Raw genomic sequence first — 54,497 nt, forward strand, 5'->3', positions numbered from 1 at the left:
ACCTGGCGCGCAAATAAAACTCGGCAAACCTTCACTCATCATCAAGTAGGTGGAGCCATGAAACGCACACCATTTTACCGCAGGCCAGGGCGAACCGGGCAATTCTCCGGCCTCCGTGAGCGCGTTATCTGGATGATTCAGACGCGCGGCCGCCCGGTCACCGGCAGCGAAATTGCTGAGAAGTTCGGCGTAACGCTCATCGAGTTTAACCGGGTCGCCAACGGCATTACCCGCGGCTCCGGACAGATAGCTCAGATCGTTGAGTCGGAAAAATGGATCAACGAGGACGGCATCTGCGACCGGACTTTCGACCTGGTAACGAAACCAAAGGTCATTACTCCGCAGGGTAAATCGCGGCTGTTCACCCGGCGCGCCATCGAGCAATCGCAGGAAGGTAGGCGACAGGAGTGCATAGCTCGTGCCGCCCGCCGTCGCCGCCTGATTGCTCAGGGCCTCTACATCGACGAAATGGAGTCCATCCTATGACTCACGCTCACGACGACATAAGGGTTGGCACTCTGTGCCTTCCCTTCATTGGTAACGGCTGGCTAATGCCATGGGGTGAAGTGGTCCGCAATCCATTAAAGGAGCAGCGGCTCGCTGAGGAATATCGGGAAAGGCAGGAGGCGGCATGATTCATTTTCACGGCGGCCCTATTACGCCGGACACATGCGCCCTGAAGGCATGGAAAGGCAGGCACGCTTTCATTTCCTTCGCCAACCCCGGCCAATTAGCCCTGGCCAGCGAAGTCACCCAGTCTTTCGCGCTGGATAACGGCGCATTCAGTTTCTGGACGAAAAAGCGCGTTGTTAACTGGAATGACTACTACGCGTTTGTAGGTCGCTGGATGAATCACCCTCGCTTTGCTTTTGCTGTTATCCCTGACGTGATCGGCGGGACCAGTGAAGAGAACGATGCGTTAATCGCAGAGTGGCCGCACGGCAAAGTAGTCGGCGCGCCGGTGTGGCACATGAACGAGCCAGATGAACGTTTCTTCCGCCTGTGTCGGGAATTTCCGCGCGTATGCATCGGCAGCATGGGTGAATACGACGCGAAGCGCCCGCGCTCATGTCGGGCAAAGTTACGCGACCTGATTCAGCACGTTGTCGACGCCAACGGCTATCCGATCGCCAAACTTCACGGCCTTCGCATGCTGAACGCCGATATCTTCCGCCATATCCCGCTGTCGTCAGCTGACAGCACAAACGTAGCTCGCAACATCGGCATCGATAAGGCGTGGGATAAATCAGCATACGCGCCGGCCAGCAAAGAGACTCGCGCTGCGGTTCTTGTTGAGCGCATTGAATCTTACAACTCCGCCAGTTCGCTGAATTACGACGCAGAACGCGACCGTTTCACGCCGCAACTGGCTTTCGAGGTCTAAGGAACCAGCATGACAGCACAAATCATCCGGGAGCTTATCGCTCCCTTTTTATTGCTGGCGTTTGCCGTCAGCCGCATCAATGAACAGTTCAGGGAGTACTGACCATGACTCAAAAATGCGCGGTAATTGGAAAACACATCACGCCATGCGAATTGCTGGGCAAGGCGCTGGAGTATGGCAACCCGACCAAGAAGTCAAAAGGCGCATTTCTTCCTGAGCGGGTCAGCATGGCGACCGGTCTTCGCGGAATGGATATTGCTCAGCTTCATTCAGGCCATTATGTAGGCCGTGGCATGGCAATGAACTTTTGCCCATTCTGCGGTGAAAGCCTTAAGACGTGGGAGGTTCAATGACTGCCGAGCTTATCGATCAGGCCAGCGCTCTCGAAACTATGATGCGCGAACAAGCAATACAGGCTCACCGGATTAACCGTGATGCGGTATCGGCAACGCACTGTAGCGATTGCGGCGAGGATATCCCTGAGTTGCGCCGGGTGAAGGTGCCCAGCTGCCAGCGCTGCGCGAGTTGCCAGCAGGATGAAGAAGTACGCATGAAACATGGGAGGGGATGATGGATTACAGCAAGCTGAGTGATGGGGAGATTAGCGTCAGGCTGGCCTATTTCCTTAAGCCAAAATATAGCGCCACCATTCACCCGTATGACCAGGCCGCCGCTCAGTTGTCATGGAACTGGCTCAACACGGTGCAGACAACGGGTTATTTCCCGCTGCGTCGTGCCGAGGAGCTTTACCCGGCAATGAAGAAGCATCGAATCGGACTGGCACCATCAGGGAAGACCGTCTGGCAGGCATCCCACGAATCGGGCATCAGCGCCACTCACCGTAACCCACTTCGCGCCGTGGCAATCGTCTACCTCCTTTTGCAGGAGTCAGCCAATGTTCAAGCTAATTCAACGGGGTCAGATTTACGCTGACCAGCACGGTTGGCCCGTCATCATCCACAGCTGCACATCACAGATAGTCCGCTACTGGCGACAGGGCCGGATCAACACAGCTTCAATCGACCGATTCAACAATGACTTTGAGCACCTCGATCACCGTGAGGCGGCACAGATACGCGCCGAACTGGAGACGAGCGAGCATATCAAATCGCTGCGTGCCCGGCGCGCTGCATGAGGAGAAATTATGTCAAATTTAGCAATGAAGGTTTTGCAGTGGCAGGCGACAGGCGATGTCGGCGTTAGCAGTGCGACGATGGCATCCATTGCTTTGGGCTTGGATAAGCCATTTTACGGAAGCCATTTCGGCGCGCCGCATGACCCATCCGATATGTTGCGTTGCATGAAGTTACTGGAAGCCATCCCGGAGATTCGGGATCACTTCCCTGCTATCGCCAAACGAGTTCCAACCTTCAAAGGGCTTATTGAGCAGTGGGATGATCTGGTCGAGGTGATGAACCGTGAGTGCGTTGGTGAAAGATGGCGCGCTCCGGATGCATACAACCTGATTAAAAAACTGCGAGGCGACGACAAGCAGCGCCGAACAATCAGATTCGCCTGACGCAACTGATAGCCAGTTATTAGCTGGCTATTGGGTGCGAAAGCACTGCAACGTAATCCCCCTTTCAGCCCTCCATTGCGAGGGTTTATTTTTGCCTGGAGAAAACCATGAGCGACATTATTCAGTTGGTACCGAATAAATGGGTCACAGAGGAACTTTTAACTGCGACAACCGGCATGTCAAAGCACATGATTCAGCATGCCCGCCGGTCTACCTGGATGGAGGGAAAGCATTATCGCCATGTTGCCCCTGATATGGCACCTAAGCAAAACAGCCCAATCATGTATAACCGCGATGAGATAAACCACTGGATCGAGCACCAAAGCCCAGCGAAACGCCGGAGAATATCTGCTTAAATGTCCTTTGGCACATCAAACGAGGAATGATTATGGCAGCATACCCAACAGGCGTAGAGGTTCATGGCGAATCGTTACGCATATGGTTCATATATCAGGGGAAGCGTGTCAGGGAAAATCTCGGCGTTCCTGACACGCCAAAAAACAGGAAAATGGCAGGCGAACTTCGGGCTTCAGTCTGCTTTGCGATAAAGACAGGCGCATTCAATTATGCCTCGCAATTCCCTGATTCATCGAACGCAGAGAAATTCAGCACTGTCAGAAAGCAAATCTCACTACTTGAACTGAAATCGAAATGGCTTGGGCTTAAAGAGATGGAGCTTAGCCTCGGGACGTTGAGGCGTTACGATTGCCACCTCACAACCACTATCGAAACAATTGGTGAGCACAGGTATATCGGCAGCCTGAACACTGAAGATATCCTTAGTGCCAGGAAGGAGCTACTGAACGGCTGGCAGAAGACCAGACATGGCCTAAATCATCCACCCAAAAAGGGAAGAAGCGTTCCTACAGTCAATAGCTATATGGCATGCCTTGGCGGGATGCTGAGCTTTGCTTTCAAAAGTGGCTACCTGAAAACCGATCTGATGGCAGGTATTACCCCTCTCGCAAAAGAAAGACCCATTCCAGATCCTCTTACTTCTGATGAGTATCAGAGAGTGGTTGCGGCCTGCCCAACGCTACAGTTTCAGAATATGGTTATCTTTGCGGTAAATACAGGCGTCAGGCATGGCGAACTAAGCGCGTTATCCTGGGAGGATGTGGATACTGTCAACTGGACTGTTACAGTGTCACGGAACTATTCCCTGAAGGGAAACTTCACCCTGCCAAAAACCAACGCCGGGATTCGAACAATACAGCTGACCCAGCCAGCAATTGATGCACTCAAGGCGCAAATGCCACTGACCAGAATGATGGCATCCCACAAGGTAAGCGTCAGCCTACGGGAATACAAAAAAAAGAGAACCGATGAATGCACCTTTATATTCTCGCCGTCCATTACTTCAATGAACGGTAAGAAGACGATGTGCTACGTCCCCGGATCCATTAATTCAGCCTGGCGCACTGCCCTGCGTCGTGCAGGTGTCCGACAAAGACGGTCTTATGAAACCAGGAACACATATGCGTGCTGGGCACTGGTCGCCGGAGCGAACCCAAATTTCGTTGCGCACCAGATGGGCCATTCGTCAGCGCAAATGCTATTCACGGTTTACGGTAAATGGATGACCGAGAATAACCATGACCAGGTGGGCATTTTGAACGCATCATTTACTCAAAATGCCCCACCGATGCCCCATAGAAAAACAGCATAACCTTAACTATCTGATTTAACATATTAATATCACTTCAATCATGATTCATCTGGATGAGCAAGGTCGGATCGTTTGCCTTTAGCTTCCTGCCGGTAATGTTCTGTATCGCCATTCCTCTGGGTCTGGCGCGCGAAAACAAAGGCGTGGCGGCGTTTGCGGGCTTCGTTGGCTATGCGGTCATGAACCTTGCGGTTAACTTCTGGCTGACCGCCAAAGGGATCCTGCCGACGACCGACGCGGCGGTACTGAAAGCCAATAACATTCAGAGCGTGATTGGTATTCAGTCCATCGATACCGGGATTCTTGGAGCCGTGATCGCGGGGGTGATTATCTGGATGCTGCACGAGCGCTTCCACAACATCCGCCTGCCCGATGCGCTGGCCTTCTTCGGCGGGACCCGCTTTGTGCCAATCATTACGCTGGTTGTGATGGGTCTGTTTGGTCTGATCATCCCTCTGATTTGGCCGATTTTTGCCATGGGGATCACCGGGATTGGCCGCATTATCAACGGCGCGGGTGATTTCGGCCCGATGATTTTCGGTACGGGTGAACGTCTGCTGCTACCGTTTGGTTTACAGCACATCCTGGTTGCCCTGATCCGCTTTACGGAAGCAGGCGGCACCATGGACGTTTGCGGTCATTCCGTTAGCGGCGCGCTGACCATCTTCCAGGCCCAGCTGAGCTGCCCGGCCACTCACGGCTTCTCTGAAAGTGCGACGCGTTTCCTTTCTCAGGGTAAAATGCCTGCCTTCCTCGGCGGCCTGCCGGGTGCTGCGCTGGCGATGTACCACTGTGCCCGTCCGGAAAATCGTCATAAAATTAAAGGTCTGCTGATCTCCGGCGTTATTGCCTGCGTGGTGGGCGGTACGACAGAACCTATCGAGTTCCTGTTCCTGTTCGTGGCACCGGTACTGTACCTCATCCACGCCGTACTGACGGGCCTGGGCTTTACCGTGATGGCTGTGCTCGGTGTGACCATCGGTAACACCGACGGTAACGTGATTGACTTCGTGGTATTCGGTATCCTGCACGGCCTGTCCACCAAGTGGTATCTGGTGCCGGTTGTGGCCGCCATCTGGTTCGCGGTTTACTACGGGATCTTCCGCTTCGCCATCACCCGCTTCAACCTGAAAACGCCTGGCCGCGATACCGATACGGCCACCAGCGTTGAACAGGCGGTGGCCGGTACCGTTGGGAAATCCGGATATAACACGCCGGCTATTCTGGCGGCGCTGGGCGGTGCGGATAATATTACCTCTCTGGATAACTGCATCACCCGCCTGCGTTTGTCGGTGGCGGACATGTCCAAAGTGGATACCAACGCACTTAAAGCTAACCGGGCTATTGGCGTAGTACAGTTAAATCAGCACAATTTGCAGGTCGTCATTGGCCCGCAGGTACAGTCAGTGAAGGATGAGCTGGCAACCCTGATGCGAACCGTCGAAGCCTGATGCCTCGCCCCCCCTCGTCATGAGGGGGTTTTACTTTACGGAGCACCGTCATGTTTGATTTTTCAACCGTCGTGGATCGACACGGCACCTGGTGTACCCAGTGGGATTATGTCGCTGACCGTTTTGGCGCTGCCGACCTGCTGCCCTTCACCATCTCTGATATGGATTTCGCCACCGCCCCCTGCATTACCGATGCGCTGCACCAGCGAATAAACCACGGGGTGTTTGGTTACAGTCGCTGGAAAAATGACGAATTTCTGGCCGCCGTGGCGCACTGGTTCCGGCAACGCTTTAACAGTCAGATTGATACCGAAACCGTGGTGTATGGGCCGTCGGTCATTTATATGGTCTCGGAGCTGATCCGTCTCTGGTCCTCGCCTGGCGACGGCGTGGTGGTCCATACTCCGGCTTACGATGCCTTTTATAAAGCCATCGAAGGCAACCAGCGTACCGTTGTTTCCGTGCCGATGCAGAAAACAGCGCATGGCTGGGAGGGGGATATGGCCTCGCTGGAAGCGGCGCTATCAAAACCGGAAAACACGATTCTGCTGCTGTGTAGCCCGCAAAACCCGACCGGAAAAGTCTGGACTCGGGAGGCGCTGACCACAATGGCGGCCCTGTGTGAACGTTATGACGTAGCGGTGATCAGCGACGAAATTCATATGGACATGGTATGGGGCACGCATCGTCATACCCCGTGGAATGAGGTTGCGCGCGGTAAATGGGCGCTGCTGACCTCGGGTTCCAAAAGCTTCAACATTCCGGCGCTGACGGGCGCCTGGGGGCTTATCGCCGATGACGCCAGCCGTAACGCCTATCTGAATGCATTAAAAGGTCGGGACGGACTCTCTTCCCCTTCCGTGCTGGCGCTGACCGCGCATATTGCTGCTTACCGACAGGGCGAACCCTGGCTGGACGCGCTGCGGACCTATCTCGAAGAGAATCTGCGGTATGTTGCTCGCGAATTAAACAGTGTTTTTCCGACACTCAACTGGCAACCGCCCGAGGCAACCTATCTGGCCTGGGTCGATCTCAGCCCGCTTGGCATTGATGACAAGACGCTGCAAAAGGTGCTTATTGAGCAGCAAAAAGTGGCCATCATGCCGGGATATACCTATGGAGCCGAAGGGAAAGGCTATGTGCGACTGAACGCTGGCTGTCAGCGTAGTAAGCTTGAACAGGGCGTTCAGCGCCTTATCGCCGGCATCAACACTCTGCTGTAAATCATTTGCGCAACGGAATATTCCCTTGCGCAAATAGCTTTTTACCCCGTTTTGTTTTTATAATATGGCGCACTTTAACCAGCAAAGAGTGCGACCATGATTGATACACGCCTGCCTTTAACTGATATTCACCGCCACCTCGACGGAAACATTCGTGCCCAAACCATTCTCGATCTTGGTCGCCAGTTCAATTTAACCCTCCCTGCCGAAACGCTTGAAACCCTGATCCCTCATGTTCAGGTCACGTCGAACGAACCGGATCTGGTGAGCTTTCTGAGCAAGCTCGACTGGGGCGTGAAGATGCTGGCCTCGGTCGATGCCTGTCGCCGTGTCGCCTTTGAAAACATCGAAGATGCCGCGCGCAACGGCCTGCACTATGTCGAACTGCGTTTCTCCCCGGGCTATATGGCGATGACCCACAATCTCCCCGTAGCGGGCGTGGTTGAAGCGGTCATTGAAGGCGTGCGTGAAGGCTGTAAAACCTTTGACGTTCAGGCGCGTTTGATCGGCATTATGAGCCGTACCTTCGGTGAAGCGGCCTGTCTTCAGGAGCTGGAAGCATTACTGGCGCATCGCGACCAGATCACCGCCATCGACCTCGCCGGTGACGAGCTGGGCTTCCCGGGCAGCCTGTTCCTGTCTCATTTCAACCGCGCACGTGATGCAGGATGGCATATTACCGTTCATGCAGGCGAAGCCGCGGGGCCGGAAAGCATCTGGCAGGCCATTCGTGAACTGGGTGCGGAACGTATTGGTCACGGCGTGAAAGCCATTGAAGATCGCGCGCTGATGGATTTCCTCGCCGAACAACGTATTGGAATCGAATCCTGCCTGACCTCCAATATTCAGACCAGTACAGTGGCATCGCTGGCGCAACACCCGCTGAAAACCTTCCTTGAACACGGGGTGCTGGCTTCACTGAACACGGACGATCCGGCGGTTCAGGGCGTGGATATTATTCACGAATACAACATCGCCGCGCCGCAGGCCGGGCTGAGCCGCGAGCAGATCCGTCAGGCGCAAATCAACGGGCTGGAGATCGCCTTCCTGACGCCTGAAGAGAAACAGGCGCTGCGCGATAAAGTTGCTCAGTAGTCCTCTTTACTGCCGGGTGGCGCTGCGCTTACCCGGCCTACGAAAGCGTTTGGCACTTATGCCAGACAGAGCGTTGCGCGATGTTTGGCAGATTCGATCCCCAGCTCAATGAGCTCCATAATCTGGATTGCCTGGCTTGCGGGAACCGGATTTTCACCTGAACCGTTCAGCGCGTTACGAATGGCGGCGTAATACGCCGGATAGTTCCCCGGCAGGGTCAATACCGTCTCTTCAACCAGCGCCTCACCCTCCGCACGCGTCACCACCCCGTCGCGCATGTCGTAGCCCCAGTCCTCCTGCGGTAAGCGTTCGCCATTTTTGAGGCGCTCTTCCTGCGGATCCTGGCCGAACTTCACATAGCTGCCGCGCGCCCCATGAATGATATAGCGGGCCGATTCCGCCGCCGCAAGCATTGTCCCGTGCAGCACAATGCGCCGCTGCGGATAACTCAAAATGGCATGGAAATAGTCGGTGGTCTGCGCCCCCGGCCTGAGCTGCGCTAAATCGACCGCCATGCTTACGGGCAGACCAAACAGATGAACGGCCTGATCGAGAAGATGCGGCGCTAAGTCATACCAGATGCCGCTGCCCGGTCCCGCCTGCTCGCGCCAGCGATCTCGCACCTGCGGACGATAACGATCGAAGTGCGACTCAAAAAAGGCAATTTCGCCGAGCGTGCCTTCGTTGATCAGCGCTTTGACCGTCAGGAAATCGCTGTCCCAGCGCCGGTTGTGAAAGACCGATAATAACCGACCCAGACTTCGCGCCAGCGCATCCAGCTCGCGCGCCTGTGACAACGTCACGGTGAAGGGCTTATCGACAACAACATGTTTGCCTGCCTCCAGCGCCGCTTTCGCCAGGGGGAAATGAGTGTCGTTAGGGGTAGGAATGACAATAAGGTCAATATTAGGATCGTTAAACAGATGCTTAGGCTCCGTTACCACCGGCACAGCTGGCCAGTCGGCGCGGACCTTAGTCTCATCGCTGCTTGTGATGGCCGCCAGTTCCATTCCCGGCGTGCCGGCAACCAGCGGTGCATGAAAGGTTTTGCTTGCGTACCCGTAGCCAATAAGACCGACGCGGATGTTTTCACTCATCGTTTGCCCCCTCGCTGTGCGCTTATTTATCACTGGCCTTGTGCTTAACGCACACATTAATAATGTGCCCTGTGAGTTAAAATAGCATCTCACGACAGCGTTTTTTGTTACCTCGCATTAAAGTGCGCATAGGGGGCCGGGGAATCGTTCCCAAAGCGCTTGCTCTGAAGAAAAGGGCGCTGTAACATTTGTAATCTGTATTTATGGATAAATTACAAACACAAATTATGACGTCAATAATTAATCGAATCATTGAATTAGCGGGATGGATTGTCCTTGGGGTTTCAGTCGTGTTGCTCGGCATTGCCAGCCATATCGATAACTACCAGCCGCCGGAGCCTGTGACTGTCGCACAACAAAAGTAAGCCGTGTCGTCATAAAGCGTGACACATTACGTCATGGAACATATTGCCAGCCGTAATGAACGGGGTTACCCTTCTCTTTCAGGCATCTCCTGATGCCTGATTCTTCGCAAAGAAAACTCCTAATTTCGTCGCGTTACCCGAGTGGACAGTTTACGTCTTTATTAATCCGTTTATTATTCGAACGCATTACCTTTATGGGTATTACCCTTTTATATGGAAACTTATTAATATGACAGTTCAGGACTATTTATTAAAATTTCGCAAGATCAATTCCCTTGAAAGCCTGGAAAAACTGTTTGACCATCTGAACTACACGCTGTCGGATAATCAGGACATCATCAATATGTACCGCGCTGCTGACCATCGTCGCGCCGAACTGGTCTCTGGCGGTCGTCTGTTCAATGTGGGGGAAGTGCCTAAATCCGTATGGCGTTACGTTGTATAAGAAAGTAGCCTTCGGCGTGAAATGTTATATACTCTCCGCCCTGCAAATTTCTGTATAACATTTCGCGCAGACTATGGGAGAGCGTATGACCGCATTGCCTGGAGAGAGAATTGGGGGCTGGTTAATCGCCCCGCTGGCATGGCTGCTGGTGGCATTATTAAGCGCTTCACTGGCGCTGTTGCTTTACACCACCGCACTGGTTACGCCTCATGCAATCCAGACACTGATGTCCCAGAGTGCGCTCAATATTGCGACGTGGTTTGTGTCGTTCGTTTTCGCGATCGCGATGTGGTACTACACGCTGTGGCTGACTATCGCCTTCTTCAAACGCCGCAAAAGCGTGCCAAAGCATTACATTATCTGGCTGCTGGTCTCCGTGCTGCTGGCTGTCAAAGCGTTCGCTTTCTCGCCTGTGTCTGACGCGCTGGCGGTTCGCCAGTTACTGTTTCCGCTACTGGCGACGGCGCTTCTGGTCCCTTACTTCAAGCGTTCGACGCGCGTTAAGAAGACCTTTGTCAACCCGTAATAACCTTACAGTTAACCTGTTGTGGCCTGTTGTCGTTTATCCGATAATAGGCGGCTATTTTATTTCAGGCTAAATAATGACCGATTACTTACTGCTCTTTGTCGGAACTGTGCTGGTGAATAACTTCGTACTGGTGAAGTTCCTTGGCCTGTGCCCGTTTATGGGCGTCTCCAAAAAGCTGGAGACGGCAATGGGCATGGGGCTGGCAACCACCTTCGTGATGACGATGGCCTCCATTTGCGCATGGCTGATTGATACCTGGATCCTAATCCCGCTCGACATGCTCTACCTGCGCACTTTGGCCTTTATTCTGGTCATTGCGGTCGTGGTGCAATTTACCGAAATGGTGGTGCGGAAAACCAGCCCTGCCCTGTATCGCCTGTTGGGTATTTTTCTGCCCCTCATCACCACTAACTGTGCGGTGCTGGGCGTGGCGCTACTGAATATCAACCTTGGGCATAATTTCCTGCAATCGGCGCTGTATGGTTTTTCCGCCGCGGTCGGTTTTTCTTTTGTTATGGTCCTGTTCGCCTCGATTCGCGAGCGTCTGGCCGCGGCGGATATTCCCGCGCCGTTTCGCGGTAACGCCATCGCTCTGGTGACCGCAGGTTTAATGTCTCTGGCCTTTATGGGCTTTAGTGGTCTGGTGAAGTTGTAATGAGTGCTATCTGGATTGCCATCGCGTCCATCAGCGTGCTGGGACTCGTCTTTGGCATCATTCTGGGTTACGCCTCCCGCCGGTTTGCGGTGGAGGACGATCCGGTGGTTGAAAAAATTGATGAACTTTTACCCCAGAGCCAGTGCGGGCAGTGCGGCTACCCTGGCTGCCGCCCTTACGCTGAGGCGGTGGGCGTGCAGGGAGAAAAGATCAACCGCTGCGCGCCGGGTGGCGAAGCGGTCATGCTTAAAATAGCTGCCCTGCTGAACGTCGATCCCCAGCCTGTCGACGGCGATGAACAGGCCCAGGAGCCTGTTCGTGCCCTTGCTGTTATCGACGAAGCCAACTGCATTGGCTGCACAAAATGTATTCAGGCGTGTCCTGTTGACGCCATTGTGGGCGCAACGCGCGCGATGCATACCGTTGTGGCGGATCTGTGCACCGGCTGTAATCTCTGCGTGGCGCCCTGCCCGACGCAGTGTATAGAACTGCGCCCGGTTGAAACGACTACCGAAAACTGGAAGTGGGACCTTCAGACCATTCCGGTTCGCAATATTCCTGTGGAACAACATGCTTAAGTTATTTTCTGCCTTCAGAAAAGAGAAGATCTGGGATTTCGACGGCGGCATTCATCCGCCTGAGATGAAATCGCAGTCTAACGGCACGCCGCTGCGCCAGATCCCGCTGGCGACCCGTTACGTTATGCCCCTGAAACAGCATATCGGCGCGGAAGGCGAATTGTGCGTGAAAGAAGGCGATAGCGTTCTTCGCGGCCAGCCGCTGACCTTTGGTCGCGGACGGATGTTGCCGATACATGCCCCGACTTCCGGTAAGGTGGTGGCTGTTGCCCCCCATACCGTTGCCCATCCGTCGGCGTTGTCTGAGCTGAGCGTGATCATTGAAGCCGATGGTGAAGACCGCTGGATCGAGCGTGACGGCTGGAGCGACTACCGTTCCCACAGCCGTGAAGCGCTGATTGAACGCATTCATCAGTTCGGCGTGGCGGGTCTGGGGGGCGCAGGCTTCCCGACCGGCGCTAAGCTTCACGGCGGCGGCGATAAAATCGAAACGCTGATTATCAACGCCGCCGAGTGCGAACCGTACATCACCGCCGATGACCGTCTGATGCAGGACTGTGCCGCGCAGGTGGTGGAAGGTATTCGCATTCTTGCGCATATCCTGCAACCCCGCGAAGTGCTGATCGGTATTGAGGACAATAAACCGCAGGCCATTTCGATGCTGCGTGCGGTACTGGCGGACAGCCATGATATCGCCCTGCGCGTGATCCCGACCAAATATCCGTCCGGCGGGGCAAAACAGCTGACGCAGATCCTGACCGGCAAACAGGTCCCCCACGGGGGCCGTTCGTCCGACATCGGCGTGCTGATGCAAAACGTGGGGACTGCCTACGCGGTGAAACGTGCGGTGATTGACGGCGAGCCATTGACCGAGCGCGTCGTCACGCTGACCGGCGAGTCCGTCTCCCGTCCCGGCAACATCTGGGCGCGTCTGGGTACGCCGGTGCGTCATCTGCTGGAACAGGCTGGCTTCTGCCCGGGTAGCGATCAACTGGTCATTATGGGCGGCCCGCTGATGGGCTTTACCCTGCCGTGGCTTGATGTGCCGGTGGTGAAGATTACCAACTGCCTGCTCGCCCCTTCCCTGACGGAGATGGGCGAAACGCAGGAAGAGAAAGGTTGCATACGCTGTAGCGCCTGTGCGGACGCATGCCCGGCAGATTTACTGCCGCAGCAGTTGTACTGGTACAGCAAAGGCCAGCTGCACGATAAAGCCCAGGCGCATAACCTGGCTGACTGTATTGAATGCGGTGCCTGCGCCTGGGTCTGCCCAAGCAATATTCCGCTGGTGCAGTATTTCCGTCAGGAGAAAGCTGAAATCTACGCCATCTCCATGGAAGAAAAACGTGCCGCTGAAGCGAAGGCCCGCTTTGAAGCGCGCCAGGCGCGACTGGAGCGCGAGAAACAAGCCCGTCAGGAACGCCATAAGCAGGCTGCCGTGCAGCCTGCGGCGAAAGATCAGGATGCCATTAACGCAGCCCTGGCCCGCGTGCGCGAGAAGAAAGCCACCGCCGCCCAGACGGTTGTGATCGCTCCGGGAGAAAAACCGGACAACAGCGAAGCGATTGCAGCCCGCGAAGCGCGGAAAGCCGAAGCACGCGCGCGTCAGGCGGAGAAAGCGCAAAACGCCAAACCGGAAGCCGACATCGACCCGCGTAAAGCGGCGGTGGAAGCGGCTATTGCCAGGGCAAAAGCCCACAAAGCCGGTCAGCAGACAGTGGTGGTTGAACAGGAAGCGACGGATCCGCGCAAGTCGGCCGTTGAAGCCGCTATCGCCCGCGCCAAAGCACGTAAAGCGGCACAGCTACAACCTGCCGAAGAGAGTGAAGCCCCTGTCGATCCGCGTAAAGCCGCCGTTGAAGCGGCCATCGCCCGTGCCAAAGCACGAAAAGCGGCACAGCAGGACGAACTGCCTGCGGCCGCTAATGACGATCCACGCAAAGCCGCAGTCGCCGCCGCGATTGCGCGCGTTCAGGCAAAGAAAGCCGCGCAGCAAGCCGTTAACGAGGATTAAATGGTTTTCAGAATTGCAAGTTCCCCTTATACCCATAACCAGCGCCAGACATCGCGTATTATGATGCTGGTGTGCCTGGCCGCGCTGCCAGGTATTGCCGTACAGTGTTGGTTTTTCGGCTGGGGTACGCTTTTCCAGTTAGTTCTGGGTTGCGCCAGTGCCGTCGCAGCGGAAGCCGCGATCCTGAAGCTGCGCAAAATGGAGGTGACTCGCATCCTGAGCGATAACTCCGCCCTGTTGACCGGCCTGTTGCTGGCCATCAGCATTCCCCCGTTCGCCCCGTGGTGGATGGTGGTATTGGGAACGGTGTTTGCGGTGATCATCGCCAAGCAGCTGTACGGCGGGCTGGGCCATAACCCGTTTAACCCGGCGATGATTGGCTACGTAGTACTGCTGATCTCCTTCCCGGTACAGATGACCAGCTGGCTGCCGCCGCATGAGATCGCCGCCACGGTGCCCGGCTTTATGGATGCCCTGCACGTTATCTTTACCGGCCACACCGCGCTGGACGCAGATATGAACGCGCTTCGCATGGGCGTGGACGGCATCAGTCAGGCCACTCCGCTCGATACCTTCAAAACCTCCCTGCGTGCCGGACAAAGCGTGGAGCAGGTGATGAAATCGTCTATTTACAGCGGCGTACTGGCAGGTGCTGGCTGGCAGTGGGTCAATCTGGCCTACCTGTTGGGTGGCGCGTTCCTGCTGCAACAGAAGGCGATCCGCTGGCATATTCCGGTGAGCTTCCTGGTGACGCTGGCCGTCTGCTCGACGCTCGGCTGGGTTATCTCACCTGAGTCACTGGCCAGCCCGCAGCTCCATCTGCTCTCCGGCGCGACCATGCTCGGGGCATTCTTTATTCTGACCGATCCGGTCACCGCCTCTACCACCAACCGTGGTCGTCTGATTTTCGGCGCGCTGGCAGGCTTGCTGGTCTGGCTTATTCGCAGCTTTGGCGGCTATCCGGACGGCGTGGCATTTGCCGTGCTGCTGGCTAACATCACCGTTCCGCTCATCGACTACTACACGCGTCCACGCGTGTACGGTCATCGCTAAGGGTCGCGCCATGCTCAAGACAATGCAAAAACACGGCGTCACGCTGGCGATCTTCGCCGCCGCCCTCACCGGGCTGACCGCGCTGGTAAATGAACTGACGAAAACCACCATTGCAGAGCAGGCAATGAAGCAGCAAAAAGCGCTGTTCGATCAGGTGATCCCATCCGATCTCTACGATAATGACCTGCAAAAAAGCTGCTTTGTCGTGCAGGCTCCGCAGCTTGGTAAAGGACCCCATCGCGTTTATATTGCCCGCAAGGGCGATAACCCCGTGGGCGCCGTCATGGAAGCCACCGCGCCGGACGGTTACTCCGGTGCGATTCAGCTGCTGGTGGGCAGCGATTTTTCCGGCACCGTACTGGGTACGCGCGTGACGGAGCATCACGAAACGCCGGGCCTTGGCGACAAAATTGAAACACGCTTAAGCGACTGGATCTTACACTTCGCCGGAAAGATGATTCATGGCGAGGACGATCCTGCTTTCGCGGTGAAAAAAGATGGCGGCGAATTTGACCAGTTCACGGGCGCCACGATTACTCCGCGCGCGGTGGTCAACGCCGTAAAGCGCGCCGGCCTGTATGCCGAAACGCTGCCCGCGCAGATCAATCATCTTTCCACCTGTGAGGAGTGACCATGAGCCAGGTTAAAGAGGTTATCGTCCAGGGTCTCTGGAAGAACAACTCCGCGCTGGTGCAGCTGCTGGGGCTATGTCCGCTGCTGGCGGTGACGTCTACCGCCACCAACGCGCTCGGGCTGGGGCTGGCGACCACGCTGGTGCTGACCCTGACTAACTTTTCCATTTCTGTTTTGCGCCGCTGGACGCCGTCAGAAATCCGTATTCCGATTTATGTCATGATCATTGCGTCGGTGGTCAGCGTCGTGCAAATGCTGATTAACGCCTACGCATTTGGCCTGTACCAGTCGCTCGGGATCTTCATTCCGCTTATCGTGACTAACTGTATTGTCGTAGGCCGCGCTGAAGCCTTCGCCGTGAAAAACAATCCGGCCATATCCGCGCTGGATGGGTTTTCCATCGGCATGGGCGCGACTGCCGCCATGTTCGTCCTCGGCTCTCTGCGTGAAATTTTGGGCAACGGTACGCTCTTCGACGGTGCGGACGCGCTGCTTGGCGGCTGGGCGAAGTCGCTGCGTATTGAGGTGTTCCATACGGACACCCCGTTCCTGCTGGCCATGCTACCTCCTGGCGCCTTCATTGGCCTTGGGATGATGCTGGCGTTAAAATACCTGATTGATGAAAAACGTAAACGCCGCGCCGCTGAACGCAGCGTACAGGAAGGGATCCCCGAGAAAGCAGTATGAATAAAGAGAAACGCATTGCGATCCTGACGCGCCTGCGCGATGAGAATCCTCATCCAACGACAGAGCTGAACTTTAACTCGCCGTTTGAACTGTTGATCGCGGTGCTGCTCTCTGCACAGGCGACGGACGTGAGCGTCAATAAAGCCACTGCCCTGCTCTACCCTGTCGCCAATACGCCGCAGGCCATGCTGGAGCTGGGCGTTGAAGGTGTGAAATCCTATATCAAGACCATTGGCCTGTTTAACAGCAAGGCCGAAAACGTCATTAAGACCTGCCGGATCCTGCTGGAGAAGCACGGCGGTGAAGTCCCTGAAGATCGCGCCGCGCTGGAAGCGTTGCCGGGCGTCGGGCGTAAAACGGCAAATGTGGTGCTGAACACGGCGTTTGGCTGGCCGACCATCGCCGTGGATACCCATATCTTCCGCGTCTCAAATCGCACCCGTTTCGCGCCGGGTAAAAACGTGGAAGAGGTTGAAGAGAAGCTGTTAAAAGTCGTTCCTGCGGAATTTAAGGTGGACTGCCACCACTGGCTGATCCTGCACGGCCGGTATACCTGTATTGCCCGTAAGCCACGCTGCGGTTCCTGCATTATCGAAGATCTCTGCGAATACAAAGAAAAAGTCTATCCCTGAGCGTAAACCACCTTACTTCTTACCTGTTCAAGCCCTTAGAATTAACAAGGGCTCTGATATCTTCTCATTTGACCATAAATTACCCTCTTTTTCTCCTTTACGCATTGTCGATTCTTCGGTCATTTAACACTCAAACAGGTTAATAGTTTTTTCATCACCAAAAATTTCTATACATCTGTGATCGCGATCACTCTGATAACCTGATGTTGGATTTTTGTTGTTAAAACCCGCCCAACCCCTTTGTCAGACAAGATTTCGTCTATTCCACACCGCACATAAGACCAGTCATTTTTCAGAACATGGGCTATATCACTGCCAATCACCCGAAATAGCAGAACATATCGCCATACAGCCATTAAACAGGGTCACTCACAGTCAAAAAAACCACTAATTTTCAACCAATGAAATTTAAAGCTGCATAACATTTGCGTGAACCGATGATTATACCGCCAGAGTTATATGTAACAGATTATTACAAACGTATTGCCAGATGGGGCTGGATAGTGAACATTACCCGCCGTTTCCCCTCCCAATATAACTATAAAGCGGATGGACTACGGTCATCACGCTATGAACACCCCCGTTAATATGGGATGTAAAAAAAGAGGTATATGTGTCTACTGCAAACAATAAACCAACAGATGAGAGCGTAAGTCTTAACGCTTTCAAACAGCCTAAAGCGTTCTATCTCATTTTCTCTATCGAATTATGGGAACGTTTTGGCTACTACGGCCTGCAAGGGATCATGGCGGTTTACCTGGTTAAACAGCTGGGTATGTCTGAAGCCGATTCCATCACGCTATTCTCTTCCTTCAGCGCCCTGGTGTATGGCCTCGTCGCTATCGGCGGCTGGTTAGGCGATAAAGTCCTCGGTACTAAACGAGTCATTATGCTGGGCGCCGTTGTTCTGGCGATTGGCTATGGGCTGGTTGCCTGGTCCGGGCACGATGCAGGTGTGGTTTACATGGGCATGGCTACCATCGCGGTAGGTAACGGCCTCTTCAAGGCGAACCCATCTTCCCTGCTCTCTACCTGCTACAGCAAAGATGACCCACGTCTGGACGGTGCATTTACCATGTACTACATGTCCATCAACATCGGCTCCTTCTTCTCTATGCTGGCAACCCCATGGCTGGCCGCAAAATTCGGCTGGAGCGTAGCGTTTGCGCTGAGCTTCGTGGGTATGCTGATCACCGTTGTGAACTTCCTGTTCTGCCGTAGCTGGGTTAAAGACTATGGTTCAAAACCAGACTTCGAACCCGTGCACATGGGCAAACTGCTGGCAACCATCGTCGGCATCGTGATCCTGGCCGCTGTCGCCACCTGGCTGCTGCATAACCAGGGCGTTGCACGTGCCGTACTGGGCGTGGTTGCGCTGGGTATCGTGATTATCTTCGCGAAAGAAGCCTTCGCGATGCAGGGTGCGGCACGTCGTAAGATGATTGTGGCGTTCATTCTGATGCTGGAAGCAATCATCTTCTTCGTTCTGTACAGCCAGATGCCAACGTCTCTGAACTTCTTCGCTATCCGCAACGTTGAGCACTCCATCCTCGGTATCGCGTTCGAGCCGGAGCAGTATCAGGCCCTGAACCCGTTCTGGATCATGATTGGTAGCCCGATTCTGGCCGCTATCTATAACAAGATGGGCGACCGTCTGCCTATGCCGCACAAATTCGCTATCGGTATGGTGCTGTGCTCTGGCGCATTCCTGGTGCTGCCGCTGGGGACGAAATTCGCGACCGACGCGGGTATCGTTTCTGTTAACTGGCTGATCCTGAGCTATGCGCTGCAATCCATCGGTGAACTGATGATCTCCGGTCTGGGCCTGGCGATGGTTGCGCAGCTGGTCCCTCAGCGTCTGATGGGCTTCATCATGGGTAGCTGGTTCCTGACTACCGCTGGCGCGGCCATCATCGCAGGTAAGATTGCGAACCTGATGGCGGTACCAGACAACGTTACCGACCCGCTGGTTTCCCTGAATGTCTACGGCACCGTGTTCATGCAAATTGGTATCGCGACCGCCGTGATTGCCGTACTGATGCTGCTGACCGCACCTAAACTGAATCGTATGACGCAGGACGACGACAAATCCGCTAAAGCGATTAAAACCGCGAACGCGTAATGTCATCGGGAAACGACTGAACAGAAGCCGCTAATTGATTAGCGGCTTTTTTTTTATCCGAACGCGCACTAACATAGCTGGAACCTCAGCAAAAAGGAGTTACCGATGAAACTATTCTATAAACCGGGCGCCTGCTCTCTTGCTTCCCATATTACGCTTCGCGAGAGCGGTAAAGATTTCACGCTGGACGGCGTTGACCTGATGAAAAAGCGCCTGGAAAACGGGGATGACTTTTTTGCGATTAACCCAAAAGGGCAGGTTCCGGCCCTGCTGCTGGATGATGGCACCCTGCTGACCGAAGGGGTGGCGATTATGCAATTCCTGGCGGACAACGTACCGGATCGTCAGCTCCTTGCCCCCACCGGCAGCATTGCGCGTTATAAGACGCTGGAGTGGCTGAACTATATTGCCACCGAACTGCACAAAGGCTTTACGCCCCTGTTCCGCCCGGACACGCCAGAAGAGTACAAACCTACCGTGCGCGCGCTGCTGGAGAAAAAGTTGCAGTACGTTAACGACGCGCTGAAAGACGACCAGTGGATCTGTGGCTCGCGTTTCACTATCGCCGATGCCTATCTGTTTACCGTTCTGCGCTGGGCGCGCGCGGTTAAGTTGAACATGGAAGGATTAGACCATGTCGCATCGTATATGACGCGCGTGGCGGAGCGTCCTGCGGTGGCGGCGGCGCTGAAAGCGGAAGGGTTGAATTAACGGAGCGGCCTGAGGAGCCGGGTGGCGCTGACGCTTACCCGGCCTACAAATTCCGTAGGCCCGCGCAAGCGCAGCGCCGCCGGGCAGTGTCTATAGCTGCGTTGCGCTAAAATAGTGCTCCGGCTTCGCGATGCGATCCTGTGCCGCGACGACCTGGAGCTCATATTCCTGCATCGTCTTCGTCGCAATCATGATTTCATAAACGGCTGCGGTGACGTGCTCCAGCGCATCGCGCAGGCTCGCACCCTGTAATAGCTTCACCAGCAGCAAACCGCTGGTCACATCCCCGACCCCGACAGGCTGACGTGTACCGAAATCCACCAGCGGTCGACTGATATGCCAGGCTTCATCCTTCGTCACCAGCAGCATCTCAAAACGGTCCTGGCTCAACCCTGCGCGTGCCAGGTGTTTCACCAGCACAATCTCTGGCCCCTGGGCGATCAGCTCGCGAGAGGCGCTTACAGCCTCTTCTACGCTGTTGACCGGATGCTCGCACAGGATCTCCAGTTCAATCAGGTTGGGGGCAATAATATCGCTGGCGGGCAATGCATGACGGACATGAAACTCCGCAACGCCCGGCGCTACGATGCAGCCTTTTTCAGGATGTCCCATCACCGGATCGCAGAAATATTTCGCCGCGGGGTTTGCCGCTTTCACCTGGCGCACAATGCCGAGGATATGTTCCCCCTGCTCCGCCGAACCCAGATAGCCGCTCAGTACGGCATCGCAGCGTTTAAGCTGGTCGATATCCGCAATCCCCTGAACGATTTCCGTCAGATGCGACGGCGGCATTACGCAGCCGGTCCATTTACCGTACTGGGTGTGATTCGAAAACTGGACGGTATTAAGGGGCCAGACGTTAACGCCGAGGCGGCGCATCGGGAATTCCGCAGCGCTGTTGCCAGCATGTCCAAACACAACGTGGGACTGAATGGCGAGGATGTTCTTCATGTTGTACTTACCAAACCCTGTCAAAACAAAAGGGGCGTGGTTTCCCACGCCCCTGCATACTTTTAATTACTTCCAGCAGACCAGGCAGTAATTTTTCTTACCGCGACGCAGCAGCGTGTAGCGACCATAGAGACGGTCGTTCTCGGTAAAGGTATATTCCGGATCGGCCTGTTTTTCGCCATTAATGGTGATCGCGTTAGAGGCGATGGTTTTACGCGCCTGACCGCGAGACGGCTGGAGCTCGGAGTCCACCAGCGCCTGCATCAGATCGGCGCCTTTTTCCATCTCCACCATCGGTACGCCATCCTGCGCCAGCTGTTCGAAATCCGCTTCGCTTAAATCGCTCAGGGTCCCGTTGAACAGGCTCGCCGTAATGCGTTTCGCCGCCGCCAGACCTTCTTCGCCGTGAACCAGTTTGGTTACTTCGTCCGCCAGCACGTACTGGGCGCGTGGTGCTTTACCGCTGTTCTTGTCTTCTTCTTCCAGCGCATTGATTTCTTCGATATTCATAAAGGTGAAGAACTTCAGGAAGCGATAAACGTCGGCATCCGCCGTGTTGATCCAGAACTGGTAGAATTTATACGGGCTGGTTTTCTTCGGATCCAGCCATACCGCGCCGCCTTCGGTCTTACCGAACTTGGTACCGTCTGCTTTGGTGATCAACGGCACGGTCAGACCAAACACCTGATTCTGGTGGAGGCGACGGGTCAGATCGATACCGGAGGTGATGTTACCCCACTGGTCGGAACCGCCAATTTGCAGAGATACGCCGTGCAGCTTGTTCAGGCAGGCGAAGTCATACCCCTGCAACAGGTTGTAGGAGAACTCGGTGAAAGAGATACCTTGGTCGTCACGGTTAAGACGCTGCTTCACTGCTTCTTTGTTAATCATCTGGTTAACAGAGAAGTGTTTGCCGATGTCACGCAGGAACGTCAGCACGTTCATGCCACCAAACCAGTCGTAGTTGTTCGCCGCAATCGCAGAGTTATCACCGCAGTCGAAATCCAGGAACGGTGCAACCTGTTTACGGATCTTATCCACCCACTCCTGCACGGTGTCTTCGGTATTCAGCTTACGCTCAGCGGCTTTGAAACTTGGGTCGCCAATCAGACCGGTCGCGCCGCCAACCAGAGCGACAGGCTTATGGCCGGCCATCTGGAAGCGTTTCAGGCATAACAATGGAACAAGATGCCCCAAATGCAAGCTGTCAGCGGTGGGATCGAAGCCGCAATAGAGCGCGATCGGGCCTTGCGCCAGTCGCTCTGCTAACGCTTCCTCGTCCGTCACCTGGGCCACGAGGCCCCGCTCTTGCAATTGTTTAATCAAGTTACTGCTTGCCATCAAATTCTCCATGTATAAACGACTGCACCTTTGCCGGTACACGACTTTTCGCCTGATGCGAAAGGACCATAGAATAAAGCGCCAGCGCGGTGTGCGCTAGCGCTTAAATCAACAAATTTTGGGGATTACGGTGCCAGTCTGTCGATTTTCCAGCCACCGTTGTCGCGCTGGTATAAAAAGCGGTCGTGGAGACGGTGTTCACCGCCCTGCCAGAATTCCATCTGCTCAATGGGGATGCGGAACCCGCCCCAGAAACTCGGCAGCGGTACTTCACCCTGCTGAAACTTCTGTTTGAGTTCGAGGAATTTACTCTCCAGCACGCCGCGGGCTGAGATGCGGCTGGACTGTTTAGAGACCCAGGCACCGATCTGACTGTCGCGCGGGCGGCTGTGGAAATATTTCACCACTTCAAGCGTAGAGAGGCGCTCCGCCTTGCCGGTAACCATCACCTGGCGCTCAAGCATATGCCACGGGAAGAGCAGGCTAATACGCGGATTATTTTCAAGGTGATGCGCTTTACGACTGCCCAGGTTGGTGTAGAACACCAGCCCTTTCTCGTCATAATGCTTGAGAAGAACGATGCGTTGATACGGCTGACCATTTTCATCAACCGTGGCAACGACCATCGCCGTCGGGTCGGCCAGTTTCGCTTCGCAGGCCTGCTTCAGCCAGCGTTCAAAAAGCACCAGCGGTTCGGCGGGAAGATCCTGGCGTCGCAAACCGCCTTTGGTGTATTCACGGCGCAGATGCGCAATTTGCTGTAGTTCGTCGTTATCTGACATGGCGTTAGCTGAAAGTGAGATTGGGTGGCGCTATTGTGCGCGCCCCCTTCAAAAATCTCAACGCTTCGGATTTTGAAGCTGACAATCGTTCAGCACAATGCGGTCACGCTTGTAGACGGTGGCGCTGTCGCCTTTCGACCAGAAGACGTAGATCCCGTCTGAGTAGCGCGCACCGGAGGCCGACATTCCCTGCTTCAGCGTCAACAACTTATTGTCATAAACAAAGCTGGCTTCCTGACGCGGGTTGTTCAGCTTCACCGTCAGCGGTTTTTCATCACAACGATATTCCAGCGTATCGGTTTGCATACGCTCAACGAAGTGGTTATAGACGCTGCATCCGGTCATAAGAAAAGGTACAGCAATGAGAAGAAGTTTTTTCATGGGCAGATTCCGAAGACTATCCTGGTCCTGGAGGGCCTAACCGCCCTCCTGTTTTTCCCTATTTTACGGGTTACGCCTCCCGCTGAATTTCAGTTAACTCTGATTATGGCGCGGGTTTGCGGGGAAAATGGCCCCGAGGACGCTCGCCTCCCGCGCACCGGTTACGGAGGGTAAATTACCCGGCAGACCGGCAACCGTACGCCAGGCAAGCCAGGCGAAGGCCAGCGCTTCCATATCGTCTCCGCTGATCCCGGCTTCATCAGTGGTCGTGACTTCGGTGCCCGGCAGCAAGGCGGCGAGGCGTGCCATCACCAGCGGGTTTCGGCTTCCGCCTCCGCATACCAGCAAGCGCTCACACCCGCCGCTCAGCAACACCTGTTCAGAGATCGACACCGCGGTGAGCTCCGTCAGCGTAGCCTGAACATCCTGAGGCGCAAGGCCGGGGAAGCGCGCCAGCTGACGTTCAAGCCAGCCGTAGTTGAAATATTCCCGCCCCGTGCTTTTTGGCGCAGGCAGAGCAAAGAAAGGATCGCTTAACAGGGTTTGCAGCAAGGGAAGGATCACTTTCCCCTGGCTGGCCCACTGCGCGTCTTTGTCATAGGCTTTACCGCTCTGACGCCAGATCCAGGCATCCATCAGCATATTACCGGGTCCGGTATCGTACCCCCGCACGGGCTGCCCGGGAATAAGCATCGACAGGTTGGCGATCCCGCCGATGTTCAGGACCATCCTGCGCTCTAACGGGTGCGCCAGCAGCGCTTGATGAAAAGCCGGAACCAGCGGCGCCCCCTGCCCGCCGAGGGCCATATCGCGACGACGGAAATCACCCACCACCGTTACGCCGGTTTTTGCCACAATCTGGTTGTTATCGCCAATTTGCATCGTGTGCGGCGCCTCGCCGACAGGTTCATGCCAGACGGTCTGCCCATGGCAGCCTATTGCCACGATATCCTGCGGGTGGAGTCTTTCCTGCTGCATCAGGGCCAGTACCGCATCAGCAAACAGCGCCCCCAGACGCACATCCAGTTGGCCCAGTTGGGAAAGCGTCAGCTGTTGCCCCTGGCAGATGTTCAGGATCTCTTCTTTTAACGAGACCGGAATTGGCCAGGTCAGGCTTGCCTGCTGCGCCACCATGTTTTCATCAATGGCGGCCAGAACGACATCCACACCGTCAAGACTGGTACCAGACATCACACCGATATAGCGACCCGATTTCATGCGCTTTCCTTACGTTACATGGGCTAAGTGCAAACACTCCATCATAAATAACGCGGCTTTGCTATGCGGTGATAATAATTTTTAACAATCTCAGACCTGTAGCACAGGCGATGTTTGTTTATGTCCCGTTAAGCCCTGTTCAGGTAAAATTTATTTATTCGGCATGCAAAGATATGAACTGTGGTCAGGAATGCCATATAATTTAGCCATGACGGATGCCCCAACCGGGCGTTTTTTGGTGAACAGGAGAGTCAAATGATTTTACGTGTACTGGGCGTTTCGCTGATTGGTTTAACACTGGCGGGTTGTGTGAATGACAGTTCACTCTCCGGCGACGTATATAGTGCTTCTGAAGCTAAACAGGTACAGAACGTGACATACGGTACTATCGTTAATGCCCGTCCTGTTCAGATTCAGGGTGGCGATGACACGAACGTGGTGGGCGCAATCGGCGGTGCTGTGCTGGGTGGTTTCCTGGGTAATACTATTGGCGGCGGCACCGGACGTTCTCTGGCGACCGCAGCGGGCGCAGTTGCAGGCGGCGTAGCGGGTCAGGGCGTTCAGGGTGCGATGAACAAAACTCAGGGCGTTGAGCTGGAAATCCGCAAAGACGATGGCAGCACTATTATGGTTGTGCAGAAACAGGGTAACACCCGCTTCTCTGCTGGCCAGCGTGTTGTTCTTGCAAGCAACGGCAGCCAGGTCACCGTCTCCCCGCGTTAATATCCTGATGGATGTGGTCTTTCAGACCGCATCCATTTACCAAAATCATCATTTCCAATAATATATTGGCACAATATATTCACATGATGAATTATTCATTTCACCCGTTCTTGTCCGTGCGCAAAGTATTTTTTATTTCCCTCGCTTAGACTCTTCGCAATCTCTTTTTCCTTTTTTAATTTTTAAATTCTCTATGCTTGCGATCTGTCGATTTGTAAAGAACCGCTTTGTGGCCTTCGCGCTTGGGTGCATTGTTATCATTGCCGTATTACAAGGTTTTTTTATAAAACTTGTTGAATGGGTTCCTTCGTTTTCACCTTTGTTTTTCCCTACGCTGACGATATTTCTTCTGGTGTTCCATCTGTTTATTGCCTGTTTTATGGCAATGAAATACTGGTGCGACAAAAGGCGATTATATCTTGTTCCCATTGCCCTGGCCTTTGCCGGTTCGGCGTTACTGATGGTGGGGACACTGGCCAGCTTCCCGGCCTGGCTTGATCTCTATCAGTTCAACGAAGCGAACTATAACGACGCCATGATTTTCTACATGTTCCGCCACTTTTTAATGGCGGTGCTGATGATCGTCGCAGCATTACTGTATACCCTGCGCAATTCTGCGCTCTCACGAAGCGCCCATGTTGGTATCGTTGTCGGCGCCTCGCTCTTTACGGGCTGTATGCTTGGGCTGGCATTGTTCTATTCCAGCCATTCAACCCTGCTCACACTGGACCTGGTGGATAATGAAACCCGACAGTTTATGGTTCTCTGGAGCCAGGCGATCAATATCATTTTGATCGTCCTGTGGGTAGTAACGTTAATCACCCTGTTGGCCATTACCCGCGTGAGGAATTTGTTTTGGGTCGGCGGCAATTTTTTATGTGTCTGTTATATCGTCACTCTGCTCATGCTATTGTTAGGCGGACACGCTGAAGATATTTCATGGTACCGGGCACGGTTATTCGAAACTGTCGCTACGTTAATGATTATTTTCATCTTACTTTCCGACGTATTTAATTTGTATCGTGACTCGCATGTAAAATATCAGCAGTCTTATCAAAATTCCATCCGCGACCCCCTCACCCGTCTTTATAATCGCAGCTATTTCTATGATTCATTAAATCACGCGCTAAACACGGCCACGGTGACACATCCGGTGTCGGTGGTCGTGAGCGATCTTGACCGTTTTAAACGCATTAACGACTGCTACGGTCATTTGCAGGGGGATAGGGTTTTACAGTTTGTCTCAAACCTGTTGACCGATTCGGTGCGACCGCAGGATATCGCGGCGCGGATCGGCGGCGAAGAGTTTGTGCTCATGCTGACAAATACACCGTCCGATGTCGCGCATCAGGTTGCCGAACGTATTCGCCTCAAGTTGAGCGGGTTTGACAAGGCCAGCAGCGGTGGGCAGCTTCCGGAACCGATTACCATTAGTATGGGAGTATTCACCGCTACCTCGCCGGAAACCAGCGCTGAAACCTGTGTGGAAAGCGCGGATAAAGCCATGTACGAGGCAAAAGAGACGGGCCGCAACCGGGTGGTGGTGTTCAGAACATGACAAAGGCCTTGCACGAGCAAGGCCAGTGAACAACGTCAGTCGCGCGACTGTAAATCGTGGATGTTTTGCTCAAGACGGGCGATGAGTCCGATCAGCATCTCCAGCTCAGCGGGTGAAATACCGGCCAGGATCTCTCCTCGCGTTTTACTGATGACGCTTTCCATCTCAGTAATAATCGGGGCCGCTTTTTCCGTCAATTTGATCCGCTTGGCGCGACGGTCGCTGGCGCAGGTTTGTCGGGAGATGAGTCCCTTCTCTTCCAGCTGGTCAAGGGTACGCACTAGGGAAGGCTGTTCAATACCAATCGCTTTTGCCAATTGGATCTGTGACTGATCGGGCGGAAGCTGATGGATGTTGTGCAGCGTAACCCAGTGCGTCTGTGTGAGTTCCAGAGGTTTCAGGCGATGGTCAATCAGAGCACGCCAGATGCGTACCAACCTTGCCAGATCAGAACCTAATGGCGATTCCAATTTCATCTCCTTATAATTAGCTTGCTAAGTGATTATAGTGATTTTAGAATAGTTTGCAGTATTTGTATTGCCAAAACAAATGCAATCACGGTATTCATCATTCCTTAAAGGATGATTTACACTGAACGGTAATGCGCCATCGCATTGAAATCTGCCATTGTGGCCCTCATTCCACCGCAAAGGATCGCTGCTTGTGACGTTGTTTTCCTTCTCCGCAGGGTTGCCCCTCCAGGATCTGATTGTTGGCGCATCGGTCTACTTTCCGCCACTGTTTAAAGCCGTGATGGTCGGTTTTGTGATCTGGCTCATTGCGCATCGTCTGCTGCGCGACTGGATGTATTCCGGTGAAATCTGGCACCCGATGTTAATGGATCTCTCCCTGTTTACCTTCTCCGTCTGTCTTGGCCTTGCCGTGTTAACCGTGTGGTGAGAATAGCATTGAAAACGTTAAAATATTTTTCCACTCTTTTCGTCTTAGCGCTGGCGCTTATCGCCGGCTGGTGGCTCTGGAATTATTACATGCAGTCGCCCTGGACGCGTGACGGCAAGATCCGCGCGGAACAGGTCAGCATCACGCCACAAGTGTCCGGCAGTATCAGCGCGCTGCTGGTGAAGGACAACCAGTTCGTTCATGCGGGTGATGTGTTATTCCGCATCGACGAGACCCCTTTTCACATTGCGGTGCTCAATGCCCAGGCGCAGCTCGCAAAAGCTCAATCCGATCTGGCAAAAGCCAATAACGAAGCCGAACGTCGCCGACATCTGTCGAGGAATTACATCTCTGCGGAAGATCTCGATACCGCCAATATCAATGTAAAAGCCATGCAGGCCAGCCTGAAGGTTGCAGAGGCAACGCTGAAACAGGCCGAGTGGCAACTGTCCCAGACCGTTGTCAAAGCTCCGGTGGATGGATGGATCACGAGCTTGTCGACCCGTGTGGGGGATTACGCCACCACAGGCCAGCCGGTCTTTGCCCTGGTCGACAGCCGCTCTTTCTATGTTGTAGGTTATTTTGAAGAGACCAAGCTGCGCCATATCCGCGAGGGAGCGCCTGCCCGAATCACGCTTTACAGCGGCGCAGAAACGTTACAGGGTCACGTTAGCAGCATAGGTCGGGCAATTTACGATCAGAGCGTGGAAACCGATTCTGGCCTGGTGCCCGACATCAAACCCAACGTACCGTGGGTGCGTCTGGCTCAGCGGGTGCCTGTTCGCGTCGAGTTTGATCAACTGCCGAAAGACATTACCTTGGTCTCTGGCACAACCTGCACCGTCGCCATCGGATCGCGATGATGAACCTGGGAGCTTTCTCCTGGCGCAATACGCCGTGGATAAAAGCGACACGGCCGCAGTGGCGTTACGCGCTGCGTAACGGCATCGCCATGTGCCTTGCGCTTACGGTTGCCTATTATCTGAATCTGGATGAGCCTTACTGGGCGATGACCTCTGCGGCGGTCGTCAGCTTCCCAACCGTCGGGGGCGTTATCAGTAAAAGCCTCGGGCGCGTGGCGGGTAGCCTGCTGGGGGCAACCGCCGCACTGCTTCTTGCCGGCCATACTCTGAACGATCCCTGGCTCTTTTTGTTAAGCATGTCGGCATGGCTGGGGCTGTGTACCTGGGCCTGCGCTCATTTTACCAATAACGTTGCCTATGCGTTTCAACTGGCGGGTTACACCGCGGCCATTATCGCCTTTCCGGTCGTCAACGTGCTGGATACCACTGAGCTGTGGGATATCGCCCAGGCACGCGTGTGTGAAGTGATGGTCGGCATTCTGTGCGGGGGCGTCATGATGATGATCCTGCCCAGTACCTCAGATGGCACTACGCTTATCACCGCACTTAAAACGATGCACGCACGTTTGCTGGAACATGCCAGCCTGCTCTGGCAGCCTGACAGCAGCGATGACATCCGCCTCGCGCACGAAAAGGTCATCGGCCAGATCCTGACCATGAACCTGTTGCGCATCCAGGCTTTCTGGAGCCACTACCGTTTTCGTCGCCAGAACACGCTTCTGAACTATTTATTGCACCAGCAATTGCGGATGACGAGCGCGATCTCGAGCCTTCGTCGGATGTTGCTGAACTGGCCTACCCCCCCAGCCCATACCCGGGAGATTATCGAGGCGCTGCTCGCTACCCTTGCGCGTTCGGATGCCGATATTTATACCGTGGCCCGCATTATCGCGCCGCTCGCCCCAGCGGATGAATATGACTACCGGCATCGCGCCTTCTGGCAGCGTCTAAACTATTTCTGCCGCCTGTATCTGCGCAGCAGCCGCTGGTTAAAAGCCGTCGAGAATGCCACGCCCGTCACCGAATTTTCCGTTCCCGGTAGTCCTGCTCTGGCGCGGCATACCGACGCAATGGAGGCGCTGTGGAGCGGTTTTCGTACGTTTTGCGCGTTGACGGCCATAGGCGCATGGGCCATCACCACGCAATGGGATGCGGGCAGTGCGGCCCTGACGCTTGCGGCAATCAGCTGCGTGCTCTATTCCGTCGCCGCTTCCCCCTTTAACTCCCTGACGCTTCTGCTGCGTACGCTGGTGCTGCTGTCGCTGTTCAGCTTCGTGGTGAAATTTGGTTTGATGGTGCAGATAACCGACCTCTGGCAATTTCTGCTGTTTCTCTTCCCGCTATTAACCACCATGCAGTTGCTCAAACTGCAAATGCCTAAACTGGCCGGTCTGTGGGGTCAGTTAATTGTTTTTATGGGCTCATTTATCTCTGTAACGAATCCACCGGTTTACGATTACGCTGATTTTCTCAACGACAACCTGGCGAAGATCCTCGGCGTGGGGCTGGCGTGGCTGGCTTTCGCCGTGCTACGCCCGGGCTCGGACGCGCGTAAAAGCCGCAGGCATATTCGGGAGTTGCGCAGGGGTTTTGTCGATCAGCTGAGCCGCAGGCCGCATCTGCGCGAAAGCGAGTATGAATCGCTGGTTTACCATCATGTCAGCCAGCTGAACAACAGCCAGGATTCACTCTCCCGTCGCTGGCTACTGCGCTGGGGCGTGGTGCTGCTAAACTGTTCGCACGTGGTGTGGCAGCTGCGCGCCTGGGAGACGCGTTCCGATCCGCTGTCGCAGGTCCGTGATAACTGTATTTCCATGCTCCGCGATGTGATGAGCGAGCGCGGGGTGCAGCAGCGCCCCCTGAGCGTCACGCTCGCCGAGCTTCAGCGTATTTGCGACACGCTGGCGCACCATCATCAGCCTGCGGCCCGCGATCTGGCATCCATTATCTGGCGGCTGCACTGCTCCCTGTCACAGCTTGAACAGGCGCCGCCACCCGGAACGATTGGCGATCAGATCACCCCGCAGGCATAGCGCGCCCCGCCGCCGCCAAGCGGTTCAGGTTGATCGGACATGTTATCGCCGCCCACGTGGACCATCAGCGCCTTGCCTTTGACCTCGTCAAGCTTTTTGAGTCGTGGCGCCACAACCGGATCGGTGGCTTTACCATCGTTATTTACCACCAGCACCGGCAGATCGCCGAGGTGCCCCATCCCTTCCGGGCCTTCATGCTTACCGGAGTTCTGCGGGTCGAGATGCCCCCCTGCGGCTTCCGCAGCTGTTGGTTTCCCCTCTTTCATCGCGGGTTGACAGCTGCCTTTAGCATGAACGTGAAAACCATGTTCGCCGGGTGGAAGAGCCTTGAGATCGGGAGCAAATTCCAGCCCTTTATCGGTTTCGGTGATTTTCACCGTCCCGATGGACTGACCTACCCCCTGAGAAGTGACGAGATTCATTTCAACGTCCTCGCTGGCTGCCTGCGCCCCTGCGCAAACAACCAGCGTGACCATTGCCAGAGCAAAACGCTTCATATGACCTCCACGGGTTATTTTTTGCACCTTAAGTCTATACCAGAGGCGCAGATTTCACCGGAAAGTCAGGTTCAGGCGTGCTCAGGGTACGTCGTAGCCCAGCGCCGCCTTACGAATGCGGAACCACTGCTGACGCGTCATATCCAGCTCCTCAGCAACAAGCGCAGCGCGGACACGCTCAATTTTGCCGGAGCCAATAATTGGCAGCGGTTTAGACGGCAGGCGCAGGATCCAGGCGTAAACCACCTGCTCGATACTCTCCGCATTCAGTTCGCGCGCCACCGTTTCAAGCTCGTTACGCAGCGGCTGGAATGCCTCATCGTTAAACAGACGGCCGCCTCCCAGGCAAGACCATGCCATTGGACGGATGCGCAGCTGTTGCAGTTGGTCGAGCGTGCCATCCAGCAGCAGCGGCTGATGAACAGGCGAGATCTCCACCTGATTCGTCGCCAGCGTAAACGGCAGGCGAGACTGCAATAGCGCAAACTGTGCCGGGGTGAAGTTAGACACGCCAAAATGGCGCACTTTGCCGCTCTGGTGCAGCGTCAGGAAGGCTTCCGCGACCTCATCCGCATCCATCAACGGATCGGGACGGTGGATCAGCAGCAGGTCGATACGATCGGTGGCCAGGTTGACCAGTGACTGCTCGGCGCTTTTAACGATATGCGCGCTGTCAGTGATGTAATGTCCAAGCGCATGCTCCGGTTTTGCTGTGGTGGCAATACCGCATTTGGTCACAATCTCCATTCGTTCACGCAGCCCCGGCGCACGCTTCAGCGCTTCGCCAAAGGCGGCCTCGCACTGATAGCCGCCATAAATATCAGCGTGATCGACGGTGGTGATCCCGAGATCGAGATGCTCTTCTATAAAGTCCGCCAGCTGGACCGGAGACATATTCCAGTCCATGAGGCGCCAGTAGCCCATAACGAATCGGGAGAATTCCGGGCCCTGTGGGGCAAGGGTAATACGCTGAACCATAACATTTTCCTCAAGGAAGTCATGTCACAAGTATACGCAATTACCCTGCTAAAACAGTGAAGGTTGCTGAGGTTCTTCGGGTTCAACCGCTTTATTTGCACGAATTTTACGCAGCAGACGCTGTCGGCAAAGCCGTAAGACCTCCTGCTTTTGCGCGTCGCTGAAATTTTGCCAGTTAAAACGTTCATCGCGCGTGCGCATGCAGCCACGACAGTATCCTCGTTCATCAACCTGGCAAATACCCCGGCACGGGCTCTGGACAGGGAAAAATTCCAGTTGCTCTGCCACACCTACCTCCAGAACGTCATTATTCCCTACAGTGAAGACCCTAAATGGCTTGCATGCAAGGATGTCTGCCACAAACAGGACATTAAGGTTTCGCTAATCTTCCCTTCTTATACTCGCCGCATTGATATAACGAATGGTCTGCTTATCATGTGGTTCGCAAAAAAGTTACACTGTAACGATATAAAATTTACTCTGGGCTGTGCATTTTTCTTTACCGTACTGAATGCACTGTTTATCCAGCGCAGCTGGTCAATTATTGCGCCTGCGCATCTGCACGATGTCCTGTTTGCTGCCAGCGTGCCGCTGGTACTGTTCTGCGGCTGGGTGATTGTCTTCAGCCTGTTAAATATCCCCTATATTCGTAAGCCGCTCCTGATTGTCCTGACCCTGGGATGCGCCGCCGCGACCTGGTTTATGTATACCTATGGCGCGGTTATCGATCAGAACATGATTGTGAACGTGTTCGAGACTAATTCTCAGGAAGCGACAGCCCTGGTGACGCCGCAGATGATCCTGTGGCTGGTCGTAGCGGGTCTGGTTCCATCTGTTGTGTTAGCCCTGACGCGCATTCGCACCGGAAAATGGTGGTATGCCCTCCTGACGCGCCTCGCCGCTATGCTGGGTGCGCTGCTGGTGATCATCCTGGTCGCGTCAGTGTTCTATAAAGACTATGCTTCGCTGTTCCGCAATAACAAAAGCATCGTAAAAATGGTCACCCCGGCGAATTACGTGAGCGCCGTGGTGAAATACAGCAAAATGCGCTGGTTTGCCGGCGACCAGACGCTGGTCCGCATTGGCGAAGATGCTCATAAAGGCGCGCTGATTGCCAGCCAACGCAAGAAAACCGTGCTGGTTGTGGTGGTGGGCGAAGCCTCCCGCGCCGCAAACTACTCGTTAAATGGTTACCCGCGTGAAACCAACCCCGAGCTGAAAAAGCAGGATGTCATCAACTTCCCGCGGGCCTCCTCCTGTGGCACGGAAACCGCTGTTTCCGTCCCCTGCATGTTCTCCGGCATGACGCGGAAAAAATATGACGCGGACCTCGCCCATCATCAGGAAGGTCTGCTTGATGTGCTTAACCACGCCGGGTTCAACCTGATGTGGCGCGACAACGACGGCGGATGTAAAGGCGCCTGCGACCGCGTGCCGCACACGGACATGACCCAGTGGAAACTGGATCAGTTCTGTAAGGACAAATCCTGTATCGACGACGTTAACCTGTACCGCCTGGACAACGTGCTGGATGGAATAAAGCAGGATACGGTTCTGGTTATTCACCTGATGGGCAGCCACGGTCCGGCCTATTACAAACGCTACCCTGATAGCTTCCGCAAGTTCACCCCAACCTGCGATACCAATGAAATTCAGGATTGCGATCATCAGCCGCTGATCAATACCTATGACAACACGATTCTGTATACCGACAGCGTCGTCAGCCGAACCATCGACGCACTGAAAGCCCGGCAGGCCAACATGAACACGGCGCTCATTTACCTCTCCGATCACGGTGAATCGCTGGGCGAAAGCGGAATTTACCTGCACGGTACGCCGTATATGCTGGCCCCGGAGCAGCAAACGCATATTCCTTTTATGTTCTGGCTCTCCCCGGATTATGCGAAAAACTTCGGCGTAAACACGGATTGCCTGCGTGACCATGCCGCAAAAGAGGCGGTTTCACAGGACAATTTATTCGCCACCGTTCTGGGCATGATGGACGTGAAATCAGCGGTTTATCAGCCGCAGCTGGATATTCTGTCACAGTGTCGTCGCCAAGCGGGCTTGCATTAGACCGAACGGTCTATTAGAGTAAGGACATGAGCAGACACACTGAACACGATACACGAGAACATTTGCTGGCTACCGGCGAGCGCCTTTGCATGCATCGCGGGTTTACCGGGATGGGGCTTAGCGAGTTGTTAAAAACCGCTGAAGTACCTAAGGGATCGTTTTATCACTATTTTCGTTCCAAAGAGGCGTTCGGCGTTGCCATGCTGGAGCGGCACTACGCCAGCTACCATCAGCGCCTGGCAGCCCACTTCGCCAGCGGTGAAGGTGACTACCGGGATCGTGTTCTGAACTACTATCAGGAAACGCTGACGCAGTTCTGTCAGCAGGGCATCATCAGCGGCTGCCTGACGGTAAAACTGTCTGCCGAAGTGTGCGATCTCTCCGAAGATATGCGCACCGCCATGGATAAAGGGGCCAGCGGCGTGATTGCACTGCTGGCTCAGGCGCTGGAGAGCGGGCGCAATGAAAAAACGCTCTCCTTCTCCGGCGATCCGCTCACGCAGGCACAGGTGCTCTATTCCCTCTGGTTAGGCGCCAACCTGCAAGCAAAAATGTCTCGCAGCGCCGTGCCGCTCGAAAGCGCGCTGGCGCACGTGAAAAACTGTATAACCGCGCCAGGCGTGTAGCCGGCGTTTTTATTTACCCTTTTACTAGTCGACTGGTCTACTCAGGAGCCATTATGTCCGCTGAAAAGCTGTTTACCCCACTGAAAGTGGGTGCCGTTACTGCCCCAAACCGCGTGTTTATGGCCCCACTCACCCGTCTGCGCAGCATCGAGCCGGGCGATATCCCAACGCCATTGATGGGTGAGTATTATCGTCAGCGCGCCAGCGCGGGCCTGATTATTTCCGAAGCCACGCAGATTTCTGCCCAGGCAAAAGGCTACGCCGGTGCGCCGGGTCTGCACAGCCCGGAACAGATCGCCGCGTGGAAAAAAATCACCGCAGGTGTTCATGCTGAAGATGGCCGTATTGCGGTTCAGCTGTGGCACACCGGTCGTATCTCACACAGCAGCATCCAGCCTGGCGGTCAGGCGCCGGTTTCTGCTTCTGCCCTGAACGCCAATACCCGCACTTCCCTGCGCGATGAAAACGGTAATGCGATCCGCGTTGACACCACCACGCCACGCGCGCTGGAGCTGGACGAGATCCCGGGTATTGTGAATGATTTCCGTCAGGCCGTCGCCAACGCCCGTGAAGCGGGCTTCGACCTGGTTGAGCTGCACTCTGCGCACGGTTACCTGCTGCATCAGTTCCTGTCCCCTTCTTCCAACCAGCGTACCGACCAGTACGGCGGCAGCGTTGAAAACCGCGCGCGTCTGGTGCTTGAAGTGGTGGATGCTGTCTGTAATGAGTGGAGCGCAGACCGCATTGGTATTCGTGTCTCCCCGATCGGTACTTTCCAGAACGTCGACAACGGTCCGAACGAAGAAGCAGACGCGCTGTATCTGATTGAAGAGCTGGCGAAACGCGGTATCGCCTATCTGCACATGTCCGAGCCGGACTGGGCAGGCGGCAAGCCTTATAGTGAAGCCTTCCGCCAGAAAGTGCGCGAGCGCTTCCACGGCGTGATTATCGGGGCGGGCGCGTATACGGCAGAGAAAGCTGAAGATCTGATCGGGAAAGGCCTGATCGACGCCGTGGCCTTTGGCCGTGACTACATTGCTAACCCGGATCTGGTTGCCCGTTTGCAGAAGAAAGCCGAACTGAACCCGCAGCGCCCTGAAAGTTTCTATGGCGGCGGCGCGGAAGGTTATACCGACTACCCTTCACTGTAATCCCGCTTTGTACATTGATAGCGGCGACCTTTCGCCGCTATACTAAAACATCGTTTCTGTTCACAAAGATAATCCATTCCACTGGTTAATGAGGAAATTATGCGCCTACTTCACACCATGCTGCGCGTTGGCGACCTGCAACGTTCCATCGATTTCTACACTAACGTTCTGGGCATGAAGCTGCTGCGCACCAGCGAAAATCCGGAATATAAATACTCTCTGGCGTTTGTCGGTTACGGCCCGGAATCTGATGAAGCGGTCATCGAGCTGACCTACAACTGGGGCGTAGACAGCTATGAGCTGGGTACGGCTTACGGACACATCGCGCTGGAAGTGGATAACGCCGCCGAAGCCTGCGAACGTATCCGCAGCAATGGCGGTAACGTCACCCGTGAAGCCGGTCCGGTTAAAGGCGGTACCACCGTCATTGCGTTTGTGGAAGATCCGGACGGTTATAAAATCGAACTGATTGAAGCCAAAGACGCTGGTCGCGGTCTGGGCAATTGATCCCTCAGGGCGCACTATGCGCCCGTTGTTTTGCTGCATCCCCTCTCAAAATTTGCCATAATGCGCACTGCTTTTTCCCCCTTGTAAGAGACCCTGATGTCCGATAACGCTCAATTTACCGGTCTGTGCGACCGTTTTCGTGGTTTTTATCCCGTTGTCATTGATGTAGAAACAGCCGGATTTAACGCTAAAACCGATGCGCTGCTTGAGATTGCCGCCATCACGCTGAAGATGGATGAACAGGGCTGGCTTGTACCGGACACCACGCTGCATTTCCACGTTGAACCCTTTGAAGGGGCAAACTTACAGCCAGAGGCGCTGGCCTTTAACGGTATCGATCCGACAAACCCGCTGCGCGGGGCGGTAAGCGAATACGAGGCGCTGCACGCCATATTCAAAATGGTGCGCAAAGGCATGAAAGAGAATGACTGTAGCCGCGCCATCATGGTAGCCCACAACGCTACGTTCGATCACAGCTTCACCATGGCTGCCGCCGAGCGCGCCTCGCTGAAGCGTAATCCATTCCATCCGTTTGTGACCTTCGACACCGCCGCGCTGAGCGGCCTGGCGCTGGGGCAAACCGTGCTCTCGAAAGCCTGCATCACGGCGGGTATTGCGTTTGACGGTACCCAGGCGCATTCCGCGTTATACGATACCGAGCGTACGGCGGAGCTGTTCTGTGAGATCGTCAACCGCTGGAAACGTCTGGGCGGCTGGCCGCTGCCGATGGGCGACGAGGCCGATCTTCAATCGTAGGTTGGGTTATCAACAGCCCCACAGGACAAAAAAAAGCGACCAACATAATGTGGTCGCTTTTTTATAGCCGCAGAAAACTTATTCTGCGTCCGGCTCTTCGGTTTTATACTTCGCCGCAGTCTCTTTGATCAGCTGTTGCAGTTCGCCGCGCTGATACATTTCAATCAGGATATCGCATCCGCCAACCAGTTCACCATCAACCCACAGCTGTGGGAAGGTCGGCCAGTTTGCGTATTTTGGCAATTCAGCGCGAATGTCCGGGTTTTGCAGGATATCAACGTAAGCAAAACGCTCACCACAGGCGGACAGCGCCTGAACCGCTTGCGCGGAGAAGCCGCAGCTTGGCAGCTTCGGAGAACCTTTCATGTACAGGAGAATCGGGTTTTCAGCGATCTGGCGCTGAATTTTTTCAATAGTGGTGCTCATGTCTTGCTTCCTTTAACTTCTGTTACGGCATCAGTCTGACATTGTAGCGGGTCAGGCCGACATCGGAAAATAACATTTTTGTCACGTCTAATTATTTTATCGCTTATCGCATAAAGTTGCATTGCTAATGTCGTTTATCGCCAGACGGGGTGCGGTTTTGCTTAAGGAGCGAACAGGAGTGCGTCAGAATGGTGAATTTTTTTGCACTTGCTAACGAAACATAATTTTTGAATGAAAAATGCTATTAACTTCTTCTGATTTTATGGATTAGAATCGACAGGTTTTGTAAATCTCACGCGGGTATGCATTGTGGCCTGCATTTATCAGGGGACTGCCCAGTGGCGCGGATAACTAAAATCTCGATGACGCTCTGTGCTTTACTGTTTACCACACTCTCATTTACGCCAGCGGCGAACGCCTCTGAACAGGCGCGGCATTCTGCTGTACAAAAAACGCATCTGGCAAAATCCACAGAACGTAAGAAAAAAACCACCAGCAAAACAGTTAAGAAGAAAATCACCGCTCAGACCAAAAAGACCGCCTCCAGTAAAACCAAAACTCTCCGCTCCGGCACGCACAAAACCACCCGCACAACCGCCAGCCTGGTGAATGAAAAATGCACCGTGCGCAAAGGCCATAAAACGAAATGCGCAAAAGTGACGAAGCTGGCTGACGTGCATAAAGCGCGCATGCAGAAAGCGCAAAAAACGGCGATGAACAAACTGATGGGGCAAATAGGTAAGCCGTATCGCTGGGGTGGCACCTCTCCGCGCACCGGTTTTGACTGTAGTGGGCTGGTTTATTATGCCTATAAAGATCTGGTGAAGTTTCGCATTCCACGCACCGCCAATGAGATGTACCATCTGCGCGACGCCGCCCCTGTAAACCGTGGCGAACTGCAAAATGGCGACCTGGTGTTCTTCCGCACCCAGGGACGCGGTACTGCCGATCACGTTGGGGTGTATGTGGGTAACGGTAAATTTATCCAGTCACCGCGCAGCGGTCAGGACATTCAGATCACCTCTCTCAGCGAAGATTACTGGGTGCGCCACTATGTGGGTGCGCGCCGCGTGATGACGCCAAAAACCATCCGCTAGCCCCTGCCCTGCCGCCTCTGTGGCAGGGTAAGTTCCTCTTTTGCATACCCTTTCAATTTGCTATTCTGTCCTTGTTGTCTGTAGGGTTATTGGCAACGTATAAAACTATAAGGAGAGAAGCAATGTCGTTCGAATTACCTGCACTACCGTATGCAAAAGACGCCCTGGCCCCGCATATTTCCGCGGAAACCCTGGAGTACCATTACGGCAAGCATCACCAGACCTATGTCACCAACCTGAATAACCTGATCAAGGGCACCGATTTTGAAGGCAAAACGCTGGAAGAGATCGTGCGCAGTTCAGACGGCGGCGTATTCAACAACGCCGCACAGGTGTGGAACCACACCTTCTACTGGAACTGCCTGGCCCCGAATGCAGGCGGAGAACCTGACGGTGAGCTGGCGGCAGCGATTAACGCCGCGTTCGGCAGTTTCGCGGATTTTAAAGCGAAGTTTACTGACGCAGCCGTTAAAAACTTTGGCTCCGGCTGGACCTGGCTGGTAAAAGAGGCTGATGGCAAACTGGCTATCGTTTCCACTTCTAATGCGGGTACCCCTCTGACCACCAGCGCCACGCCGCTGATGACCGTGGACGTATGGGAACACGCCTATTACATTGATTACCGTAATGCGCGCCCGAACTACCTGGAACACTTCTGGGCACTGGTTAACTGGGAATTTGTTGCGAAGAACTTCGCCGCGTAAGAGACACGCAGAAGGGGCAGCCCTTCTGCGTTTTTGTTTATTCCGCCGTACACACCGCTTGAGGCTGTTTACGACCAGACATTATCACCAGCAGCAGGCCGAGTGCGGCAATGATCGCCCCCATCACCGGCACAAAGCTATAACCCAAACCACCGGAGATCACCGCCCCGCCCGCTGCGGCCCCCAGCGCATTGCCCAGGTTAAACGCACCGATATTCACCGATGAAGAGAGCCCCGGCGCTTCGTGTGCAACGCGCATTACGCGCATCTGCAACGGTGGCACCACGGCAAAGGTTGCGGCGCCCCACACCACCATGGCAATCGCGGCACCCACTTCGTTACGCGCCAGCCACGGAATCGCCACCATGATGACAATCAGCAGCGTTAAAAAACCTTTCAGCGTCCCACTCACGGAGCGGTCGGCAAATTTCCCGCCGAGATAGTTGCCAATCGAGAACCCGACACCAATCAGCACCAGCATCGCGGTAACAAAGAGTGGCGTTGCGTGGGTTATGTCGTGCAGCACCGGGGAGATATAGGTGTAGAGCGTAAACATCGCCCCGGCCCCCAGCACCGTGGTGAGCAGCGCGGACAACACCTGAGGACGCATCAGCACCGCCAGCTCTTTACGTACTTCCGGACGTTCTCCAGCACTTCCTTTCGGCAGTGAGAAGAACAGCGCAACCATCGCGACCACGCCCAGTCCGGCGGTTGCGAGGAAAGACATACGCCAGCCGATGGCTTCTCCCAGCCAGGTGGCGGCGGGAACGCCGCCGATATTAGCGATGGTGAGGCCCATAAACATAGTGGCTACCGCGCTGGCCTGCTTATGTTTTGGCACCACGCTGGCAGCAACAACCGAGCCCAGTCCGAAGAAGGCGCCATGGTTGAGGCTGGTAAGAATGCGCGAAAGCATCAGAGTGGTGTAATCGGGCGAAATCGCGGAAAACACATTGCCGAGAGTGAAAATCGCCATCAGGAAAATCAGCGCGTTGCGGCGCGCACGGTGCGAAAGCAGCAGCGTCATCAGCGGCGCGCCCACCATCACGCCGATCGCGTAGGCGCTAATTAACATACCGGCCGCAGGGATAGAGACGTCTACCCCCCGGGCGATAACAGGCAATAACCCCATCGGGGAGAATTCAGTGGTGCCAATCCCAAAGGCGCCAATCGCCAGGGCCAGCAGGGGAAAATTGATTTTCATGAAGAGGCTCCGGATACCGTGCCATAACCCGGCACAGAACTAAGAAGTCAAAAGCATGACATCAATCACAAAAAATGAGAAGTTAACATTTTGGCAAAAGATTTTTGCCGGAGAGGTAACAGTAGCGGCAAGAGAGGGAGAAGGTTCTCCCTCCGCCTGAATCAGTGCAGTGCAGCGGTTAAACCACCGGCAACAATCAGAGCAAGAACAACAATGGTGGTAAACAGCGAAAACTTCAGATCGGTACTCATCAATTTTTCTCCTTTTATTCACCCTACGAAAAGTGAGCTTGCTCATTTTTACACAGTTCAGGTCAAAAATCTTCCAGGATTTAAACGGATATCCACTTTACCTCTTCCCCTTTTCATCAAGATAGGACAAAATTCCACGCTAAATTTATTAGCGTACCGGCCACTGACCCCCTCCTGACGTCCTGTGTCGTTTTCCCGGCGTGTCGCAACTCATGTTTGCGTAATAAGGGTGAGAGAAGGCAAACGTTTACCTTCAATTTTTTCAGGAGCTTAGGATATGGTCTGGAGTGACATTTAATGGCAACAATTAAAGACGTAGCAAAACGCGCAAACGTTTCCACTACAACCGTATCACATGTTATTAACAAAACGCGTTTCGTCGCTGAAGAGACGCGTAATGCCGTCTGGGCGGCAATCAAAGAACTGCACTACTCGCCAAGTGCCGTCGCCCGCAGCCTGAAGGTTAATCACACCAAATCGATTGGCCTGCTGGCCACCAGCAGTGAAGCGGCCTATTTTGCTGAAATCATCGAAGCCGTTGAAAAAAACTGCTTCCAGAAAGGCTATACCCTGATTCTGGGCAATGCGTGGAACAACATTGAAAAACAGCGCGCTTACCTGTCAATGATGGCGCAAAAGCGCGTCGACGGCCTGCTGGTAATGTGTTCTGAATACCCTGAGTCGGTCCTTTCCATGCTGGAAGAGTATCGCCACATTCCGATGGTAGTCATGGACTGGGGCGAGGCGCGCGCAGACTTCACCGACTCCGTTATTGATAACGCCTTTGAAGGCGGCTACATGGCGGGGCGTTATCTGGTAGAACGCGGTCATCGTGAAATTGGCGTGATCCCGGGTCCTCTGGAGCGTAACACCGGTGCTGGCCGTCTGGCCGGTTTCATGAAAGCGATGGAAGAGGCGCTGATCACCGTGCCGGAAAACTGGATTGTTCAGGGCGACTTCGAGCCGGAGTCAGGCTATCGCGCCATGCAGCAGATCGTCTCCCAGCCGCATCGCCCTACCGCGGTGTTCTGCGGCGGCGACATCATGGCGATGGGCGCGCTATGCGCGGCAGATGAACTCGGCCTGCGCGTCCCCCAGGATATCTCGGTGATCGGCTATGACAACGTGCGCAACGCCCGATTCTTTACCCCGGCGCTGACCACCATTCACCAGCCGAAAGATTCGCTGGGTGAAACGGCCTTCAACATGCTGCTGGACAGGATCGTCAACAAGCGTGAACAGTCCCAGTCCATTGAAGTTCACCCGCGCCTGATAGAACGCCGTTCCGTTGCGGACGGTCCGTTCCGCGACTACCGTCGTTAATCACTTTCCGGGGCCAGCTATGCTGGTTCCCGCAACCACTCCCGGTTCAGCGTTTCGCTGTCTCCCAGATAATCCAGCAGCCAGGCCATGGCGGGCGAGACGTCGTTTTGCTGCCACGTCAGACAGCATGCGGCATCCGGGAAGGGGTTTTCCAGCGTCAGAGCCACCCACTCTCCCGCGTCGATGCGCGGGCGCGCAAAATGCACCGGCACCATGCCAACGCACAGCCCCGCGCTCAGACAGGTGGCTGACGACTCCCAGTCCGGCGCGACCACGCGGCGCTGATTATCCAGCAACCAGGTAATGCGCTTGGGCAGCGAGCGGGAGGTATCTTCCAGCACCAGCGAGGGCCAGTTGCGTAATGTGTCATCGCTCAGCGGCCCTTCCAGCGCTGCCAGCGGGTGATCGCGCGCGACCACGCAGGTCCAGCTCAGCATGCCCATGTCGCGAAACGCGTAGCGCCCACCAACCGGGATCGCCTGGGTTGCACCAATCGCCATCTCCGCCCTGCCGTCCGCCAGCGCATCCCAGACGCCGTTGAACACTTCCTGCGAAACACGCAGTTCGACGTCGGAAAAATGACGATAGAAATCGACGATCATCTGCCGGGTCCGCTCCGGCTTAACAATGTTATCCACCGCGATAGCGAGATGCCCGCGCCAGCCGTTGGCGATCTGCTGGCACTGCTCACGGGTGATCTGCATTTTTTTGATGACAGACCGCCCTTCCTTCAAAAACCACGCTCCGGCAGGCGTGAGCTCCACGTCGCGATGACGCCGCTCGAACAGCGGCACCGCCAGCCACGCTTCCAGCTGACGCACCGTGTAACTGATCGCCGAGGGAACGCGATGCAGCTCCTGGGCGGCGCCGGTAAAGCTGCCGTTACGCGCCACGGCATCAACCACTTCAAGGGAATAATCTGACCACATCTTTAGCCTGCAAATTTTTTGAATGCGCCCGCCAAATATTAGCGTTTCACAAGCCGCTTTGCACTCCCTACACTCTGCGCCAACGTACACCTGCCTCCTCAGGAGAAAAAAAGTGCAACCCAGGAAAGGATTTTTAGTCTGGCTCGGCGGCTTAAGCGTGCTGGGCTTTTTGGCGACCGATATGTATCTGCCCGCGTTCGCCGCGATGCAGGAAGATTTGCAAACCCCTGCCGCCGCCATCAGCGCCAGTTTGAGTTTGTTCCTCGCCGGTTTTGCTTTTGCGCAATTGCTGTGGGGGCCGCTCTCGGATCGTTTTGGCCGTAAACCCGTCCTGTTGTTGGGGCTGGCGATTTTTGCCGCAGGCTGTCTGGGCATGCTGTGGGTCCGCGATGCCGCCTGGCTGCTGGCGCTGCGCTTTATTCAGGCGGTCGGTGTCTGTGCCGCTGCGGTGACCTGGCAGGCGCTGGTAACCGATTACTACCCCGCCTCGCGCACTAACCGCATATTCGCCACCATTATGCCCCTGGTCGGCCTGTCGCCGGCGCTTGCCCCGTTACTGGGCAGCTGGATCCTGGCGCATTTCGACTGGCAGGCCATTTTCGCCACGCTCTTTGCTATTACGCTGGTCCTGATGCTGCCCGCGTTCGGGCTTAAACCGGCGCATAAAAAAGAGACGCATCCGGACGCGAAGCCCATCACCTTTACCTCTTTAGTGCGGTCGAAAGCCTATCGCGGTAACGTGCTGATTTATGCCGCCTGCTCTGCCAGCTTCTTTGCCTGGCTAACCGGTTCGCCGTTCATTCTGCATGACATGGGCTACAGCCCGGCGGCTATCGGCCTGAGCTATGTACCACAGACCATCGCCTTCCTGGTGGGTGGCTATGGCTGTCGCGCCGCGCTGCAAAAATGGGAAGGCCAACGGATGCTGCCCTGGCTGCTGGTGCTGTATGCGCTAAGCGTGATTGCGACCTGGGCTGTCGGCTTTATTCCCGGCGCCGGGCTTGCAGAAATTTTGATTCCGTTCTGCGTCATGGCGATCGCTAACGGGGCCATCTACCCTATCGTTGTAGCCCAGGCGTTGCGTCCATTTCCGCAGGCGACAGGCCGCGCTGCCGCGCTGCAAAATACCCTGCAACTTGGCCTGTGCTTCCTGGCAAGTCTCGTGGTCTCTGCGTTGATTGCAACCCCGCTGCTCACCACTACCAGCGTGATGCTGATCACCGTTGCGCTGGCGGGATTGGGTTATCGCATGCAGTCCTCCGCGCTTCGCGAGCAGAATGACAATGCACAAACCGAAACGTCGCACGCCTGATTGCGCGGGAAACTATGTTAAAAACCAGTGATTAGGTAGCTAACAATTTTCTGTTGAATCACCAAATTTTGCGGCCTATACTGAATTTGGTTCGATTAAATACGATAAATATTAAGTGTTAACGGGAGCCGGAGCGCTCCCGTTTTACCATGGAAGGCATTTCGGCAAGGGTTATCTCCCTTCCTCTGTTCTACGTCGGATATTAGCCTCGCGGGCATTTACCGTGAGATTTCTCACAAACCAAAAAAGCGTCTACGCTGTTTTAAGGTTCTGATCACAGCAAGGTGATGGAGAAGCTATGAGTTCATCGTGTATAGAAGAAGTCAGCGTTCCGGACGATAACTGGTCCCGGATCGTCAGTGAACTGTTGGGACGTGCGGGCATTACGATTAATGGCTCATCCCCCTCCGATCCCCAGATAAAGCATCCCGATTTTTTCAAACGCGTGTTACAGGAGGGATCGTTAGGGCTGGGTGAAAGCTATATGGACGGCTGGTGGGAGTGTGAGCGGCTGGATATGTTCTTCTCCAGCGTGTTACGCGCCGGTCTTGAAAAACAGCTCCCTCGTCATTTCAAAGATACCTTACGTATCGCCTCCGCCCGCCTGTTCAATCTGCAAAGTAAAAAACGGGCATGGATCGTCGGTAAAGAGCATTACGACCTTGGCAACGATTTGTTCAGCCGTATGCTCGATCCTTTAATGCAGTACTCCTGCGGATACTGGAAAAAAGCGACGACCCTGGAAGAGGCGCAGCAGGATAAGCTGCAACTGATCTGCGATAAATTGCAGTTACAGCCCGGTATGCGTGTGCTGGACATCGGCTGTGGCTGGGGTGGTCTTGCCTGGTTTATGGCGAAAAATTACGGCGTCAGCGTAGTCGGCGTCACGATTTCGGCTGAACAGCAGAAGATGGCGCAGGAACGCTGTCTGGGACTGGATGTTGATATTCGGCTTCAGGACTACCGCGACCTGAATGAGCAGTTCGATCGTATTGTTTCCGTAGGTATGTTCGAGCACGTGGGGCCGAAGAACTACAAGACCTACTTTGAGGTCGCCGATCGTAACCTGAAGCCTGACGGAATTTTCCTGCTACACACCATCGGCTCTAAGCGCACCGATAACAATGTGGACCCCTGGATCAACAAATATATCTTCCCGAATGGCTGTTTACCCTCTGTTCGCCAGATTGCGAACGCCAGCGAACCGCATTTTATTGTGGAAGACTGGCATAACTTCGGCGCAGATTACGACACGACCCTGATGGCCTGGCATGAACGTTTCCAGGCTGCATGGCCTGAAATCGCCGACAACTATTCGGAACGATTCAAACGGATGTTTAGCTATTATCTGAATGCCTGTGCGGGCGCGTTCCGTGCGCGGGATATACAGCTGTGGCAGGTGGTGTTTAGTCGTGGGATTGAGCACGGCTTGCGGGTGGCTCGCTGAAAAAATAACCCCGGTTTCCCGGGGTTAATTTTTATTCTTCTTCCACGGTCTTTATTATCGCCGCCTCTTTCGCCGCCAGCACGCGCTCAACGGTATCCACGACCGCCTGGGTCTGCGGATCAATTTCGATATTTACGCGCTGCCCCAATTTTTTTGCGCCAAGCGTAGTACGTTGCAGCGTTTCAGGAATTAAATGCACGCAAAAACGCGTTGGCGTCACTTCACCGACGGTCAGACTAATCCCATCGATGCCAATAAATCCTTTATAAAGGATGTATTTCATTAATGACGGATCCTGCACCTTGAACCAGATTTGACGGTTATTTTCCGAGGTCACGATTTTCGCCACTTCTGCGGTGGTCATAATATGGCCCGACATCAGATGCCCACCAATCTCATCGCTGAATTTCGCCGCGCGTTCAACGTTGATGATATCTCCTACCACCAGCTCACCCAGGTTAGTGATGCGCAGCGTCTCTTTCATTAAATCAAAGCTAATCTGATTACCGTTAATTTCGGTCACCGTCAGGCAGCAGCCGTTATGCGCTATCGACGCCCCGGTTTCAATGCCGTCGAGCATATATTCAGGCAGCTCAACCACGTGAGTGCGGAAATTCGGTTTTTCATCAATGGACACCACTTTGGCAGTGCCCTGCACAATACCAGTAAACATGCTTACAGCTCCTGTTCATTCCGAACGGCGATAACACCGTATAATCCCACCACAATAACAGTTGAAAAAACAGGTTGCCAGTGATGCGCAATTTCTGGCGATTTTTTCACTAGATAATTAGTTAAACCCCGCTACAATAGCTGGCATCCCTCTGTTTTTTCTTCTTGCTGCCAGTAACGGCGGCCTTTTTAGTCTCTCAAATAACTACAATACAAAGGTGTTCACGTGCAGAAGTATATGATCGAAGCGCGTCAGTTATTGGCACTGGCAATACCGGTGATCGTCGCGCAGGTAGCCCAAACCGCAATGGGATTTGTGGATACGGTAATGGCCGGTGGTTACAGCGCCACCGATATGGCCGCCGTGGCGATCGGAACCTCAATCTGGCTCCCGGCCATTCTGTTTGGTCACGGCCTGCTGCTGGCGCTAACGCCCGTCATCGCACAGCTTAACGGCTCCGGTCGACGTGACCGCGTGGCCCATCAGGTGCGCCAGGGCTTCTGGCTGGCCGGGTTCGTCTCCGTCCTGATTATGATCGTCCTGTGGAACGCCGGGTATATTATTCGCGCCATGCATAATATCGACCCGGCGCTGGCGGATAAGGCGGTCGGTTATCTGCGCGCCCTGCTCTGGGGCGCGCCCGGCTATCTGTTCTTCCAGGTGGCACGTAACCAGTGTGAAGGGCTGGCAAAAACCAAGCCGGGCATGGTGATGGGCTTTATCGGCTTGCTGGTGAACATTCCCGTGAACTATATCTTCATTTACGGTCATTTTGGCATGCCGGAACTCGGCGGCGTGGGCTGCGGCGTGGCGACGGCAGCGGTGTACTGGGTGATGTTCGGAAGCATGCTCACCTACATTAAGCATGCGCGATCCATGCGCGACATTCGCAACGACACCGCCTTTAGCACGCCTGACTGGTCGATGTTGACCCGCCTGACACAGCTGGGTCTGCCCATTGCGCTGGCGCTGTTCTTTGAAGTGACGCTGTTTGCCGTCGTCGCCCTGCTGGTCTCGCCGTTAGGGATTATTGATGTGGCAGGCCACCAGATCGCGCTGAACTTCAGCTCTTTGATGTTTGTTCTGCCGATGTCGCTGGCGGCTGCGGTGACGATTCGCGTGGGCTTCCGTCTGGGGCAAGGTTCTACGCTGGATGCGCAAACGGCTGCCCGCACCGGGCTGGGCGTCGGCGTCTGCATGGCGGTCTGTACCGCCCTCTTTACCGTGCTGTTGCGTGAGCAAATTGCCCTGCTCTATAACGACAACCCGGAGGTAGTGACTCTGGCCTCGCACCTGATGCTGCTGGCGGCCATTTATCAGATCTCTGACTCCATCCAGGTCATTGGCAGCGGCGTGCTGCGTGGGTATAAAGATACGCGTTCCATCTTCTTTATCACCTTTATTGCCTACTGGGTGCTGGGCCTGCCGAGTGGTTACATTCTGGCGCTCACGGATCTGGTGGTGGATCGCATGGGGCCAGCCGGATTCTGGATGGGCTTTATCATCGGCTTAACGTCTGCGGCCATTATGATGATGCTGCGCATGCGTTTCCTGCAACGTCAGCCCTCTACGGTTATTTTGCAGCGCGCTGCACGTTAATGACCCTGTAGCCGACGGCTGGCGGCTACTTTCTCTTCACTTTGCGCGGTAATAAAGCAATCGCGTGAAATCAGAGAGAAAAATGCATTTTCCCTCTTGCCACCTTGGTGCTGTGCCGCTAATATTCGTCCCCGTTGTCACCGACAACACAATGCGTTCATAGCTCAGTTGGTTAGAGCACCACCTTGACATGGTGGGGGTCGTTGGTTCGAGTCCAATTGAACGCACCATCTTGCGTCTGTAGCTCAGTTGGTTAGAGCACCACCTTGACATGGTGGGGGTCGATGGTTCGAGTCCATTCAGACGCACCAATCTGTTTTCTCTCACATTTCATTCCCGTTCAGCCTCATGCAGAGGCAGCAAACCTTTTAAGCACATCGAAAGTGACCTCCAGCCCGCGCGTACCGGGAAAAGCGGAATGGCATAAGCCCCATCAGGTTAGCAAAACGCCCGGCGTTTGCCGGGCGTGAAAACAACGTCAGTCAACGATTACGGCTTATGTTCAATCGCTGGGTTGTTGTTGATGGCGATGCGCTGCGGTTTCTCTTCTTCCGGGATATCCTGGTGTAATTCAATTGCCAGTAAGCCGTTTTCCAGCGAAGCGCCGGTCACTTTCACATGCTCCGGCAGACTATAGCTGGCCCGGAAGTCGCTGCGGCTGATACCCCGATGGATCCACCCTTCTTCGCCGTTTTCGGTTTTCTCCTCTTCACGTTTACCGCTGATATTCAGCTGACCGCCAACGGTTTCAATTTCCAGTTCGCTCTCTTTCCAGCCCGGCACGCTGAGCGTCAGTTCATAGCGGTTATCGCCCAGCCGCCGGATATTGTAAGAAGGCGTGGAGGGCAACGGCGTACTGCCGGTTAGCTGGCTAAAAAGGCGATCGATACGGTTAAAACGGTCCGCAAACAGAGAGTCGGAGAGATCGTTCAACACGGGAAAGGTTCTGAGAGTCATCATGTACCTCCTGAACAGTAAAAAAGAATATTCAAAAAGTTCATGTCTTATGGGCAGGTGTTCCTTACCCGCTTTCTATATGAGGTTACCGCAAAATATTTCAACCTCAGGAGCCTGCAAAAATGTAGCTGGAACTTAAAAAAGCAACGGGCCGTTAAGCCCGTTGTTCGTTACATCATCGCAGTTCTATTACTCTCGCCCGCTCAGCCTGCTTTCGGTAGTGGTCATATCGCTCCCGGAACCATGCCTGCTGTTTATTACTCATATTGCCGGTCACGGCATCGATATCAACTGGCTGGCCCAGGGCGTACATACGGGCAAAACTGCGTGCCAGAAAATCAAAATTCTTTAATGCGTTTATATCTTGTCGCTTCATTAGCATATCCCTCCAGTCGCTGTGGTTACTGTTCAAGGTCATATGCTTTTCTGATCTCAGTATCCGCCTGAAAAAGATCGATTTTTGAGCGATGTGTGCGCATCCATCTGCCAGTGTTCACATTTCAGGAGCGACAAAACTCTTCAGCCCTGGTCATGATTTTCCCTCCCTTTTATCACTCATGCAGAAAACCTAAACGCCAGCCATGCAGTAAGTTCGCCACGTATCCGGAAGGTGCGAACGGCGTGCTTTAATGCCAGACGCTGTAACAGGTCGCCCAGCGCGTTCAGGTGGGTTTCCACCTGCAAGCGTCTTATCAGTTCGAATAACAGACAAAGAATATTTACACTGGCGGATTAATACTGATTACCTGAACAAATGGGTAAATGGGTGAATCCGGGCTTGTTGGCCATATAGAGAGGGGCGCATGTAGGTTGCCGCGGTTGTGTATCGAACTGCGCATTGTTTTCTACAACACGCTGCTCCTGGCCTTTCACGGCTATTCTCTTTTTCGTCTGCGCTTTCCTGGCGGAGGGGGAGGGTTTTACCTGCCGGGGCAGTTCGGAGGCACCATAACCTGAACAGAATCGCTTCGACTGGCTCAGACTTCCGCCATTGCAGACAAAACGACCATCCGATGTACAGTGTGCTATGCCACCTTTTGAGCCAGAGCAGGGCTGTCTTCCACGGGCGGCACCAGCCTGCATGTTAAAAAGTACACTGACCGTAAGAAGGAGAATTCTCATTTTCATATCTGTATCCATGATTGACGTCATCATACTCAGGGTATCCCCTCAGCCATTGACCTTTTCGCCAGATAAAATGCAATGACTCATGGCGAAGAAATCAATTATTAATATTTCAGTACCCGCTACAGCACAAGCTCTACAATAACTCATTGAAAAGTAACTCTTTAATGTATCTTTTCTGACCAGGGTAAAATAAATATCTGGTCGTTCATGTTGCCTGCTCGCCCAATTTTCATGAAGTGGTTATTTTCGCAGGCGAAACTCTGCAATATGCATCCTCGCGATGTCGGTAAAAGATGTGGGGTGGTTTTACGTGCTGAATTTCAAAATTGGCTCACAATCGGGCTGTATTATCCAGATACTGCTGTTGTTTCAGATGACGGATTAATACCCTGCCCTCGGGCATAAACTCCGTGCCGTAGCGCACCAGCCCCACCCCCTTCAGCTCCGCATCAATGGCGTAGCGGAGTTCACCGGGCTGAATCTGTTCCTGCATCACCACATTAATCCGGCTCAGGCGCGGCTCGTATTTCAGCAACACAGCCGACAGTGTGGTAATCAGCTGGTGGGCGGTCCCGGGCATTCCCTGGAGGATTTTTGTCATATCCGGCAGACCGTAGTCCGGCAGGTGAGCCAGCGTACCGGCGCGGCAGTTGAGGATGCGCTGCATATTATCGAGTACTGATAAAATCAGCTGGTTCTCCTCACTGACACTGTGCAGGTCAAGCCCGCCGGCGAAGTTACCGTACAGCATGTCATACAGAGACGGACGCGGCATCATTCCCCCTCCAGCGGTTTCAGCGTCAGACGATTATTACTGACTTCGATAACCCGCGCCTTATCCGGGTCAAGGTCGTCACGGGTCAGGGTAATACGCCAGGTATCATTTACCTGGTCCGGTGCCATAAACATCCCCGCCACCGCCACAACCTGCGCGCTCTCTTCCATCGGCATATCCAGCGTCACCGATTCGCCAGGGCGCAGGCGGATATCCTTTTCCGCCACAAGATCGGCTTTAATGGCCTGAGTGTCACTGGCGAACAGCGACGGATAATCAGTACTGTCAAACGCCTTACGCTCTTTAAGCTGGTAAATTCGCACCACCGTTGCCAGCGATGCCCCCTTCGCGTTGTTGTTCACCCCTTCGCGCGCCTGAATATCCAGGTGAAGGGTTTTCACCTGTCTGTAAAAAATGGACTTCGTGACGGCGACGGTGCCATCCGTCACTTTCTGCGTCAGACCGCAGCCGGTTAACAGGGTCGCCAGAGTGATTGCCAGCGCTTTACCAGCGGTAATCGCCATCTTCATCGTTTTTCCTTCGCTGAATGTTTTCCCGGACGCGCTGAAAGCGTCCAGGGTGAATGGTGATAATGTCGTTTCTGTTCTGTTGCGGATTAAGGGGACGCAGCACTGCCGTGCGCCCGACCTGCGCGATCTGTTCCGCATTGCAGGACAGCCGCGCATCCGGCAGCAAATGCCGGGCAACGCATAACTGCATACGTACATCCAGGTGCGCGCCCAGCCACACGTGCAGCAGCGCCATCAGGTCAGCGTGCAGGTCACCGCCCGGCAGCCAGCCCCGGATCTCTTCCGGGTTGTCCGTGCTCAGGCGCAACAGCACCTGGCCGTTCACATCCGTGGCATGCGTGCCCATCACCGGCCGGTGCTTCAGGCTGACCGGCTGGCATGTACTCATCGCAACCGGCTGCTTCAGCGGGATACGGCAGCGGTCATGGTGATAAACCTGCGTGCGCGTATCCGGTGCCAGCAGCCGCACCAGCGCCCCCATTCCCTCCGCCGTCCGTCCCGGCAGCATCATCACCGGCAGCAGCGCCAGAAATCGCGACAGCGGCGTACCGGCTGCCTGAGCGCAGCCGGGTATCCCCAGCCCCGCCAGGCCCAGCAGGTATTGTGACGTGTTGTCAGCGCCGCCGGCCTTAAAGGTGGCCGGGTACGAATACTTACGCCAGATGCGGTAATACTGGGTAATCAGCCGGTGACTGAAAATATCCAGAAAATCCTGCGTCGCGTCGTGCCCTTCCCGTCGCTGAGCGATATCGTCGGTGTAGTGGGTCGGCAGCGGCGACTCCACGCCGTACAGCCACATAAAGGTGACGCGCACCGACGGCGGCAGGTGCGGATGTTCCGGGTCTTCCATCCCCCGGATTTCACCGGACGGAAACCCCATCCACGGATGCGGGCGAAAACGCACTGGCTCCTGCCGCACCCGCCAGTCGCTGCCGGGCACCGGCATCTCCGGCAGGCTCTGTTCCAGCAGCTGGCAGAAGCGGTAAAAATTCATATACGGCAGCTGGTGCCGTACCTGCGCCATCAGCCGGGCAGGCGCGGACTGTGATTCTCTTTCCACCGGATACATTTCCCTTCTGGCTGAACAATCAGCGTGAGCTGGTTAAACTGATTCATGTCGGCATACAGGGCGAAAAAACGGTTAAGCAGTTCGCCAAACAGGTGGATATCGCCCTCTCCGGTAAATCCATTACTGTCGAGCGTCACCTCCACGTCCAGCCCGCGCAGCAAAAAACCGTCCTCAAAGCGCTGAATGCGGTGGTGCCTGACATCCTGGATGGCATCGAGGCGACGGTTGTTCAGCTCGTCGTCCCGCCAGTTATAGAGCGAGAGCGTGCCGCGCAGCACCAAAGCGCTGCTCATCATATTGAGAAACCGGGAGCCCAGATGGCTCATCACCCGCCAGTGGAAACGATCCTCCGCAGGCGGATATGCGGGCAGCGTCGGCTTGCAGAGATTACGCACGGTGAGGGGCGTGTCATAGACCTGTTCACAGCGGTCCAGCAGCGTGCTCTGCAACGCCCGGCGCGGTAACTGGCCGTTGGTGCCAGTGATGCGCAGCGAGACTGTCTCCCGCTCCAGCATCCGGTCAGCTTCCCACTGCTGGCCGCCCAGTATCAGCCAGGTATCGTGCATCCCGGTGACGCCCCGCTTCACGCGAGTGTGGTAATATCGTTCCGGCGCGTGACGACGCATCATGCCGCCCTGATGGCGAAAACTGGTGAACGGCACATAGTGCGCTTCGCCGGTACGCCCGGAGCCGTTGACGCTGTCCACCGAGTAAATCTCGGTATGCCCGTCCTGAAGACGTTTCGGGCGCAGCAGGTATTCACTCTCCAGTCCGCTGATGGTCAGCGGGTCGGCTTCCAGGGTGAACAGGTTAATTACCGGCACGCAGTGCAGGCGCAGGCTGCTGTCTGTTACCGGTAAATCGCTCTGCCATACCTGGCTGAACACCACCTCGATATCGAAATACGCCGTACCCGCCGGAAGCGTGATATTTTCCAGCCCGTTAAGATGGACGAACATAAACTTTTCGCGGAAGGTGAAATACTCCAGCAGCAACTGATAACCGCTGAAGGCGCTGTCGCCCTTTGGCCACAGCCGATCTTCCTCAGCAAAACCGCCCGGGGAGAAATAACCGTCCAGTGCGATCCGCTCTGTCTGCCCGGGCAGGCGAATGTACAGCGCCGCCTGGCGTTTTGTCAGCCAGAGGTGCAGGCTGCTGCCCGTCACCCTATCTTCGCCCAGGTACAGCGGCAGATGCCGGAGGTCCGTCTGCGGCCAGTCCGCCTGCGTACTACAGGCAAAACGCACCCGCAGGAGCGAACGCCCGTCAGGCTCCGTGGTCATAATGACCTTTTCCACCGCGAGCGGATTCAGCGTCAGATCCCGGGTGGTGCGGTAGCGGCAGACGGTGTTTTTAGGACCAACCGGGCGGGAGCTGATTTCCAGCCCGGCGGACAACGTTTCCGCCATTTTCATCGCCGGCACATCCGGGGACAGTGCCACCACCGACAGGGACGGGATGGTACGCAGGTAGTGCGGCCACAGCATACTCACCAGACTTTCGGTCAACTCCGGCAGGTCGTCATCTATCTTTTCGCGCAGACGTCCCATGGAGAAGGCGAAGCCCTCAAACAGCCGTTCAACATACGGGTCAGGTGTGCCGGCTTTGTCGAGGTCGAGCATTGCCGCCCGGTCGGGGTGCGTCTGCGCGAACTCTTTCGCCGCCTCGCGCAGGTAGCGCATTTCAGCGTCAAAATAACGCAGGGTTAAATCTTCCATAATTTTCCGGCTATTAATGTACAGGAGGATGGGTGATGAGCCCTAATACACGCAGTGTTATAGGGAAAAATACAATATCCGCAACGGCCGTGAAGGGTGTTAACACGATGTTTGTTGCCAGTCGCAGAGGATGAAAGTGAGTTGAGTCTTCT

63 protein-coding genes, 2 tRNA genes and 1 pseudogene (1 of these 66 running past the window's edge) are annotated in these 54,497 nt (G+C 54.9%); 43 read left to right on the plus strand and 23 right to left on the minus strand.

The genetic code is table 11. The features are described from left to right. Positions 1-57 precede the first annotated feature (57 nt). The 13 genes and pseudogenes from ACOTX1_RS20840 to add all read left to right on the plus strand — a co-directional run bounded on the left by ACOTX1_RS20840 (position 58) and on the right by add (position 8,341). Entirely contained in the window at positions 58-486 is a 429-nt protein-coding gene (locus tag ACOTX1_RS20840; RefSeq protein ID WP_058648106.1) for a hypothetical protein, read from the plus strand. Further along, entirely contained in the window at positions 483-635 is a 153-nt protein-coding gene (locus ACOTX1_RS20845; protein WP_421766867.1) for a DUF1317 family protein, read from the plus strand. Before ACOTX1_RS20840 ends, ACOTX1_RS20845 begins: the two co-directional genes overlap by 4 nt. After that, complete coding sequence (locus ACOTX1_RS20850; RefSeq protein ID WP_421766868.1) at positions 632-1,384, plus strand: hypothetical protein; 753 nt, start codon at positions 632-634, stop codon at positions 1,382-1,384. The genes ACOTX1_RS20845 and ACOTX1_RS20850 overlap by 4 nt, the downstream gene beginning before the upstream one ends. A gap of 104 nt (positions 1,385-1,488) precedes the next feature. Beyond that, positions 1,489-1,737 (plus strand): hypothetical protein, encoded by a 249-nt coding sequence (locus tag ACOTX1_RS20855; protein ID WP_421766869.1) that lies wholly within the window; start codon positions 1,489-1,491, stop codon positions 1,735-1,737. Continuing rightward, positions 1,734-1,955 carry a TraR/DksA C4-type zinc finger protein gene (locus ACOTX1_RS20860; RefSeq protein ID WP_421766870.1) on the plus strand — a complete coding sequence of 74 codons (222 nt, stop codon included), beginning with the start codon at positions 1,734-1,736 and terminating at the stop codon, positions 1,953-1,955. The genes ACOTX1_RS20855 and ACOTX1_RS20860 overlap by 4 nt, the downstream gene beginning before the upstream one ends. Continuing rightward, entirely contained in the window at positions 1,952-2,317 is a 366-nt protein-coding gene (locus tag ACOTX1_RS20865; protein ID WP_421766871.1) for a hypothetical protein, read from the plus strand. Before ACOTX1_RS20860 ends, ACOTX1_RS20865 begins: the two co-directional genes overlap by 4 nt. After that, positions 2,280-2,519, plus strand: coding sequence for a DUF4222 domain-containing protein (locus ACOTX1_RS20870; RefSeq protein ID WP_047747026.1), 240 nt, complete (start codon positions 2,280-2,282; stop codon positions 2,517-2,519). Before ACOTX1_RS20865 ends, ACOTX1_RS20870 begins: the two co-directional genes overlap by 38 nt. A 9-nt stretch (positions 2,520-2,528) precedes the next feature. Then, entirely contained in the window at positions 2,529-2,903 is a 375-nt protein-coding gene (locus ACOTX1_RS20875; protein ID WP_126818869.1) for a hypothetical protein, read from the plus strand. A 107-nt stretch (positions 2,904-3,010) separates the two neighbouring features. Further along, positions 3,011-3,259 carry an excisionase family protein gene (locus ACOTX1_RS20880; protein WP_022650951.1) on the plus strand — a complete coding sequence of 83 codons (249 nt, stop codon included), beginning with the start codon at positions 3,011-3,013 and terminating at the stop codon, positions 3,257-3,259. Positions 3,260-3,291: 32 nt separating this feature from the next. Further along, positions 3,292-4,572, plus strand: coding sequence for an Arm DNA-binding domain-containing protein (locus tag ACOTX1_RS20885; protein ID WP_421766872.1), 1,281 nt, complete (start codon positions 3,292-3,294; stop codon positions 4,570-4,572). 44 nt (positions 4,573-4,616) lie between these two features. Beyond that, positions 4,617-6,023: pseudogene (gene malX, locus ACOTX1_RS20890) on the plus strand (maltose/glucose-specific PTS transporter subunit IIBC); the annotation flags it as partial. Between the two features lie 50 nt (positions 6,024-6,073). Continuing rightward, a complete protein-coding gene (locus tag ACOTX1_RS20895) occupies positions 6,074-7,246 on the plus strand; it encodes a MalY/PatB family protein (RefSeq protein ID WP_023313976.1) in 1,173 nt (390 codons plus the stop codon). Between the two features lie 96 nt (positions 7,247-7,342). Continuing rightward, positions 7,343-8,341, plus strand: a complete 999-nt coding sequence (gene add, locus ACOTX1_RS20900; protein ID WP_015570661.1) for an adenosine deaminase — start codon at positions 7,343-7,345, stop codon at positions 8,339-8,341. A 56-nt stretch (positions 8,342-8,397) separates the two neighbouring features. Here add and ACOTX1_RS20905 read toward each other — a convergent pair whose 3' ends face one another. After that, on the minus strand, positions 8,398-9,438 hold the full coding sequence (locus ACOTX1_RS20905) for an oxidoreductase (RefSeq protein WP_023313975.1): 1,041 nt from the start codon (positions 9,436-9,438) through the stop codon (positions 8,398-8,400). Positions 9,439-9,677: 239 nt separating this feature from the next. Between ACOTX1_RS20905 and blr the strand changes: the two genes are divergently transcribed. The 12 genes from blr (at position 9,678) to gstA (ending at position 19,862) form a co-directional block, all read left to right on the plus strand. Beyond that, positions 9,678-9,803 (plus strand): division septum protein Blr, encoded by a 126-nt coding sequence (blr, locus tag ACOTX1_RS20910; protein ID WP_151884424.1) that lies wholly within the window; start codon positions 9,678-9,680, stop codon positions 9,801-9,803. 229 nt (positions 9,804-10,032) lie between these two features. After that, positions 10,033-10,248, plus strand: a complete 216-nt coding sequence (gene ydgT, locus ACOTX1_RS20915) for a transcription modulator YdgT (RefSeq protein WP_000217941.1) — start codon at positions 10,033-10,035, stop codon at positions 10,246-10,248. Between the two features lie 85 nt (positions 10,249-10,333). Further along, positions 10,334-10,774 (plus strand): DUF2569 domain-containing protein, encoded by a 441-nt coding sequence (locus ACOTX1_RS20920; protein WP_015570663.1) that lies wholly within the window; start codon positions 10,334-10,336, stop codon positions 10,772-10,774. Between the two features lie 76 nt (positions 10,775-10,850). Beyond that, positions 10,851-11,432, plus strand: coding sequence for an electron transport complex subunit RsxA (rsxA, locus tag ACOTX1_RS20925; RefSeq protein WP_003857582.1), 582 nt, complete (start codon positions 10,851-10,853; stop codon positions 11,430-11,432). Beyond that, the gene (gene rsxB, locus ACOTX1_RS20930) at positions 11,432-12,010 is read left to right on the plus strand and encodes an electron transport complex subunit RsxB (protein WP_003857583.1); all 579 of its coding nucleotides are present in this window, start codon (positions 11,432-11,434) and stop codon (positions 12,008-12,010) included. Before rsxA ends, rsxB begins: the two co-directional genes overlap by 1 nt. Then, positions 12,003-14,024 carry an electron transport complex subunit RsxC gene (rsxC, locus tag ACOTX1_RS20935; RefSeq protein ID WP_263522539.1) on the plus strand — a complete coding sequence of 674 codons (2,022 nt, stop codon included), beginning with the start codon at positions 12,003-12,005 and terminating at the stop codon, positions 14,022-14,024. Before rsxB ends, rsxC begins: the two co-directional genes overlap by 8 nt. Further along, positions 14,025-15,077 carry an electron transport complex subunit RsxD gene (gene rsxD / locus ACOTX1_RS20940; protein WP_023313973.1) on the plus strand — a complete coding sequence of 351 codons (1,053 nt, stop codon included), beginning with the start codon at positions 14,025-14,027 and terminating at the stop codon, positions 15,075-15,077. 10 nt (positions 15,078-15,087) lie between these two features. Beyond that, on the plus strand, positions 15,088-15,708 hold the full coding sequence (rsxG, locus tag ACOTX1_RS20945) for an electron transport complex subunit RsxG (RefSeq protein WP_003857590.1): 621 nt from the start codon (positions 15,088-15,090) through the stop codon (positions 15,706-15,708). Between the two features lie 2 nt (positions 15,709-15,710). Further along, a complete protein-coding gene (locus tag ACOTX1_RS20950) occupies positions 15,711-16,397 on the plus strand; it encodes an electron transport complex subunit E (RefSeq protein WP_003857592.1) in 687 nt (228 codons plus the stop codon). Further along, positions 16,394-17,029, plus strand: coding sequence for an endonuclease III (gene nth / locus ACOTX1_RS20955; RefSeq protein WP_003857594.1), 636 nt, complete (start codon positions 16,394-16,396; stop codon positions 17,027-17,029). The genes ACOTX1_RS20950 and nth overlap by 4 nt, the downstream gene beginning before the upstream one ends. A 613-nt stretch (positions 17,030-17,642) precedes the next feature. Beyond that, a complete protein-coding gene (gene dtpA / locus ACOTX1_RS20960; protein WP_003857596.1) occupies positions 17,643-19,151 on the plus strand; it encodes a dipeptide/tripeptide permease DtpA in 1,509 nt (502 codons plus the stop codon). Between the two features lie 105 nt (positions 19,152-19,256). Then, the gene (gstA, locus tag ACOTX1_RS20965; protein WP_003857598.1) at positions 19,257-19,862 is read left to right on the plus strand and encodes a glutathione transferase GstA; all 606 of its coding nucleotides are present in this window, start codon (positions 19,257-19,259) and stop codon (positions 19,860-19,862) included. 90 nt (positions 19,863-19,952) lie between these two features. On the opposite strand, the gene pdxY is transcribed toward gstA, so the two are convergent. The 5 genes from pdxY to anmK form a co-directional block, all read right to left on the minus strand. Next, positions 19,953-20,813: a pyridoxal kinase PdxY gene (gene pdxY / locus ACOTX1_RS20970; protein WP_023313972.1), complete on the minus strand. Its 861-nt coding sequence runs from the start codon at positions 20,811-20,813 to the stop codon at positions 19,953-19,955. 66 nt (positions 20,814-20,879) lie between these two features. After that, positions 20,880-22,154 (minus strand): tyrosine--tRNA ligase, encoded by a 1,275-nt coding sequence (gene tyrS / locus ACOTX1_RS20975; protein ID WP_023313971.1) that lies wholly within the window; start codon positions 22,152-22,154, stop codon positions 20,880-20,882. 125 nt (positions 22,155-22,279) lie between these two features. Beyond that, a complete protein-coding gene (pdxH, locus tag ACOTX1_RS20980; protein WP_003857601.1) occupies positions 22,280-22,936 on the minus strand; it encodes a pyridoxamine 5'-phosphate oxidase in 657 nt (218 codons plus the stop codon). Between the two features lie 57 nt (positions 22,937-22,993). Beyond that, on the minus strand, positions 22,994-23,317 hold the full coding sequence (mliC, locus tag ACOTX1_RS20985) for a C-type lysozyme inhibitor (protein ID WP_023313970.1): 324 nt from the start codon (positions 23,315-23,317) through the stop codon (positions 22,994-22,996). A gap of 93 nt (positions 23,318-23,410) precedes the next feature. Next, positions 23,411-24,535 (minus strand): anhydro-N-acetylmuramic acid kinase, encoded by a 1,125-nt coding sequence (gene anmK / locus ACOTX1_RS20990; protein ID WP_023313969.1) that lies wholly within the window; start codon positions 24,533-24,535, stop codon positions 23,411-23,413. 255 nt (positions 24,536-24,790) lie between these two features. Between anmK and slyB the strand changes: the two genes are divergently transcribed. Continuing rightward, complete coding sequence (gene slyB, locus ACOTX1_RS20995; protein ID WP_003857604.1) at positions 24,791-25,258, plus strand: outer membrane lipoprotein SlyB; 468 nt, start codon at positions 24,791-24,793, stop codon at positions 25,256-25,258. Between the two features lie 193 nt (positions 25,259-25,451). Then, positions 25,452-26,816 (plus strand): GGDEF domain-containing protein, encoded by a 1,365-nt coding sequence (locus ACOTX1_RS21000; protein WP_023313968.1) that lies wholly within the window; start codon positions 25,452-25,454, stop codon positions 26,814-26,816. A 35-nt stretch (positions 26,817-26,851) separates the two neighbouring features. Here ACOTX1_RS21000 and slyA read toward each other — a convergent pair whose 3' ends face one another. After that, positions 26,852-27,292, minus strand: coding sequence for a transcriptional regulator SlyA (slyA, locus tag ACOTX1_RS21005; protein WP_032634142.1), 441 nt, complete (start codon positions 27,290-27,292; stop codon positions 26,852-26,854). Between the two features lie 187 nt (positions 27,293-27,479). Here slyA and ACOTX1_RS21010 point away from each other — a divergent pair, with 187 nt between their 5' ends. Genes ACOTX1_RS21010 through ACOTX1_RS21020 form a run of 3 tightly spaced genes read left to right on the plus strand, consistent with a single transcriptional unit; the run spans position 27,480 to position 30,612 of the window. Continuing rightward, positions 27,480-27,716: a DUF1656 domain-containing protein gene (locus tag ACOTX1_RS21010; protein ID WP_023313966.1), complete on the plus strand. Its 237-nt coding sequence runs from the start codon at positions 27,480-27,482 to the stop codon at positions 27,714-27,716. 2 nt (positions 27,717-27,718) lie between these two features. Then, positions 27,719-28,579 carry an HlyD family secretion protein gene (locus tag ACOTX1_RS21015; RefSeq protein WP_032634533.1) on the plus strand — a complete coding sequence of 287 codons (861 nt, stop codon included), beginning with the start codon at positions 27,719-27,721 and terminating at the stop codon, positions 28,577-28,579. Beyond that, positions 28,579-30,612: an FUSC family protein gene (locus ACOTX1_RS21020; RefSeq protein ID WP_032634530.1), complete on the plus strand. Its 2,034-nt coding sequence runs from the start codon at positions 28,579-28,581 to the stop codon at positions 30,610-30,612. Before ACOTX1_RS21015 ends, ACOTX1_RS21020 begins: the two co-directional genes overlap by 1 nt. Here the strand turns inward: ACOTX1_RS21020 and sodC are convergent. From sodC to ACOTX1_RS21035, 3 genes are all read right to left on the minus strand, one after another. After that, the gene (sodC, locus tag ACOTX1_RS21025) at positions 30,591-31,109 is read right to left on the minus strand and encodes a superoxide dismutase [Cu-Zn] SodC (RefSeq protein WP_023313963.1); all 519 of its coding nucleotides are present in this window, start codon (positions 31,107-31,109) and stop codon (positions 30,591-30,593) included. The genes ACOTX1_RS21020 and sodC overlap by 22 nt on opposite strands. Positions 31,110-31,190: 81 nt before the next feature. Beyond that, positions 31,191-32,087, minus strand: coding sequence for an aldo/keto reductase (locus tag ACOTX1_RS21030; RefSeq protein WP_023313962.1), 897 nt, complete (start codon positions 32,085-32,087; stop codon positions 31,191-31,193). A gap of 48 nt (positions 32,088-32,135) precedes the next feature. Next, positions 32,136-32,375, minus strand: a complete 240-nt coding sequence (locus tag ACOTX1_RS21035; RefSeq protein WP_003857614.1) for a DUF1289 domain-containing protein — start codon at positions 32,373-32,375, stop codon at positions 32,136-32,138. Between the two features lie 147 nt (positions 32,376-32,522). Here ACOTX1_RS21035 and eptA point away from each other — a divergent pair, with 147 nt between their 5' ends. The 5 genes from eptA (at position 32,523) to rnt (ending at position 37,203) form a co-directional block, all read left to right on the plus strand. Next, entirely contained in the window at positions 32,523-34,163 is a 1,641-nt protein-coding gene (gene eptA, locus ACOTX1_RS21040) for a phosphoethanolamine transferase EptA (RefSeq protein ID WP_032634528.1), read from the plus strand. Positions 34,164-34,189: 26 nt separating this feature from the next. Next, positions 34,190-34,789: a TetR/AcrR family transcriptional regulator gene (locus tag ACOTX1_RS21045; protein ID WP_003857618.1), complete on the plus strand. Its 600-nt coding sequence runs from the start codon at positions 34,190-34,192 to the stop codon at positions 34,787-34,789. A 53-nt stretch (positions 34,790-34,842) separates the two neighbouring features. Beyond that, a complete protein-coding gene (locus ACOTX1_RS21050) occupies positions 34,843-35,940 on the plus strand; it encodes an alkene reductase (RefSeq protein ID WP_015570682.1) in 1,098 nt (365 codons plus the stop codon). A 99-nt stretch (positions 35,941-36,039) separates the two neighbouring features. Continuing rightward, complete coding sequence (gloA, locus tag ACOTX1_RS21055) at positions 36,040-36,447, plus strand: lactoylglutathione lyase (RefSeq protein WP_003857623.1); 408 nt, start codon at positions 36,040-36,042, stop codon at positions 36,445-36,447. A 96-nt stretch (positions 36,448-36,543) separates the two neighbouring features. Then, complete coding sequence (gene rnt, locus ACOTX1_RS21060) at positions 36,544-37,203, plus strand: ribonuclease T (protein WP_003857625.1); 660 nt, start codon at positions 36,544-36,546, stop codon at positions 37,201-37,203. Positions 37,204-37,281: 78 nt separating this feature from the next. On the opposite strand, the gene grxD is transcribed toward rnt, so the two are convergent. Then, positions 37,282-37,629 (minus strand): monothiol glutaredoxin 4, encoded by a 348-nt coding sequence (gene grxD, locus ACOTX1_RS21065; RefSeq protein ID WP_003832760.1) that lies wholly within the window; start codon positions 37,627-37,629, stop codon positions 37,282-37,284. Between the two features lie 338 nt (positions 37,630-37,967). Between grxD and ACOTX1_RS21070 the strand changes: the two genes are divergently transcribed. Together ACOTX1_RS21070 and sodB are read left to right on the plus strand one after the other, a co-directional pair. Further along, positions 37,968-38,726, plus strand: a complete 759-nt coding sequence (locus ACOTX1_RS21070) for a C40 family peptidase (RefSeq protein WP_023313959.1) — start codon at positions 37,968-37,970, stop codon at positions 38,724-38,726. Positions 38,727-38,848: 122 nt separating this feature from the next. Then, positions 38,849-39,430 (plus strand): superoxide dismutase [Fe], encoded by a 582-nt coding sequence (sodB, locus tag ACOTX1_RS21075; RefSeq protein WP_023313958.1) that lies wholly within the window; start codon positions 38,849-38,851, stop codon positions 39,428-39,430. Positions 39,431-39,467: 37 nt separating this feature from the next. On the opposite strand, the gene ACOTX1_RS21080 is transcribed toward sodB, so the two are convergent. Both ACOTX1_RS21080 and ACOTX1_RS21085 read right to left on the minus strand, forming a co-directional pair. Continuing rightward, entirely contained in the window at positions 39,468-40,634 is a 1,167-nt protein-coding gene (locus tag ACOTX1_RS21080; protein ID WP_003857631.1) for an MFS transporter, read from the minus strand. A 161-nt stretch (positions 40,635-40,795) separates the two neighbouring features. Beyond that, positions 40,796-40,885, minus strand: coding sequence for a YnhF family membrane protein (locus ACOTX1_RS21085; RefSeq protein ID WP_003857632.1), 90 nt, complete (start codon positions 40,883-40,885; stop codon positions 40,796-40,798). A gap of 297 nt (positions 40,886-41,182) precedes the next feature. Here ACOTX1_RS21085 and purR point away from each other — a divergent pair, with 297 nt between their 5' ends. Continuing rightward, positions 41,183-42,208, plus strand: a complete 1,026-nt coding sequence (purR, locus tag ACOTX1_RS21090) for an HTH-type transcriptional repressor PurR (RefSeq protein WP_003857634.1) — start codon at positions 41,183-41,185, stop codon at positions 42,206-42,208. A gap of 17 nt (positions 42,209-42,225) precedes the next feature. On the opposite strand, the gene punR is transcribed toward purR, so the two are convergent. Next, on the minus strand, positions 42,226-43,137 hold the full coding sequence (gene punR / locus ACOTX1_RS21095) for a DNA-binding transcriptional activator PunR (RefSeq protein WP_003857638.1): 912 nt from the start codon (positions 43,135-43,137) through the stop codon (positions 42,226-42,228). A gap of 112 nt (positions 43,138-43,249) precedes the next feature. Between punR and punC the strand changes: the two genes are divergently transcribed. Next, entirely contained in the window at positions 43,250-44,449 is a 1,200-nt protein-coding gene (gene punC / locus ACOTX1_RS21100) for a purine nucleoside transporter PunC (RefSeq protein WP_023313956.1), read from the plus strand. A 298-nt stretch (positions 44,450-44,747) separates the two neighbouring features. After that, entirely contained in the window at positions 44,748-45,896 is a 1,149-nt protein-coding gene (gene cfa / locus ACOTX1_RS21105) for a cyclopropane fatty acyl phospholipid synthase (RefSeq protein ID WP_003857641.1), read from the plus strand. A 31-nt stretch (positions 45,897-45,927) separates the two neighbouring features. Here the strand turns inward: cfa and ACOTX1_RS21110 are convergent, their stop codons facing one another. Further along, on the minus strand, positions 45,928-46,569 hold the full coding sequence (locus tag ACOTX1_RS21110) for a riboflavin synthase (RefSeq protein ID WP_003857643.1): 642 nt from the start codon (positions 46,567-46,569) through the stop codon (positions 45,928-45,930). Positions 46,570-46,794: 225 nt separating this feature from the next. Here ACOTX1_RS21110 and mdtK point away from each other — a divergent pair, with 225 nt between their 5' ends. From mdtK to ACOTX1_RS21125, 3 genes are all read left to right on the plus strand, one after another. Continuing rightward, complete coding sequence (gene mdtK, locus ACOTX1_RS21115) at positions 46,795-48,168, plus strand: MdtK family multidrug efflux MATE transporter (protein WP_032634141.1); 1,374 nt, start codon at positions 46,795-46,797, stop codon at positions 48,166-48,168. A gap of 153 nt (positions 48,169-48,321) precedes the next feature. Beyond that, positions 48,322-48,398 (plus strand) — tRNA-Val (locus ACOTX1_RS21120). Between the two features lie 4 nt (positions 48,399-48,402). Further along, positions 48,403-48,479 (plus strand) — tRNA-Val (locus tag ACOTX1_RS21125). A 178-nt stretch (positions 48,480-48,657) separates the two neighbouring features. On the opposite strand, the gene ACOTX1_RS21130 is transcribed toward ACOTX1_RS21125, so the two are convergent. The 8 genes from ACOTX1_RS21130 to ACOTX1_RS21165 form a co-directional block, all read right to left on the minus strand. Then, on the minus strand, positions 48,658-49,128 hold the full coding sequence (locus ACOTX1_RS21130) for an Hsp20 family protein (protein WP_003857647.1): 471 nt from the start codon (positions 49,126-49,128) through the stop codon (positions 48,658-48,660). A gap of 172 nt (positions 49,129-49,300) precedes the next feature. Next, positions 49,301-49,501: a cell surface composition regulator GlgS gene (gene glgS / locus ACOTX1_RS21135; RefSeq protein ID WP_022650936.1), complete on the minus strand. Its 201-nt coding sequence runs from the start codon at positions 49,499-49,501 to the stop codon at positions 49,301-49,303. 356 nt (positions 49,502-49,857) lie between these two features. After that, positions 49,858-50,253 carry a hypothetical protein gene (locus ACOTX1_RS21140; RefSeq protein WP_071785726.1) on the minus strand — a complete coding sequence of 132 codons (396 nt, stop codon included), beginning with the start codon at positions 50,251-50,253 and terminating at the stop codon, positions 49,858-49,860. Between the two features lie 331 nt (positions 50,254-50,584). Beyond that, on the minus strand, positions 50,585-51,028 hold the full coding sequence (gene tssE / locus ACOTX1_RS21145) for a type VI secretion system baseplate subunit TssE (RefSeq protein WP_003857652.1): 444 nt from the start codon (positions 51,026-51,028) through the stop codon (positions 50,585-50,587). Further along, complete coding sequence (gene tssJ / locus ACOTX1_RS21150) at positions 51,028-51,552, minus strand: type VI secretion system lipoprotein TssJ (RefSeq protein ID WP_003857655.1); 525 nt, start codon at positions 51,550-51,552, stop codon at positions 51,028-51,030. The genes tssE and tssJ overlap by 1 nt, the downstream gene beginning before the upstream one ends. After that, positions 51,533-52,627 carry a type VI secretion system baseplate subunit TssG gene (tssG, locus tag ACOTX1_RS21155; RefSeq protein WP_072253481.1) on the minus strand — a complete coding sequence of 365 codons (1,095 nt, stop codon included), beginning with the start codon at positions 52,625-52,627 and terminating at the stop codon, positions 51,533-51,535. Before tssG ends, tssJ begins: the two co-directional genes overlap by 20 nt. Next, the gene (gene tssF / locus ACOTX1_RS21160; protein ID WP_023313952.1) at positions 52,582-54,345 is read right to left on the minus strand and encodes a type VI secretion system baseplate subunit TssF; all 1,764 of its coding nucleotides are present in this window, start codon (positions 54,343-54,345) and stop codon (positions 52,582-52,584) included. Before tssF ends, tssG begins: the two co-directional genes overlap by 46 nt. A 13-nt stretch (positions 54,346-54,358) precedes the next feature. Beyond that, a protein-coding gene (locus tag ACOTX1_RS21165) for a hypothetical protein (RefSeq protein WP_023313951.1) crosses the window boundary here: on the minus strand, positions 54,359-54,497 show its 3' portion. 602 nt of this gene lie beyond the right edge of the window; 139 of the gene's 741 nt are visible here — the last part of the coding sequence; its start codon lies beyond the right edge, outside the window; it ends in the stop codon at positions 54,359-54,361.

Source organism: Enterobacter cloacae complex sp. IR5401 (genome assembly GCF_049238425.1).
GTDB lineage: Bacteria > Pseudomonadota > Gammaproteobacteria > Enterobacterales > Enterobacteriaceae > Enterobacter > Enterobacter hormaechei_C.

What these genes read in the sequence shown, in the direction of transcription:
- ACOTX1_RS20840 (WP_058648106.1), top strand. Translation starts at nt 58, where the DNA reads ATGAAACGCACACCATTTTACCGCAGGCCAGGGCGAACCGGGCAATTC.
- ACOTX1_RS20845 (WP_421766867.1), top strand. Translation starts at nt 483, where the DNA reads ATGACTCACGCTCACGACGACATAAGGGTTGGCACTCTGTGCCTTCCC.
- ACOTX1_RS20850 (WP_421766868.1), top strand. Translation starts at nt 632, where the DNA reads ATGATTCATTTTCACGGCGGCCCTATTACGCCGGACACATGCGCCCTG.
- ACOTX1_RS20855 (WP_421766869.1), top strand. Translation starts at nt 1,489, where the DNA reads ATGACTCAAAAATGCGCGGTAATTGGAAAACACATCACGCCATGCGAA.
- ACOTX1_RS20860 (WP_421766870.1), top strand. Translation starts at nt 1,734, where the DNA reads ATGACTGCCGAGCTTATCGATCAGGCCAGCGCTCTCGAAACTATGATG.
- ACOTX1_RS20865 (WP_421766871.1), top strand. Translation starts at nt 1,952, where the DNA reads ATGATGGATTACAGCAAGCTGAGTGATGGGGAGATTAGCGTCAGGCTG.
- ACOTX1_RS20870 (WP_047747026.1), top strand. Translation starts at nt 2,280, where the DNA reads ATGTTCAAGCTAATTCAACGGGGTCAGATTTACGCTGACCAGCACGGT.
- ACOTX1_RS20875 (WP_126818869.1), top strand. Translation starts at nt 2,529, where the DNA reads ATGTCAAATTTAGCAATGAAGGTTTTGCAGTGGCAGGCGACAGGCGAT.
- ACOTX1_RS20880 (WP_022650951.1), top strand. Translation starts at nt 3,011, where the DNA reads ATGAGCGACATTATTCAGTTGGTACCGAATAAATGGGTCACAGAGGAA.
- ACOTX1_RS20885 (WP_421766872.1), top strand. Translation starts at nt 3,292, where the DNA reads ATGGCAGCATACCCAACAGGCGTAGAGGTTCATGGCGAATCGTTACGC.
- ACOTX1_RS20895 (WP_023313976.1), top strand. Translation starts at nt 6,074, where the DNA reads ATGTTTGATTTTTCAACCGTCGTGGATCGACACGGCACCTGGTGTACC.
- add (WP_015570661.1), top strand. Translation starts at nt 7,343, where the DNA reads ATGATTGATACACGCCTGCCTTTAACTGATATTCACCGCCACCTCGAC.
- ACOTX1_RS20905 (WP_023313975.1), bottom strand. Translation starts at nt 9,438, where the DNA reads ATGAGTGAAAACATCCGCGTCGGTCTTATTGGCTACGGGTACGCAAGC.
- ydgT (WP_000217941.1), top strand. Translation starts at nt 10,033, where the DNA reads ATGACAGTTCAGGACTATTTATTAAAATTTCGCAAGATCAATTCCCTT.
- ACOTX1_RS20920 (WP_015570663.1), top strand. Translation starts at nt 10,334, where the DNA reads ATGACCGCATTGCCTGGAGAGAGAATTGGGGGCTGGTTAATCGCCCCG.
- rsxA (WP_003857582.1), top strand. Translation starts at nt 10,851, where the DNA reads ATGACCGATTACTTACTGCTCTTTGTCGGAACTGTGCTGGTGAATAAC.
- rsxB (WP_003857583.1), top strand. Translation starts at nt 11,432, where the DNA reads ATGAGTGCTATCTGGATTGCCATCGCGTCCATCAGCGTGCTGGGACTC.
- rsxC (WP_263522539.1), top strand. Translation starts at nt 12,003, where the DNA reads ATGCTTAAGTTATTTTCTGCCTTCAGAAAAGAGAAGATCTGGGATTTC.
- rsxD (WP_023313973.1), top strand. Translation starts at nt 14,025, where the DNA reads ATGGTTTTCAGAATTGCAAGTTCCCCTTATACCCATAACCAGCGCCAG.
- rsxG (WP_003857590.1), top strand. Translation starts at nt 15,088, where the DNA reads ATGCTCAAGACAATGCAAAAACACGGCGTCACGCTGGCGATCTTCGCC.
- ACOTX1_RS20950 (WP_003857592.1), top strand. Translation starts at nt 15,711, where the DNA reads ATGAGCCAGGTTAAAGAGGTTATCGTCCAGGGTCTCTGGAAGAACAAC.
- nth (WP_003857594.1), top strand. Translation starts at nt 16,394, where the DNA reads ATGAATAAAGAGAAACGCATTGCGATCCTGACGCGCCTGCGCGATGAG.
- gstA (WP_003857598.1), top strand. Translation starts at nt 19,257, where the DNA reads ATGAAACTATTCTATAAACCGGGCGCCTGCTCTCTTGCTTCCCATATT.
- pdxY (WP_023313972.1), bottom strand. Translation starts at nt 20,813, where the DNA reads ATGAAGAACATCCTCGCCATTCAGTCCCACGTTGTGTTTGGACATGCT.
- tyrS (WP_023313971.1), bottom strand. Translation starts at nt 22,154, where the DNA reads ATGGCAAGCAGTAACTTGATTAAACAATTGCAAGAGCGGGGCCTCGTG.
- pdxH (WP_003857601.1), bottom strand. Translation starts at nt 22,936, where the DNA reads ATGTCAGATAACGACGAACTACAGCAAATTGCGCATCTGCGCCGTGAA.
- mliC (WP_023313970.1), bottom strand. Translation starts at nt 23,317, where the DNA reads ATGAAAAAACTTCTTCTCATTGCTGTACCTTTTCTTATGACCGGATGC.
- anmK (WP_023313969.1), bottom strand. Translation starts at nt 24,535, where the DNA reads ATGAAATCGGGTCGCTATATCGGTGTGATGTCTGGTACCAGTCTTGAC.
- slyB (WP_003857604.1), top strand. Translation starts at nt 24,791, where the DNA reads ATGATTTTACGTGTACTGGGCGTTTCGCTGATTGGTTTAACACTGGCG.
- ACOTX1_RS21000 (WP_023313968.1), top strand. Translation starts at nt 25,452, where the DNA reads ATGCTTGCGATCTGTCGATTTGTAAAGAACCGCTTTGTGGCCTTCGCG.
- slyA (WP_032634142.1), bottom strand. Translation starts at nt 27,292, where the DNA reads ATGAAATTGGAATCGCCATTAGGTTCTGATCTGGCAAGGTTGGTACGC.
- ACOTX1_RS21020 (WP_032634530.1), top strand. Translation starts at nt 28,579, where the DNA reads ATGAACCTGGGAGCTTTCTCCTGGCGCAATACGCCGTGGATAAAAGCG.
- sodC (WP_023313963.1), bottom strand. Translation starts at nt 31,109, where the DNA reads ATGAAGCGTTTTGCTCTGGCAATGGTCACGCTGGTTGTTTGCGCAGGG.
- ACOTX1_RS21030 (WP_023313962.1), bottom strand. Translation starts at nt 32,087, where the DNA reads ATGGTTCAGCGTATTACCCTTGCCCCACAGGGCCCGGAATTCTCCCGA.
- eptA (WP_032634528.1), top strand. Translation starts at nt 32,523, where the DNA reads ATGTGGTTCGCAAAAAAGTTACACTGTAACGATATAAAATTTACTCTG.
- ACOTX1_RS21045 (WP_003857618.1), top strand. Translation starts at nt 34,190, where the DNA reads ATGAGCAGACACACTGAACACGATACACGAGAACATTTGCTGGCTACC.
- ACOTX1_RS21050 (WP_015570682.1), top strand. Translation starts at nt 34,843, where the DNA reads ATGTCCGCTGAAAAGCTGTTTACCCCACTGAAAGTGGGTGCCGTTACT.
- gloA (WP_003857623.1), top strand. Translation starts at nt 36,040, where the DNA reads ATGCGCCTACTTCACACCATGCTGCGCGTTGGCGACCTGCAACGTTCC.
- rnt (WP_003857625.1), top strand. Translation starts at nt 36,544, where the DNA reads ATGTCCGATAACGCTCAATTTACCGGTCTGTGCGACCGTTTTCGTGGT.
- grxD (WP_003832760.1), bottom strand. Translation starts at nt 37,629, where the DNA reads ATGAGCACCACTATTGAAAAAATTCAGCGCCAGATCGCTGAAAACCCG.
- sodB (WP_023313958.1), top strand. Translation starts at nt 38,849, where the DNA reads ATGTCGTTCGAATTACCTGCACTACCGTATGCAAAAGACGCCCTGGCC.
- ACOTX1_RS21080 (WP_003857631.1), bottom strand. Translation starts at nt 40,634, where the DNA reads ATGAAAATCAATTTTCCCCTGCTGGCCCTGGCGATTGGCGCCTTTGGG.
- ACOTX1_RS21085 (WP_003857632.1), bottom strand. Translation starts at nt 40,885, where the DNA reads ATGAGTACCGATCTGAAGTTTTCGCTGTTTACCACCATTGTTGTTCTT.
- purR (WP_003857634.1), top strand. Translation starts at nt 41,183, where the DNA reads ATGGCAACAATTAAAGACGTAGCAAAACGCGCAAACGTTTCCACTACA.
- punR (WP_003857638.1), bottom strand. Translation starts at nt 43,137, where the DNA reads ATGTGGTCAGATTATTCCCTTGAAGTGGTTGATGCCGTGGCGCGTAAC.
- cfa (WP_003857641.1), top strand. Translation starts at nt 44,748, where the DNA reads ATGAGTTCATCGTGTATAGAAGAAGTCAGCGTTCCGGACGATAACTGG.
- ACOTX1_RS21110 (WP_003857643.1), bottom strand. Translation starts at nt 46,569, where the DNA reads ATGTTTACTGGTATTGTGCAGGGCACTGCCAAAGTGGTGTCCATTGAT.
- ACOTX1_RS21130 (WP_003857647.1), bottom strand. Translation starts at nt 49,128, where the DNA reads ATGATGACTCTCAGAACCTTTCCCGTGTTGAACGATCTCTCCGACTCT.
- glgS (WP_022650936.1), bottom strand. Translation starts at nt 49,501, where the DNA reads ATGAAGCGACAAGATATAAACGCATTAAAGAATTTTGATTTTCTGGCA.
- ACOTX1_RS21140 (WP_071785726.1), bottom strand. Translation starts at nt 50,253, where the DNA reads ATGAAAATGAGAATTCTCCTTCTTACGGTCAGTGTACTTTTTAACATG.
- tssE (WP_003857652.1), bottom strand. Translation starts at nt 51,028, where the DNA reads ATGCCGCGTCCGTCTCTGTATGACATGCTGTACGGTAACTTCGCCGGC.
- tssJ (WP_003857655.1), bottom strand. Translation starts at nt 51,552, where the DNA reads ATGGCGATTACCGCTGGTAAAGCGCTGGCAATCACTCTGGCGACCCTG.
- tssG (WP_072253481.1), bottom strand. Translation starts at nt 52,627, where the DNA reads ATGTATCCGGTGGAAAGAGAATCACAGTCCGCGCCTGCCCGGCTGATG.
- tssF (WP_023313952.1), bottom strand. Translation starts at nt 54,345, where the DNA reads ATGGAAGATTTAACCCTGCGTTATTTTGACGCTGAAATGCGCTACCTG.